We start from the raw sequence: 57,671 nt of genomic DNA on the forward strand, positions 1-57,671 counted from the left end.
GACGAAATGGGGATAGCGCCAGCGCGACAGGCTCTTGTTGAGGTGATAGCGGCTGGCATACCAGGCCCGACGGGCGAAGGTCTTGCCCACCTTCAGCGGCGCCTGGTAAGGGGCGGGCCAGGTCATCTCGGCCAGGGTGTCACGCTTGGCATAGAGGGGGCTGAAGGCATTGACGCCCCCTTGCTCCAGGGTCACGAAATCGGGGCGCAGGTAACCCTCTTCCATGGCCCAGACACTGATTTTTTTCAGCTTGCAGATGCGAATGGCCTGCTGGTGGTAGTAACGACAATCGCCGTAACAGATGAGGGTGTCGATGCCATGGCGCTTGATAAAGCGGCGAAAGAAGGTGTTCCAGGTATCCGGCTTGCCGGTGAAGCGTTCGTTATGACCCACGCAGCGCCAGCATTCATCCCCGCCATTGAAATGGATCTTGTAGACCTCGTGGCCGGCGTCGGCAAGCGCCTGGCTCAAGGTCTGAAAGAAAGGGCCGAGCGGTCCTTGCAGCAGCAAAATCTTCATGGTCGGCTTATCTCATCAACTGGGGAAGGGAGGGGCGTTGCAGCAGGGTCTGGGTCAGATAACTCAGCTTGACGTGCCAGCGCTGCCAGCGGCTCGACTTGCTGGTGGAGGATTGTCCTTGCTCGGCCAGCTGGCGGATCAACTGCTCCGGGCTTATCCAGAGCCCGGTCTGCCAATCGATATAGAGCGGATAAGCCACCAGGGTCAGATAGACCAATGCCGCCAGGGGGAGTGTGCGCTGGCGCCGGCCGGGAGGATGAGCATCCATGGTCAGCCCCCAACCACTGTAAAAAGGCTGGCCCCAGGTCGTCACCTTGACCCCCTGCACCAAGGCCTCGAAACCGCTGAGCGAGGTCATGGTGTGCAGCTCATCCACGTGGGGATAGAGGCTGGTGAGGCCGATATCCAGTACCTGGCTGTCCACACACTCCGCCAGGCAGGCTGCAGAAATGGCGCCAGCCCGATTGCCCGCCACCACATCCGGGTGAGGTTTGTAGAGGATGTGAGCCTCTGGCTTGGCGGCGCGCACCGCCCACAGAAGTTGCTCATTGCTGCGAATGGTCGGGCTGCCGGTCAGGATGGAGGCATCCCCATCCACCTGGCCCACCACCAGCACCAGGGGGCGGCCATCGGTGGGGGGCGTGAACGGCTGCGGGGCGCCGACATTGTATTTGCTCACCCTGTGCTGGCGCAGCAAGGTCAGCAGCTGTTCACCCCGCGTGACCTGTGACTCGGTCAACTGCTGGTAATTGAGTAGCTGTTCCAGCCCGCTGGGACTGCGGCTATCGAAATAGATCCCGACCGGATCCAGCGACAGGGAGGAGGGACGGCACAGATTGGAGCCAAGCCCGCGGGAGCGAATAAAACCATCTTCGACTCGAATGGCCGAGGTGAGCTCGGGATAACGACTGCCCCACACCAGCACCTGCTCGTCGCCGGTCAGTCGCTTGGGCGGCTGTCGCACAAAGCAGAGCTCCTCGGCCAGGGGCTGGCAGAAGGCCTGCATAAAGGCCCGCTTCCACAGGGAGAATCCCACCAGATAGAGCTTGCGCCAGCGCGGCGCTGGTTTCTGCTGACGGGCGATGATGGCGATCACCTCTTCCACCTCGCAGCGCTGGCCCAATACCGGATCCAGATAGCGCGGATAGCAGATCAGCGCCGCCGCCACCAGCTGGGCCAGGGAGACCCGAATATGGCGTCGTTCGCACTGCTTGCTGTCCTGGGTCAGTCCCCAACCAGCATAAAACGGCATGCCGAAGCAATAGACAGCCTTGCCCAGCAGCAGCCCCTCGAAGCCGAGCTGGGACGAGACGGTATAGACGGCGTCCACCACATTGAGCAGGGCATGGGGATGGCAGTGATCGGCCACGATCTCTACATCCTCGAGTTGCAGTCGGGCCAGCACGCCGCGCTTCTTGCCAAGGCGGGTATCAGGGTGGGTGCGCAGCAAGAGGCGGGCATCGGGGTGATTGCGCCGCGCCGCCGCCACCATGGCGATAAAGTCCGCCTCGCTGGCCAGGGCGCCGGGAATGGAGAGATCCCCGGCCACCTGGTCGACCAGCAACACCTTGGGCCGGCCATCTTGCAGCAGGCGCTGGGCCAGCGCAGCCGGCAGACCGCCAACATCCTTCGCAGCCAGGCTGGTTGATGGATAAGACGAGGCGGGTCGCCTGGCATAGCAGTTGTATTTGGTGATCCCAAGGCGTACCAGTTCATGAATGAGCCGCTGCGCTCGCGCCAGCATGGCGGCGTCACAGGGGGTGGCGATCAACTGCTCAAGCTGGCTGGGCTGGCGCGCATCGTAATAGATACCGACGGGATCGGCGATAAGCGAGACTGCCTTGCCGCCATTGGCCGGATGGCCGATATAGCCGATAAAACCATCTTCCAGTTGCCAATAGGGCAGGCCCAGCGACGTCGCTTTCTGCCTTATCTGATAGGTATTGGCCTTTTGACCCCAGCCCACTATCACGTCATTGTCAGCAAACGGCATATTGTCGTGGAAGAGCTGTAACTGGCAGCCAAGCATAGGTTCAATATTTGCTTTTCTGGCCAGGATGCCTTTTGAACCTGTCAATAATTTCATTTTTGCTCTGCGCGGTAGAAAACTCCCCGTATCGGGACGGGGAGTGGGATTCAGATAAAGAGGTCTGCATCGAGTAATGACTTGGCAACGCTGTCTTTTGCGGACGTAATGATATCGCAATCCAGAGCCGGCCATTCAATTGCAATGGAGTCATCATTCCACTTAATGCCTCGATCACTGCTGGGGGCATAATAATTGGTGGTTTTGTATAAGAACTCAGCAGTGTCAGTCAATGTAACAAAACCGTGGGCGAACCCTTCCGGGATCCACAGTTGACGTTTGTTGTCACCAGAAAGATGTACACCCACCCATTGGCCAAATGTCGGCGAGCTTTTCCTGATATCCACTGCAACATCAAACACCTCACCCGCGACGCAGCGCACCAGTTTCCCCTGGGCGTGGGGAGGCAGTTGATAGTGCAAGCCGCGTAATACGCCTTTGGATGATTTGGAGTGGTTATCTTGTACAAAGGTCACGCTGCGGCCAATGGCCGCTTCGAATTGTTGGTGATTAAAACTCTCAAAGAAAAAGCCACGGTCATCGCCAAACACTTTTGGCTCAAAAATGAACACGTCCGGGATCTTGGTTTGAATAACATTCATAGTGATAACCTAATTATTAAATGGGGCATGTAGCCCCATGGAAATTTATTACTTCAGCATTTTCAACAGATACTGACCGTAGGCATTCTTTTTCAACGGCTCAGCCAGTTTTATCACCTGCTCGGCAGTGATAAAACCCTTATGGAAAGCAATTTCTTCAGGGCAAGCTACTTTCAATCCCTGGCGATGCTCAATGGTCTGAATAAAGTTGCTTGCTTCAATCAGGCTTTCATGAGTACCAGTGTCAAGCCAGGCATAACCACGGCCCATCATGGCCACCGACAGATTACCTTGCTCCAAGTAGATACGGTTGACATCGGTGATTTCCAGTTCACCACGCGGCGACGGCTTTAGACTCTTGGCAATCTCGACGACACTGTTGTCGTAAAAATAGAGACCTGTCACCGCATAGTTGCTCTTCGGATCCAGCGGTTTCTCTTCCAGTGAGATAGCTGTGCCTTGACTGTCAAACTCCACCACCCCATAACGCTCGGGATCGTGCACATGATAGGCGAAGACGGTTGCACCATGGGGTTTGGCCGCTGCGGCTTCCAACTGTTTTTGCAGGTCGTGGCCGTAGAAGATGTTGTCGCCCAGCACTAAGGCACAGGGATCCGAGCCAATAAACTCCTCCCCCAGAATAAAGGCTTGTGCCAGGCCATCCGGGCTGGGTTGCACCTTGTATTGCAGATTCAAGCCCCACTGGCTGCCATCGCCCAGCAATTGCTCAAAGCGGGGCGTATCTTGCGGCGTGCTGATGATCAAGATATCGCGGATCCCCGCCAGCATCAGGGTACTCAGCGGGTAGTAGATCATCGGTTTGTCATAGATGGGCAGCAACTGTTTGCTGACGGCCATGGTGACGGGATAGAGACGGGTGCCAGAGCCCCCGGCCAGAATAATACCTTTATGCTTGGTCATAGTGCTTGATTTCTTATCTTTGAATTATGTAACCCAACAAAGTGAGTGCGCTTACATAACACTCATTTTGCGTTTATCCCAGTTGATGTGGGGTTATATTTCCACATCACGTTTATTTTCTATTTGCCGAGGATCTCGGTCAGCATCCGCTCGACACCGACGGTCCAATCCGGCAGCACCAGATCGAAGGTGCGCTGGAACTTGGTGGTATCGAGTCGCGAGTTGTGAGGGCGCTTGGCCGGCGTTGGAAACGCACTGGTCGGTACGGCGTTGACTTGCGTGACCGCTAGTTCAACCCCGGCAGCCCTCGCTTTGGCAAACACCAGATGGGCATAGTCAAACCAGGTGGTGGTGCCGGAAGCAATCAGATGGTAGAGCCCGGCAACGTCGGGCTTGTTCTGCGCCACTCGGATCGCATGAGCGGTGCAATCAGCCAGCAACTCGGCACCGGTCGGGGCGCCGAACTGGTCATTGATGACCGACATTTCGCTGCGCTCTTTGCCAAAGCGCAGCATGGTCTTGGCGAAGTTGGCACCGCGGGCGGCATACACCCAGCTGGTGCGGAAGATAAGATGGCGAGCACAAAGCGCTGCCGCCTGTTCTCCTGCCAACTTGGTCTCCCCATAGACATTGAGCGGAGCTGTCTCATCGCTCTCGACCCAAGGACGTTCGCCACTGCCATCGAACACATAATCAGTGGAGTAGTGCACCAACCAGGCACCCAACGCCTCGGCTTCTTTGGCAATTGCTGCAACACTGGTGGCATTGAGCAGCTCGGCAAACTCCCGCTCGCTCTCGGCCTTGTCGACTGCCGTGTGGGCGGCAGCATTGACAATCACATCCGGCTTGAGCAGACGCACCGTGTCTGCCACGCCGGCCGGATTGCTGAAGTCACCGCAATAATCGGTGGAGTCGAAATCGACGGCGGTGACGAGACCGAGCGGCGCCAATGCCCGTTGCAACTCCCAGCCTACCTGGCCATTTTTACCAAACAACAGAATATGCATCAGGCACGCTCCCCGTAGTTTTGCTCGATCCAGGATTGATAGGCACCGCTCTTGACGTTGTTAACCCACTGCTGATTTTCCAGGTACCACAGCACGGTTTTGCGGATGCCGGATTCGAAAGTCTCTTGTGGTTGCCAATCCAGCTCGGCGCTCATCTTGCTGGCATCGATGGCATAACGACGGTCGTGACCGGGGCGGTCGGCCACATAGGTGACTTGATCGCGATAGGAACCCGCTTTCGGCACCATCTCATCGAGCAGGTCGCAGATGGTGTGGACTACTTCCAGGTTCTGCTTCTCGTTGTGGCCACCTATGTTGTAGGTCTCGCCCATCACCCCAGTGGTCACCACGGTATAGAGGGCGCGGGCGTGGTCTTCCACATAGAGCCAGTCACGGATCTGGTCACCCTTGCCATACACAGGCAGCGGCTTGCCATCCAGCGCATTGAGGATTACCAGCGGGATCAGTTTCTCGGGGAAGTGATAGGGACCGTAGTTGTTGGAGCAGTTGGTGACCACGGTCGGCAGGCCGTAGGTACGACGCCAGGCGCGCACCAGGTGGTCGCTGGAGGCCTTGGACGCAGAGTAGGGGCTGCTCGGGGCATAAGGGGTGGTTTCGGTAAAGAGCGGCAAGGCCTCGCCAGGGGCAGCCTCATCCGGATGAGGCAGGTCGCCATATACCTCGTCGGTGGAGATATGGTGAAAGCGGAAGGCTGCCTTGCGCGCCTCATCCAGCCCATTCCAGTAAGTGCGGGCGGCTTCCAGCAGCATGTAGGTGCCGACGATATTGGTTTCGATGAAATCGGCAGGTCCGGTGATGGAGCGATCGACGTGGCTCTCCGCCGCCAGGTGCATCACGGCATCCGGTTGATGCGCGGCAAAGACCCGGTCCAGCTCGGCGCGGTTGCAGATATCCACTTGTTCGAACGCATAACGCTCGCTGCCTGAGACCTCAGCCAGGGATTCCAGGTTACCCGCATAGGTCAGCTTGTCGAGATTGACCACTGAGTCTTGGGTATGCTGGATGATATGGCGAACAACGGCAGAACCAATAAAACCGGCACCACCAGTCACAAGGATTTTCATATCGTTTCTCTCTGTTTTTCTATGCTTAAGGGGTCAATAAAGATTTAAGTCGCTCGATTTCAATATCTTTTTTGGCGAGCTTATTCTCATAAGATTGAACGACCAAGTCCAATCTTTTTTGAATGTCTATAACCTGATTCTTGTATTTTTCTTGGATTTTAAAATCTTCGGGAGTGAAATCGGTGTCTTGATCGCCATGTATATTTGTGTAGACGTTTTTGAGCTTTACGTCAGTACAGAAGGACATCCTCTTTAAGTTGTCTGCACGGATGTCACCTTTGGCAAAAACAGCGATAAAATCACTCCACCTATCTTCAGGCAGATTAGAAAACTGTGAGCTGGTAAATGATTCCAATAGTGTCACACCATAACCACATCGACGCCCCCATGTCTCTAGTGCTTTACCTGAATCAGGGTAAAATCGCCAACAATCGACAGGATATCTGTGTATATATCCGTTGCTGGGGACATTGATATAGATAAGACCACCGGGCTTCAAAATTCTTAGCATTTCACTAAATGATAGCCAAAATAATTCTGAATGCTCAAGGCAGGAACTGGTTACGACGACATCGGTAGACGCATCTTCCACAGGGAGTCGATAAGGATCGCTGATCAAAACATCGACACCTTTTCCTTGGGTAAAGTCAAGGCCGATATAAGAGACGTTCTCTTTGCATACGAAGAAGTCCCTGATGCTACCATTAACATCCTGTGAACCTATTTCGATTATATTAACTGGTTCATGGGTGTCATTAATGTAAGTATCGAAAAATTTCTTGCCAAAATATAAAGCTGATGGGTGCATGATATCCTTTTATATGAACTGAACTTTCCATTAAGAATGATAGGTAGCATTAGTATCTAAATAAAAATTTAGAGAAGACGCATTGCAGCTTTCTTTGCATTCGTGGCCAGCTGAGTACGCTTTTCATGATGCTGGGCAAGAGTTTTTATTGCATTAACCCATGATGAGATATCATTTTCAAGTAAAATTCCATTAACATTTTGTGTCACAACCCCTCTGTATGGAGCTCGATTGCTATAAATACCGGCAGCACCCATCCGAACAAAATCATAAAATTTAACAGGTCCCCGCCCCGCATTAAAGGCAGAGTCAAGTAAGGGGGCCAAACCGATATCTATACGCTGAGTCTGAGTATATACCAAGTAATTTTCCCAAGACATGGGGTGAAGTACAGTCACTCTAGGTGTATTTCGATAGAGTTTATGTATGTCATGCTCACCAAATATCTCAAACGTGACATTTTGGCAGAGGGTCATTACTTGGCTGATAACATCATATAGCCATATTTTCTCATCCCGATGAGAGCTAGTACCATGATATGCAACTCTAAGCATAGGTGTATGCTCAAGTAGTGTGCTGGATGGTGTCGGGTTGATAATTTTTGGATCGAAATGAGAATATTTATTTCTTAGGTAAGGCGTTGATACCCAGAACTCATCACAATAGGCTGTTATCCACCTGTGTTGAGTCGAGGCTCGGCGTAGTATTTTCTTGCGATATTCTTTGGGTAAGCGCTGCAAGGCTGCGGGATCCAGCAGGTCATCATCCATGAAATAAATGATTCTTGACAGCTTATCAATATCCTTCTCAATTCTGGCTTGCCAGTGTGAGGATATAAACCTGACGATGACAATCGCATCATCAGGTTGGATTGATAAATGATTTAGATCGTTTCCGTCTTTTAATATGACATCAACATTTTTAAATTGTGCGGATATGCTCTGATGAAAGTAGGCTAACGTTGGTGAACTACCTTCATGGAAAATAATAACCCGCCGACAAGTCCCGTGTAATATTGAGCTAAGGCCGTGTTCTTTCTTATTTAATTTTCGGTATTTTTTAAATAATACTTTTCTTATCATTTCATCCATGGCAGCACCACATTGGGAGCACGACTTAACGAAAAATCGGGTCTGTCATAACTCAAGTTGGGATTATAGGCAGGATCGTGTTTCAACCGCTGCGCCCAGCGTTTCTTCATATAATGCAGCTCCCTTTGTGCACGTGCCAACTGCTGCGGTGTCACATCCTTGCCACGAGAGACCGATTCATGGTGATAGAGCTCGGCAAAAGGGGTCCAGACGATTCGCCAGCCTGCCTCGCCAACCCGTAGGCAATAATCCACATCGTTGAAAGCAACGGGCAGATTGATTTCATCCAGACCGCCTAGCGACAAAAACAGCTCTCTATGAGTCAGTAGACAGGCGGCGGTGACGGCAGAGAGTTCCTGTGCGCAGACTGCCCGGCGCTGATAGCCAGGGGCATCGGCGGTGAGACCGGTATGAAAGTGGTCGGCGCAGCCGCCTGGCCCAACGGCATCACCACCATGCTGCACCCGGCCATCGCCATAATAGAGCTTGGCGCCCACCACCCCGACGCCTGGGCGCAGCAGATGGGAGACCATCTCTTCCAGCCAGCTCGGGTTCATGACTTCGGTGTCGTTGTTAAGCAGGCAGATGACATCACCACTGGCCTGGTTCACGGCCGCATTGTTAATGGCCGAATAGTTGAATGGATGGTCATAAGGGATCACCCGTACCCCGTATTCCTGGGCGGCATGGGCTAGATAGGCCAGGGTCTCGGCCTCGTCACTCTGGTTGTCCATCACCAGGATTTCCAGATTGGGGTAGCGTGTCTGCCGTACCAGGCTGTCGATGCAGGGCTTGAGATGAGCCAGGCCATTGCGGGTGGGGATGATCACCGATACCCGAGGCAATTGGGCTGGCAATGGCCAGTGCCAGCGGCAGATCCCATGGGGAGCAGGGGAGATCGTCACGCCCGAAGGCATCGCTTGGCTCGCCTGAGCGATCAGCTCATGGTCATCCTCACTCTGGGTGGGTAGATGCATCATCAGCACCGGAATATGTGCTATCTGTTCGGCATCCAACTGCCGGGCAAGTTGTAGCCACCTGTGATGGCAACTGACTCGATCGGCAGGCACGAGAGGCGCCTTTTGCCCCTGCCATAGCGAACACCAGCCGATGTAGTTCTGGCCGTGCAGCAGTGTTTCATTCCAATCCGGTTTGAAGTGGGGAGAGTGGCGTTTGCCACTGTCATCCAGCAGATCGTGATCCCCGTAGATCCATTTTGCATCCGGCGTTAGCCGTAGCTGATGGGCAACCCAAAAGAGCGCTGCAGGCGCGATCTCTGCCCCAACTGGGATGGCCCAATGCCAGATTTCGGCAGTGTGCTCCGACTCAGGCCTGTCCACGCCTGGCTCCAGCAAAGTGATATGAGTTGCCGGGTAGCAGAGCGCCTCGATACTGGCAAGGGTGCGCTGCCGGGCAGCAGCATCTCCCTCACCCACCAGGTACAAGCAGACAGGGGGCAACTCGCCCCAGCGACCCAGCAAGCGGTTGATGAGCTGGCGATCGCCCGGCAGCAAGGCATCGAAGCTGGCCAGCCAATGCTCGTAGGCGTGTAGGGGTCTGTCATCACGCAGTTTGCCAACCAGCTCATATGCCAGAGGAAGATTGGTGAACCACAGGTGCCAGGGTAACCCCAGTCGCCTGCGCTTTTGAGCATTCAGCCGCCCATAGAAGGGCCACACCCGGCGCAGGCGCCGCCAGAGGCTCTCGATAGGGGAGATTTGACGAATCTGAGTGATCTCAACCTGGCAATCGGCCCCCTCACTGCTCGCCGACAGGGTGAGTTGGCAAGCCCCCATGGGGAGATAGACCACTTCTTGCAAGGTGCCACGGCGGGTGATAGGCAGTATCTGTGCATGCCAGTGCCCTTGGCGGCATTGCCAGCGCAACCGGGTTTCTCCCCGTGGCTGGCGAGCGTGCACCTTGCCCTGAATAAAGAGCCAGCCAGATCGCAACAAAAAAGAGTCTGGCAGCGTCAAGGGCTGCCAATGGCCATCGCTATGCATAACAACATTCACAATCTAAAGAAGAGAGTTCCCAGTCTGGCCACAGGGGTGGCGACAAACATGGGCAAGAGAAGCGCAATATGGCGATGTCAGCCCATCCATTTCTTCATTTTGGTACCGAGCCAGGAGCGAGCAGACGTCGCCTCGTCGGCGGGCAGGGTTGCCAGTCGCTCGCCAAGGGCGGCCATTTCCGCCTTTACCCTGGGGGCCAGGGCGGCGGCAAGCAGACAAGTCTCATCGTTGCGATCATGAGCCTTGAAATAGGCCTTGTGTTTGACCCGGTTCGCGGTGGCCGCACTGCCCCGCAGATGTTTGCCGAGCAGAAACTCTTCCAGCGATTTGACGGCATAGTGGTTGACGCGCACCCCGCTCCAAAGCACCTCGGCACTGACCCCGTTGCCATGCTTGGGATGCAGTACCAAATCATTGCCCTGTGCATCGATATAACGGCCATAACGCAAGTCAGCGTAGTGGGGGTTATGAAAACGATTCACCCGCAGTGGCCTGACAATGCTTTTAAAATTGTGGTGAACATTGAAAGGCTGCGGTGCACGCTTGGTAAAACGCTCGGTTACCAAGCCATCTTCGGCAAACAGTTCACCATTAGAACCAAAATTGGACCAATTCAGGGCGAGGGCACTGACGCTCTCATCCTGAAAGCGGGAGGCAAGAAAATCAGTCAATGAGACTTCATTGGTCAACGGCAATAAAAACTCATCGGCATCGATAAAGGCAAGCAGATCGACCCCAGGTGGACAGCTTCGCAAAATACGCTCGTAGGCAGGCAATTGCGGCTTTTGATTATCCAGATCGGGCTGCTCAAATGTGCTCACAATCCCCAATTTGGCGAGAGAGGCAAGCAGTTCTGTACTACCGTCTCGGCTACCATTGTCGGCAATAATAAATCCGGTCACGCCTAATACTCGGTGGAAGGCAATCCACTCAAGCAGACCTGAATATTCATCTTTAATGATGGCAGCAATATAGAGGTTCAATTTATCGTCCAGCTGATAATCAGGATGCAGTGCCGGCTATCACGCGATAGAGGAAGACCGGCACAAAGTAGTGCAGTTGTTCTTATATGGTGGGGGAGAACGTCAGCTCCTCCAACCAGGTAATGAGGCCATCAGACTCCAACCCCAGGGTGATACGGTCAGAGAAGGGCACGGTGATATTGAAGCCGCAGCACAATCTGGGATGATTGTCTGCGGGTTGTTGCAAGATGGCAGAGACAACGTCAGGGCGTTTGACATTGAACGCAAAGCTATATGTCGCCGTGCCCGTCTTGATGGCCAGCCGGGGAGAGGTTTCTCCTTGTGCCAGCAACCAGCCCTGAAGTGCGATGCGACCATGGGTGAGGGTGAATGGTTCCTTGCGTGAGGGGGAATCCATATGCCAGCGCAACTGCCCACTCTGGGTAATCAGTGGCGATGTCGTCAGGGTGTAAGAGATTGTCATCCGGTTTTGATACTCGTGTCATTTTATTGTTGTGGGGGGGCGCCTCTTGCAAGAGTCCAGACAATATCTGCCATCCTCCACTCATCGCCCCTTTGCTCAAAGGCGAGACAGCCTCGACGCCATACTTGGGCTGCGCAAGCAGACCTCCCTTTGGTACGGAGAGTCTACCCCAACCCGGGGGGGCGTTGTCATCCTCAGGCCATTTCCTTGCTTATCTTGTGGCGCAGCTCACTCAGTAGCTGGCGGCATTCGTTCAGGCAGGCCGTGCCGACCCTCTTGTTGCACAATATCTCGCCGTCAGTTTATCCGGCCAGTGACGGGAGCGCTGGCGCATCCAGCTCGGCGATCGTCTTTTGGATATAAAAAACGTGCTTCTCATCGTTCGTCTGCAAGGTGTGAAGATAATCCGCCCGCTCCAAGGCCGAGAGGGTGAGTATTTTTCGTTTGCAATCGTGTGAGACCGAATAGTTCGACTCAGGAGCTTCTACCAGAAAGCGAGTGGTGATCTCGCAGATGACCAGGTCGGGTTGCTCATGGGCCACAATTTCGTCATCGATGCTGGCCCCCGACAAGACATAGACCACTCTGGCAAACGCATTGGCGAGATAAGGGATCATGTTGTAGGCAAAGGAGTCGCCAAACACGATAACCTTGTGCGGCAAGGGTGCCTCTGGGTGCTGAAAGACCTGGAGCAAGCCCCTGCTTTTTAGGCGGTTGTCAAAGACCAGATGCTGGAGGGCGGGGGAAAAATCCGCCTTCATGAGCGTTTGGTCGGTCGGCGTTGAAAGCTTCACGCCAAGATCCCCCGCGTCCTTGATAATGCGAAAGGCAAAGGGGAAGGGCTCTTCCAAGGGCAGGCCGAGCTTGCGCAGCATATGGTCCACGGCGATGCCGGCACCATAGTCGGTCCAGTGGGTATCCTGCTTTGCATAGGTGGCGTCGCCAGCATGACCCAGTGCTTCTTTCGGATAGATGATATCTTCTCGCTGGAAGTGAACGAGAAACTGCTCCACCGGCGTAATGTCCGCCTTTGGGTGTGGATAACAGTGTGGCAGCACCAGCTCCTTGGCGGGCGCCAGCATAAAGACACGTTTGGCCCGGCAGTTATCCACGCAGTGATTGAGCGCAGAGAAATAGCCTTGCCACAACGAGAGGATCAGGTCGGATATCAACTCACGCCCGATAAATTGCGCCACGCTGTGATTGTGGTCATTGTCCAAAAAGAGGTGACCTGATTTGCCAAACAGTACTTTTGCTGCAGGCATGATATCCACCCTTGCCACCCAGGCTATCTTATCCTCGACAATAAAACCGACATCAAAGCCGCCAGAAAAAGCGATGGGAATAAGAAAACCGCAGAGTGCATCGGCATCCATATCGCGTTTTTTGAGTACGTCAAGCCTGACTCTGTTGCACTTAAAGATATGTTCACCGTGCTGATGCCTGACCACTATGTCTACGGATTTTTTATTGTGCAGTACCCATCCTGACAGCTTGAGCATCGAAGAGGTAAAGAGAGTGATCTCTTCGGGTCTGGGAGTGTCAATGGCAAATATCAGACCGGCAACCCCATGTTGCAACGGGATGACCTTCAATCTGTTTGGTCATCACATCTGACATATCAGTGCTCAAAATCATGCCTTGTCATAGTGCTCCCCAGCCAGATCACCTTGGTGATGGCTGGGGTATGCAGGGTCTGGCTTACCATCAGTCAGATCCGAAAAGATCCCGCGTATAGACCTTGTCGGTGACATCGACCAGCTCAGCGGCCATGCGATTGCACAGAATAACGTCGCTCACGGCCTTGAACTCTTCCAGGCTGCGGATGACCCGGGAGTGGAAGAAGGTCTCTTCCTTGAAGGTGGGCTCGAAGATCACCACTTCGATCCCCTTGGCCTTGATCCGCTTCATGATCCCCTGGATGGCGGACGATCGGAAGTTGTCCGAGCCCGCCTTCATCACCAGACGGTGGATACCGACTACCTTGGGGTTGCGATGAATGACGCTGTCGGCAATAAAGTCCTTGCGGGTGGTATTGGCATCGACGATGGCGCGGATCAGGTTGTTGGGCACCTGACTGTAGTTGGCCAGCAACTGCTTGGTGTCCTTGGGCAGGCAGTAACCGCCATAGCCAAAGGAGGGGTTGTTATAGTGGCTGCCGATGCGCGGATCCAGCCCGATGCCTTCGATGATCTGGCGGCTGTCGAGGCCATGGGCCTGGGCATAGGTGTCCAGCTCGTTGAAATAGGCCACCCGCATTGCCAGATAGGTGTTGGCAAAGAGCTTGATGGCCTCGGCCTCGGTGCTGCCGGTCAGCAGCACGGGCACATCCTGCTTGATGGCGCCTCCTTGCAGCAATTCGGCAAAGCGTTGGGCCCGCTCGCTGCGCTCGCCCACCACGATGCGCGAAGGGTGCAGGTTGTCATAGAGCGCCCGGCCTTCGCGCAGGAACTCGGGGGAGAAGATCAAATTCTCGGTCCCCAATTCGCTGCGCATCCGCTCGGTAAAGCCCACCGGAATGGTGGATTTGATCACCATCACCGCTTGCGGGTTGATGGCCATCACGTCGCGGATCACCGCCTCGACCGTACCGGTATTGAAGTAGTTGGTCTCGGGATCGTAATCGGTGGGGGTGGCGATAATCACAAAGTCGGCCGCTTCATAGGCCTCGAATTTATCCAGCGTTGCCTTGAGATTAAGCGGCTTGCTGGCCAGATACTCTTCCAGCTCCTTATCCGCGATGGGGGATTGACGCCGGTTAATCTGTTCAACCTTTTCAGGAATCACATCCAGGGCAATGACTTGATGGTGTTGAGCCAAGAGTACCGCATTGGAAAGGCCGACATAGCCGGTGCCTGCAATGGTAATGTTCATATTTTTTCGCTTATTGAATACAAACGTGATGTTAGGGTTTTTACATCAAGATAGAGGGGCTTATAAGTTATGATAATTTTTGAACCACTCAACGAAACTATTTATACCTGTTTGCAGATTAGTGTCAGGAGAGAAGCCTACGGCTTTATTCAATTTATCAGTGTCTGCATATGTCATAGGCACATCACCATCTTGCATTGGATAATGAATCTTCTCGGCCTGTACTCCACAAGCACTTTCTATGGCTTTGATAAAGTTAGACAATTTTTCAGGGTTGTTATTACCGATGTTGTATATTTCAAAAGGTAGCGCTTTTTGAGGTGGTGTTACAAGTAGTCTTACAATCCCTTCGACGATATCGTCGATATAAGTGAAGTCCCTCAACATATTACCATTGTTGAATACTTTAATGGGACGGTTATGCAAGATAGCATCTGTAAATAGCCAGGGCGCCATGTCGGGGCGACCCCAGGGGCCGTAGACAGTAAAGAAACGAAGACCAGAGATAGGCATATTATAAAGATGGGAGTAGCTTGCAGCCATAACCTCATTTGCCTTCTTGGTCGCCGCATAGTAACTCACCGGGAAGTCAACGCGATCATCCTCTGAGAAAGGTACTTTTTCATTTCTCCCATATACGCTGGATGAACTGGCAAAGACGAGGTGTTTTATTTTGTGGTGGCGGCAAGCCTCTAGAATATTGGCAAACCCAACAAGATTACTGGCTGTATAAGCTTTGGGGTTTTCAATGGAATATCTGACGCCTGCTTGGGCTGCAAGATTAACCACATAGTCAAATTGGTGCTGCTCAAAAAGCTCGTTAAGAGCAATATCATCTGCAATGTCTGCTTGATAAAAGGTAAAATTTTGCTTGCCTTGTAACGTTGCCAGTCGGGCATATTTAAGGTCGGTGGAATAGTAGTCATTGATATTATCAATCCCTACGATGTCATAGTTGCCATTTTTTAACAGCTGTTGACATAGCGCATGACCAATAAATCCAGCCGCACCTGTTATTAGTACTTTATAAGACATTGTTACTCCATATCTTTACCAAGACGGCGAAACTCTCGATTCAAGAAACCACATTTGTTGATACTATAGGCTTCATAGAAGTCATTTTTTGTAAGTTCATCTTGAACATTGAAAAAATCTCTGGGGAGTGTTGACACTACATGAGTGTAAGCTTGCGATAGCCCCTTATCTCCAATAAATGACTCATAATAATGACGCGTTCCATCAGGTTTAAGTGTTTTATTTCTCAAGTAGCTTGATTTGACCCAGAAAAAGTTATGCCACAACCAGCCTCCTTTTGAGGGAAACAGACCAGCCTTATATATGTCATCGTTCATCAGTAAATACGTCAAGTCCCATGATAAGTTTTTTTGAACATGGTATTTGAATATCCCCATAGATAGTTCGTTGTTGTTTGCTGACCCTTTAGAATGACAGTAGAAAATTAAAGTGTCTGGATTTTTTTTTGCAAACTCAATACATGATAGAATACCATTGTGTTCATAGTTATTGACTTGCTGTATATATTTGCTGTAGATGAAGAAGTCGTATTTTTTTGCTATGTAAAGTAAGGTTGAATATAACCTTTCAGGTATTGTCGCAACAATAAATCGCATATTTACATTGTTTTCATTGCACTGTTTTGAAAGGAATAGTAGTTGTTTTTCTATATAGTCAGCACGAGATTGTATAACATCATCTATTTCATTTTCAGAACCGAAGTATGCAAAATAAAAAATACATTTAACGTTATTCATTCATGATTACCTGAAAGCTGTTCATGCATGATGTTATCATTATCATGATAAATTGTGGAATAACTCTCTTAAAGTGTTTTTGTGTTTATTTATGTCGATTTCACAAATTGATTTTCCTGAACCGTCCAAAGCATATATAGCGATATCTCTGATTCCATCTACAAATACTTCCTGCATATCTAAAGATATATGAAAACCACAGTTAGAATCATTTGATATTCCATGCTGGCATACGTCATGTCTAGATATATTACTATAGGATAGATTGTTTATATAGCTATTGTTATTTATTATGACTTTAATCCCAGAAAGTGGGCTCTTATTTCCAGAGACGGCCCAGCCACTAATTAAAACTGTGCTTCCATTAAGGGAAATACTATCAATGCAAGATAAGCCATTATTATCACTTGAGCGATAAAGAGACTGGATATCACAAGGTTCACTTTTATATGAAATGGCTTTCTTTATATTATCTATATTGTCTTTTACTTTGGAAATAAAGACGTGTGGGTACTGCTCTCGTACCGTGTTAATATCATGGTTTTTGAAGAACCTTCCGTTCAAATCAGAATTTTTTCCAGAAGGCCGACCCCTAGCTGCTTTTTTTGAAAAAAATTCCATTTTTGACTTTATAACGTAATGGTTGATTCTACATTTATCCCAAGAAACACTCTGGCTCAGACCAGTCAAAGTATTCATGTCGCTCAAATCAGAAAGAACATATTTCCCATCAATCTTGAAATAATGTGCATTTTCTCCAGTATCAATCAGCGATTCTTTTCTAATTACTGATTTATAGTGGTTGTTTGCAGGGAAGTTCTGAACTGCTCTATGTTCAAAAAGTTCAATTACAAGTGAATCACTACGAGGCAGTATACAATTAGAGGAGCCATAGATGGCCCAATTTAAAGCTATAGCACCAATATCGGGATCACTGAAAACATTTATCAGGGGTTCGATACCTTTATCTATATCACTTGGGTAAAGGAACTCGTCAGCATCGATAAATGCTATGAATTTGTCATCGCTCTTCAGGTTATTTATTATTTTCTTGTATGCTGGAAGTTGAGGTTTTATTCCAGGTTCATTTTTGTATTCAATTCTAGTAATTATTCCAGATGAGTGTAAATTGCAAAGTAATTCTGAAGACCCATCATTACTGATATTATCTACTATGTAAAACCTATCTACACCTATGGCTTTGTGATATGCAATCCATTCTAGGATATAAGGTCCTTCATTTTTAAAAATTGCACCTATACAAAACATTCTATTGCCTCAAATAAATCAATGTTAGATAGAAAAATCTTCTCTACTGTGGGTCAGGTTCTGGCTATAGAAGGGATCTCGCACCAGATGTTTTCCCCACTTGGATTTCATAAAGTTCACTTCTTTGGTAAAGCGGGCAATCTTTTCCGGTGAATCTTCGGCCCCCCGGCTGATGGATTCATAGTGATAAAGTTCGGCATAGGGGGTCCAGAGATTGCGATAACCCGCCTCGCGCACTTTCAGGCAGAAGTCCACATCGTTAAAGGCCACGTGCAGGTTCTCTTCATCCAGCCCGGCGACATCATCATAAATCTCTTTACGAATAAGCAAGCAGGCTGCCGTCACGGCTGAGAGGGTTTGCGTCAGCAACAAACGGCTGAAATATCCCGGATGGTGGCGAGGGTAATGCTTGTGGGAATGGCCACCCACGCCGCCAATGCCGAGGATAACGCCACCGTGTTGCAGGGTATCGTTGCTGTAATAGAGCTTGGCCCCCACACAGCCGATCTCCGATCGCAGGCAGTGGCTGACCATCTCGGTCAACCACTCCGGGTTGATCACCTCGACATCATTGTTGACCAGACCGACGATGCTCCCCTTGGCATGGCGGGCGCCGAAGTTGTTGATGGCCGAGTAGTTGAAGGGGTGATCGTAGCGCAATACTTTGACCCGGCTGTCTTCGCGCTGGATCTGGGCAAAGAAGTCGAGGGTCTCCTGCTCGACGCTGCCGTTATCGAGGATCAGGATCTCGAAGCGGGTGTAGGTACTGCGTTCCAGGATGCTGCGCACCGCGGTTTCGGTCAGGGCGCGGCGATCCCGGGTGGGGATCAGCAGGCTGACCAGAGGGGCTGGCTCGGGGATGGGGTAGCGCACCCGATAGGTGTTGGCCACCAGGCCTGCCTCTACCCTGACACCGGGTTGCTGGCCAGCGAAATAGTCGCGCAGTGCCTGGATGCCTGCATCCGTGGTGTAACTCTTCTCACCGGAGGCCAGGGCCGTGGAGCCCTCTATGGTGCGCCAGTGGTAGAGCACGCGGGGGATATGGACTATCTGGGTGGCCGTCACATGGGGCAGGCAGCGCAGCAGCAGATCCTGATCCTGGCTACCTTCGACGCCAAGGCGGAAGCCACCAATTTGTTGCAGCAGGCTGCGGCGATAGACCCCGAGGTGGGATACATAGTTTTGCGAGAAGAACAGATCCGGGTTCCAGTCACTCTTGAAATGGGGGTCAAAGCGTTCGCCGCGACCATTGAGCTTGTCTTCGTCACTGTAGAGGATCTGGGTATCGGGCCGTTCACAGATGGCCTGTGCCATAAACAGCAGGGCATGTTCCGGCAGGGCATCATCGTGATCCAGCAGGGCCACGAAATCGCCCTTGGCAATCTGCAGGGCGCTGTTGGACGCCGCCGAGATATGGCCATTTTGCTCGCGGTAGACAACCCTGATCCGGCTGTCTTTGGCCTCATATTCGCGCAGTACCCGCTGTACATGGGCTTTTGGCGAGCGATCATCTGCAATACAGAGCTCCCAGTGGGGATAGCTCTGTGCCAAGACGGATTCGAGGCAGGCACGTAAGTAGATTTCTGCCGGGTTATAGACTGGCATTACCACAGAGATAAGGGGAGGCGCTTTCATGCCAGAGAGCATGGCGTCCACTTCCACGGGAGTGGGCAGCGAGGCCGCTTCTACCGTTTCTATCCACTCTTCATAATCGACAGAGGGCAAGGAGAAACTGAAGGTCTCGTTATAGAGTGCCTGCAACTGTGCCATTGATATGCCTTTACTCTCGGTAGAGATCGACGCCTTGATCTTATCCAGCGGCATATCCCGATAGCTTTGATGCTCTTTTTGAATACGAGCCAGCAATGCTTGTTCAATGTGGCTTTCATTGATGGAGGTAATGTCAAAATGAGTAATGGAAAATTCAGATGCCTGCTCCAGTGGGTCGAAGCGCAAGGCAACAAGTGGAGATTCCAGATAGAACAAGCGACTGGTGGCTACATCTCTTTTATATGGCAAGGTGACCGTTTCAAGCTCGTTAAACCCCTTGCCGGTATCCAGATACAGCTTGGCAAGCCCCTGCTTGGCGGGGCAAGCCAGGGTCAGATTAAACTGGTACCAACCTTGTCCTATGCTGGGGAGCTGTCCTAAATCAATGATGAAGAACGGGTCTTCTCCCTCTGACAACCACCCATGGGGATGATCAATATCGGTTGAAAGTTGGTTCAGTGCCAGATACGGCAGGGCAATCGAAGTGGTTCTCTGAGCTACTGCTGGCGCAACGTCCCAGGATGCACATGGTTTTCTGCCAAGTAGCAGACCATAACGCTTGAAATGCTCTTTGGCAGAGAGCCCGGTCTGGTTGACATCCCAATAGGTGTGCAGATACCACTGTTCGTCAAACTGTGCCAGCAACGCTTCCAGGTTATTGTTAACCGTCATTTTTTATTTTCCCTTGTTGGCCGGCAGACAGTGACGCTGCTCGGCCTTCCCGTGCATGATGTAATGAAGTAACGGATTGATGGTGCCTTGGGCCACATCCGGGTAGGTCTGCAAATACCAGCGGGTATCGAACTGCTCGCTGGGGCTATAGCCTTTATCCGCCCCGACCTTGATAAAGTGCTCGATGGCGGGCAGCCCCGCATCGGCAACCTCTGGATAGCGGTGCAGATACCAGAGTTCGTCAAAGAGCCCGGAGGCTGCAATACGCTCTACGGCGCTTACAGAAGTTGTTGTCCCAGTTGGGCTTTCTTTGAACGTGCGGCCAAGGGCGCGCACGGGGGCGGTCAGTTTCCAAGAGACGGTCTTCTTCAGCTTCTGCGCCCGCGCCTTTGCCTGTTCCAACTGTTGCTCTTTTTGTTGCAACTGGCGGGTTACCTGTTCCAGGTGCCGGGTCATGGTCGCCAGTTCTGCGAAGCGCTCGGCAATATTGGCCTCCAGCTCCTTGTTTTGTTTGGCCAGCTCACCCACTTGTTCTTCGAGCACTGCTTGTTGGCGAGTCGCCTGTTGCTGGCTGGCGGCGAGCTGCTGTTGCAGATCTGCCAGTCCCTGGGCCAGCTTGGCTCGCTCTGTTTGCCAGGCTTGTTCACGAGCCAGAAGGGTATCGTGTATCTGTTGCTTTTCTGCTGTTAGCGAGGTCAGTGATTGATCACGTTCTTCCAGCCAGTGAGTCAGGCTCGCTATCTCGGTGAATCGCTCATTTAGCCCCTGTTCCAGGGCGTCGATCTGCTGCTGCTTTTCCGCACTCAACGAAGCTAGCTCGGTCTGAGCTTGCTGATACTGCGCTTTCACGCTCTGCACCTGCTGCTGCGCGGCCGAGAGCGTGGTGGCGAGCTGCTGATGCGCCGCATCCTGCTGCTTGATGGTCTGGGAGTGCTCGGCAAGCAACTGGGTCTGCTCTTCGAGCAGGCGGGTCAGGGTGGCGGTTTCGTCAAAGCGCTCGCTCAGTGCCTGATTGAGCTTGTTTACTTGCTGCTGTGAGGCGGCGAGCTCGGCGCTGAGGTGCTGGTTCGCCGTGCATTCGGACTGCCACTGTTGCTGTGTGGTGACCAACTCGGCGGCCAGTTGTTGGTGTGTCATCTCTTGATCATTGATGGTGCGAATGTGCCCTGCGATATGCTGAGCCTGCTCTTCAAGTTGCTGCGTCAATACGGCGGTTTCGCCAAAACGCTCGCTCAAGGCCTGATGGAGTTCGCCAATCTGCTGCTGCTGCTCATTGATCGCGGTGTTGAAGTGCAACTCCTGTTGCTGCCAGGCGTGCTGGGCGGCAGCATGCTGTTCACGTTGGCTGACCAGATCGTGGGACAGGGTGTCGCAGAGGCGTTGAAGTTGCTGATGTTCCTCTGCCTGTGTGGCTTGCTGCTGTTGTAGCATCTGCAGCTCGCGCTGCCCCATCTCGATCTGATTACTCAACTGGAGCTGTTCCTGACGCAGAGCATCGCGTTCATGGCCGAGTGCATCATGCTGGTTTTCCAGCAAGCCATAGGCCCGTTGCAGTTGGCTCTTGGTCTCGTTTTCATCCTTGAGCTCTTGCAGCAGGGCCGTCGCTCGCTCTTGCAGTAGCCTGATCGTGTCACCTTGTTCGGCCAGCGAGCGCGACTGGGCATGTTGAGTGCGCAGGGACTGATCCAACTGGCACTGTAAGTCGGCGAGTCGGTGCGAACCTTCGGTGAGTGCCAAGTTGCTCTTGCCAAGCGCCTGGGTCAGTTGGGCGGTGCGCTGCGTCTCTTCATTGAGTTGCAGCGCCTGGTCATTGAGCTGTTGCTGCAACTGCTGCAGGGTTTGCTCGCGATCGGCGGCTTGTTCATGGTGTTGCGCCAAGCGATGTTGCAATGCCCGGTGCTCATCTTGCACTTGTGCCTGCTGGGTGAGCAGTGATGCTTTCTCCTCGGCAAGCTGAGCAAGCTCGGCATTCATCTGCGCGATCTGCAAGGTGGCCTGCGTGAGCGATTTCTCCTGCTCTTGTTTGGCGGTCAGTGCCTCTTCGCGCTGTTGCTCACAGGCAGCGAAGCGAGCGTGAGCGTCCGCGGCTTGCTGTTGCAGCATGGCGATTTCATCGACATGAGCCTGCGCTTGCTGGGCGAGCAGTGACTGCTTTTCTTGGGCAAGCTGAGCAAGCTCGTCGGTCGCTTGTGTGATCTGTTGTGTCGCGTGAGCTAGCGCATTCTCAAGACTCTGTTTGGCTGCCAGCCCCTCCTCGCGCTGCTGTTCGCTGGCGGCAAGGCGAGCGTGGGTGTCCGCGGCTTGCTGTTGCAGCATCTCGAGTTCGGATGCCAGTGCCTGGGCGCGTTGCTGCTGTGCCGACAGCTGGGCCTCTTGTGCCTTGCTCTCTTCCAGTTGGCGCTCGAGAGCTATCAATTGATGGTGTTGGGCGGTGATGCGCTCGGCCAGACGGCCCCTTTCCAACGCCTGCTGCTCTTGCAGTTGTTTCTGCTCCATCTGCAGGCTGTCTCGCTGAGTGATCAGCTGTTGCTTTAACTGGCTGTTTTCCCAGCTATCGCCACAGGCCTTGCCCAAGCGAGAGAAGATATCCTGTACCTGCTTTGCCGCTTGGGCATTGGCGAACAGGTCATAGAGGTTCTTCATCTCCGGCGCCTGCTCACTGCCCACCCCAATCACGCCCAGGCCATGACCATGGGCAAATTCAAAGTGGGGGTACTGCTGCTTGAGCTCATCCAGCAGTTGGAATACGCCAAAGCCGCGTTCCCTCACATTGGTGTCGTGCATGATGACAACGGCTCTGTCAGAGAGCTTGGGCAACCAGCTCTCAAAGTCATGGCGCACGGCGTCAAGGGTGTGCAGGCCGTCGATATGGAGCAGGTCTATGCTGCCTTGAGGGAAATGTGCCAACGCCTGATCGAAGGTGCTGCGGATCAGGGTGGAGAAACTGGAATAGTGCTGCTGATTGTATTCAGAGACCTGCCCATAGACTTCCTCGCCATACACCCCCGCATGCTCATCGCCTCCCCAGGTGTCAACGGCAAAGCAGAGGGTTTCCAGATCGAGCTTGGTCACGGCCTGGCAAAACGAGAAGTAAGAGCTGCCGTAATGGGTCCCTAATTCCACAATCTTGCGGGGACGCAGGGTTTCCACCAACCAGAAGGCGAAGGGGATGTGCTCCAGCCATGCAGATTGCGCAATATAGGTTGGACGCCAAAAAAGGGAGCGCTTGAAAATCAAGTCCAGCTCGGCATTGGGCTGCACGACGGGCTTTTGCTTGCGGTTTGCCACTGAACGGCTGTGTTGTTGACGGTCCATCGGGGAAGGTCTCTTGGGTATTTGAACAAGGATTTAATTGAGGTGGTCACTGTCGTGGCCACGCTCTTGAGGGATTAGCCAAGGTCCATGACCCTGGCTGAAATAGAGTATTGACTGGCCAATGATGCCGTGGTTCGTCAGTCCTGGTGCTCACGCAAGGTGGCAAGGCCCATCACGATCAACCCGTAAAAGAGGATAAGCAGCACGCTTACCGTGGCCAGGTTGTAGAGACGGCGAGGGTATTCCGCATCCTGCGCCAGGCTCGGTTGGCTGATGACCAGCAGGTGCTTGAGCTTGCGGTATGCCTCTATCCTTGCCTGCTCCAGGCTGATGAGGCCCGTCTTGTAGAGATCCGCTGCCAGGGTAGCCTGGGTCTGTACATCCATGTAGCCGGCGGTGATCTCGTTCATGGCTTCTTTATCCTGGCCGGTGAGCTTGGCACGCTCCTGCTCCAGTTGCCTGGTTAGAGCATCGACCCGGCTCTGCACCGAGATGACTGCGGGGGCGGTCTCTTTCATGTAACTGCGCAGTTGCTTGAGTTGCGCCTGCTGGTTCACCAGCTCGCCCTCAATCTGGCTGACGACCCCGAGACGCGCGCTGCTGGTGGATTCCGGGCTGATGAGTTGGTGGCTGTTTTGAAATGCCAAGACCTTGGCCTTTTCGCCCTGAAGTCGTTGATAGGCGCGATCGACCTCTTGCTCGACAAAGGCCAGTTGCTCCAGCGCCACCTGATGCCCCAGCTTGTTGATAAAGCGCTCGGATTCCTTGAGCATCAGCCCTACCACTTGCTGGCCATATTCGGGATCAAACGCCTGTAACTCGATGGCCAGTACACCCGACAGCTCATCGAGGCGCAGCGTCAGGTGCTTGCGGTAGTATTCGATAAAGTCTTCCCGGCTGACATCCTGTGGCAGACGAGAAAAATAGTCGGCCTTGTTGCTCTGGTAATGGGCCTTGAGGCCGAGTTCTTTATCCAGCTTGGCCAGCAGATCCCAGGATTTCAGGTATTCCTGGATCAGCAGCACATCCTGATGATTACTGCCACCCAGTCCCAGCATCGACAGGGCATCGGGCAGCATCTTGATCTGATCTGCCTGCTTGATCATCAGCTCGGCTCGGCTCACATACCGATCCGAGGCGATGACGCCGAGATAGAGGGCGGCAATGGCAAAACAGGCGACGACCCAGAGAAAGCTGCCGAGTTTGAGGCTCTGTTGCCATGAGCGGTGGGCAATCTGAAAGCCGCTGGAGTCGATAAAAAAGCGTTTGGGCTCATTGCCGAGCTTGCGCAGTTTGCGCACGAGGCGGGATGGTTTTTCGGAACGGATAGGTTGGGTCATATTGGGTGCAGCTTGTTAAAGATCCTGATAAATGCGGATGGCGTCGTCGATATCGTTGAATACTTCCAATGCAGCGTTGCGCAGCAGTATTCCCATGTCGCACTGCTGGCGCAGGTTTTTCATGTCGTGGGATACCATGATAAGGCTCGCGGTCTCGCGTTTTTGATTGAACGTATCGATGCATTTCTGTTTGAAGCGGGCATCCCCTACCGAGGTGATCTCATCGGTCAGATAAATGTCAAAGTCAAAGGCCATACTGACGGCGAAGGAAAACTTGGATCTCATGCCGCTGGAGTAGGTCTTGATCGGCAGCTCGAAGTGCTGGCCGATTTCGGAAAACTCCTTGACCCACTCCTCCACGACCCGAGTATCACGTACCCCGTGGATGCGGCAAACGAAGCGGGTATTCTCCCGCCCCGTCATGCTGCCCTGAAACCCCCCGCCGAGGGCCAGCGGCCAGGAGACGCGGCAAAGACGGGTCACTTTGCCTTGGTTGGGGGTATCCATGCCCCCCAGCAGGCGAAGCAGGGTGGATTTACCCGCCCCGTTCACCCCCAGAATACCGATATTGCGATTACGCGGCAGCTGGATGCTCACATCGCGCAGCACATAGTTGCGGCCAAACTTGGTGGGGTAGTATTTGGATACATTGTCAAGAATGATCATGGGGTTTCACTTTAACTGGCAATCAGCCGGCGATGATTTAGGCGATAGCAGCTCATGGCGAAGGTCAGCAGCAGCAAGGTGACGCTGGCAAAATACATCCAGCTGACGCTGGGGCTGCTGTAACCGGCGATCCAGCCAGTGCGTATCAACTCCACGGCATGCACCAGCGGATTCCATAAGAACCAATGATGATATTGCACCGGGATGGCCGCCAGCGGATTCATCACGCAGGAGATAAACATCAGCGGCATCATCAGCAGATCAAGAAACTTGTTCGCCTCCTGGAATAGTTTGCCAATGACGCAAAAGACAATACCGAGGGAGAACGAGAATATCATGAGCAGCAAATAGCCGAGGATGACTTGCAAGGGGTCAGCCGGGATAGCATCAAACCCAAACCAGAGCAGCCCCAGCACCAGTATGATACCCACCATCATGCCCACCATGACCTCTAGCATGAAGCGGGCAACAAAGGTGGCGAAGGGGGTGACCTGACGATAACAGAACAGCCCCATGTTGGCGTTGACGGCAGATTTAAGTTGACTCACCACCTTGTTGAAAAACATGAAAGGCAGGTAACCGGCCGTGATAAAAACCTGCGCAGGCACGCCACCGAACCCACTCTGGCTGCGCATCCCAAAGACGACGCTGAACAGGCTGATCATCAACAGTGGCTCAAGCAGAGCCCAGGCATAGCCCAGCCGGTAACTGCCAAAACGGGTCTTCAGTTCTCGGATAAGCAAACCAAACGTCACATCGCGCAGCACCTGCAGGGGCGTTCGAGGTGTTTGACTGAGAATGGGTTTATGCATTGAGTCGTTTACCGTATGGCAGACTCGCCGATTGACGAGTCTGCATTGTTCGGTGTGGGCGGTTTAGTTGATGGCTACGTTTGCCGCCACGGCGATCTGATAGATGATCTGGGTAATGTCTTTGACCGACTGCATGGTTTTGCTGTCAACCTTGGGCAATACCATGATCTGATCCCCAGGCTGAACGCTGCCCTGGCCTTTAAATTCCACCAGTCCGTTGGCATGCACCACGGCAATGCGCTCATCATTGGCTCGTTCGGTAAAGCCACCCGCCCAGGCGACATAGTCATCGAGGTCGGCATTGGCGTTGTAGACCACGGCTTGTGGCATCAGCACCTCACCACCCACCTGAATGAGATCCGTCTTGTTGGGGATCACTATCTGATCGCCTTGCTCCAGCTGAATGTTGGCGATGATACCCTTGTCGGCCACCACGACTTTGCCAAGAGGCTGGATCTTGCGGGCTTTGTCCACAAACTGCATGACCAGTTCTGCCTCTTTGGCCCGTATGGCTGCTTCGCCATCCGAACTGGCCGGGGCGGTGAACACGCTGCGCTCCAGCCGGTTGAGCGACTCATCCAGCATATCTTTCTGCCTGATGGCCACACTCTTTCGCATCAGATAGATGGATTGGTAATCGGCCAGCTCTGGGTTAATCGGAATATGATTGAGCAGATCGTGCAGCTTGGTTTCTTTGCGGACGGTGAAATAAGAGGGCCCCATGTAACTGCCACTGACCTGCACATCGTAAACCTGCGCATGCATGTCATCGTTGAACAACACCTTGTCGCCGTCCTTGAGTTGGACCTGGGCAAAATCCTTGTAAGGCAGATAGATAGAGAAGGGACCATTTGAGCGGTCACCGATAACACCGACATGACTCACCTTGGCGAGGGGGAGGGCATAGTTGACCAGCTCCGAACCCAGCGTATTGCGCTGCTTCAACTCGAAGCGGAACGGATTGCGAACCTTGCCTGCCACATTGATCATCGGCCCCTGGGGCTCCACCAGGATGACATCCTGATCTTTCAGGGACAACTTGGGCATTCTGCCTTTCTGGATAAATTCGTACAGGTCTATCTGCTGGATGAGCTGGTTTTGGCGCAAGACTTTGATTTTGCGATAGCTGCCGCGCTCTGAGTCTATGCCGCCCGCCCGCTTGAGAAAATAGAGCACGCTGTCAGACGATTGTCCGGCGTATTGGCCAGGACGGATCACCGGTCCCGTCACAAATACACTTACCGGGGTTGTCGTCAGCAGATTGACGTAAATATTGACGTTGTTGGTAAATACGTCGCCAATTTTGCTGGTCACCAAATTGTTTATCTGGCTGGCAGGGACATTCTTGACATTGATCGGGCCCACATCGGGGATGAAAATATTACCCTGATTGTCGACCGTTACCACATTGGAGAAATTGACCGCACCCCAGATCCAGATATTCAGCTTGTCTCCGGGCGCTATCAGATAATTGTCGTTCAAGCCATCACTGCGTTCGGTTTCATAGCCACCGGCAAACAGATTGGCGCCGTAGGGGGGAGGGAGTCCAGCCTCGGCTTGTGGCAGCAATTTCCGCACATCTGATTCGCCTGGCAGCAACATGCCCTGACGATTCTGCTGGGTAAAGCTGCCGGTGGTGGAACTGGTGTTGGCTTGACCACTCAAGGAGGATTGGCCACCCAACTGGGGCCGGTTGTTGCCACCACCATTGCCTGACAGGTTATAGCCAAATGATGACCCATTCGATTGGGTTTGGTCAGGTGCGCTGGCCGCCATGGTGGTGCAGGAGGCGCCGATGAGAAACAGGAGGGCACCCAGCTGACGAACGTTCATTTTCTTCAAAACATATACCTTCGAGTTTATTGCTCAGCAAGAAGGTTGCTGATAGAGGCCTGTTCCAATTGGGGTACCAGATACCACTGTTCATCGAGCTTGCAGGTGGCTCGTCTCTGTGAGTGATGTTGACTGCTATCAAACAACAGTTCTACGCACTCACGCCCCAAGGCTGAAACATAACGTTGTCCCAGGGTAAAAGTGGTGCTGTTGGTGCTGAGGGCAGCCCCTTGCGGCTGAGTATCGAGAGCCTGTTGCAGGTTTGCTGGCATGGCTTGCAGCTGTGTGGTCGATGATGGATTGACGAGAGGACGGGAGGCTTCGACCTGCTTTGGCTCATAGGCGCAGCCACTCATAGAGATTGCCAGCGATATTGCCAGAAACCGGGGTATATAGTTCATGTGTCAATATTGTCCATGGAATCAAAATCTGGATGTAAATGCAATGTTACCAAGCACTGTTGTCGCGTTTGTTGCAACAATGACGCTGGATTGTTGGGCGCGTCTGCTACCCTGGACGGGCGCATATATGAACAAAAATAAATCAATTCACTCGAAATATAAGCTTTCCTGGCCTATTGCTGGTTGATTTGATCGTTTGGTGAGCGAAAATTGTTTGTTTAATGACCAAGCTGACCCAGAAAAGATTCATACGCTTGCCCTACCGTGAGCTCTTAGTCGTCATGCGATGCATCGAAAGGTAAAAAAAGAGGAAAGCTACCGCACGGAAGTGACATTGTTCCGGTCAAAAAAAGCACATTTTTTATTGAAAAGTAAAATCAAGGCACACAGAGGGGGTTAACAGCGGAACTGTTTAACAAAAATGCCTGTCATCCAGGCCATTATCCCATGCTTGTCTGTGCTCGCCAATGGCAAGCACAACGCTTTGTTTTTAATTGCGTAACATCCTACTTATTGGATGCGATTGAGTCAACACATAATAACGAACTTCAGTGCACAGTAATCACCATCAACTTATTGTTTTTAAAGTAATTAATTTTTCACCTCATAGTAATGTGTTAATTTCATGAAGGTTTATGGACAAGGTATGGTTAATTAAGACACCTCTTATGTAGTACTTCTCGCCATTCTAACCATGCCGGGTGCCTAATTTACAAATACATTACATATCTGGGCGTTATCTTGCTTTGGCTATTATTTAGTCTGACCTTTTTATTATGCTGATTTTTGATGTTTGGTATCTTTATTGGTAGCTCAATTGGCTGAAAATACATTATTTTTTAGTTTTACATGTCACGTTGACAACCGCTCTGACTACTGACTATGCCTGATGTGTGCCTGGGTGAGTTTGAGGAAGGCACCACTGGATCACCGGATGTAGGAGGGGACATGGACGTCAACACTCTCTTGCTCTCAGGGCTGCTGACTTCGTTGGCGGTGAGTTCGGGAGCACTTGCCAATGACAAGATTATTGCACTGCAGCTGGGGACACCGGCCGAGAGCGAGAAGCTCGACATCTTTACCGCAGATCTCAAATATCATCGCATGTTCTGGCATTGGGGGGATTCCGGGTGTCAATCTGGTATGAGCGTTCGTGGTGGCATGTTGAAGGTTGGGGAGGAGTACACCACCAGGCTGGGGGGCGGTGTTCGCGCCGAATGCTTATGGGGGCATTGGGTGATGTGGATCCCCGCAGGGGTGGTGTGGTTGGCTGATCATGAGTTTGGCCACAGAGGCAATGGCTTCAAAAATTATGGCGGACCCTTCCAATATGTTGTCGGTATTGGCCTTGGTTATGAGCTAACGGCAAACTGGCGGCTTGGTTATCAGTATGAACACATGTCCAATGCCAATATGTATGAGCAGAATCCTGGTTTGGACACCCACACGCTGCATATCGAGTATCGGTTTTAAATTTCTTCTTTTTTGTGCTGCCAAGCCCCTGCCTGTCAGGGGCTTTTGTCGTCGTGTGGCGGGGTTCCTCAGCGACCGAGGTAGGTGCGGTCGAAGAAGGTGTAGACCCAGTGGGGGCGGTAGACGGCGAGCAGTGTCATGGTCATGCCGTTGAGCAGGGCCTCGGGGAAGAGCAGCAGGGGCCAGATGGTGAGGTAGTCATCCATGATGGTCTGCCAGGGATAGTCACCGCTCAGGCCGAGCAGCAGGGCGGTGGCCAGCATCTTGGCCGAGATGGCCAGGGCGCCGCCGAGGAAGGCGGCGATAAACAGGTAGACGAACAGGTGGCGGGGCAGCCAGGCCCAGCTCCCCAGAAACAGCAGCCAGCTGGTGGCCACCGGCAGGGCGATGCCTACCAGGGCATGCCAGCCGAGGTCGGCCCAGGACTCTGTGCCCGCGTAACTGAGCAGCAACAGGGTGAGGGTGGGTGCCCAGAGCGCCAGGCGCCAGCCCAGCAGCAGGGTCAGGCTGGTGAGGCCGAGAAAATGCACCTCGAGCCCCTCATGGAGTCCAGCCCGCAGCAACCAGAGCGGCAGCAAGGCGATGGCGCTGCCAAGGAGCAGGTGTTGATAGAGGGGGGTCGTGCGCAGGCTTTGCCAGAGGCTCCCCTTGAGGGTCGCCGTCAGCAGCAGTAACCAGAGAAGCAGGGCCGCGAGTTGGCCTTCACTCATGGGGCATCCTTGCCTTGGGGCCGCGAACGGGTCGCGGCCGTATCAGGAGATCAGTACTTCACATTGCCATGGTACTGGCCGAGGATGGCCTGGATCTTGTCCATGGTCTCCCGTTTGGGGGGGTGAATGCCGGTCAGTTCGTAGGTTTCCCCCAGCACGTCCCACTTGTGTTTGCCCAGTTCGTGGTAGGGCAGCAGCTCCACCTTCTCCACCGCGCTGCCCAGCTCCTGGATGAAGCGGCCCAGCCCCTCGGCGCTCTCCTCGTCGTCGGTCCAGCCCGGCACCACCACGTAGCGGATCCACATGGTCTTGCCCTTGGCGGCGAGATGGCGGGCGAATTCCAGGGTGTACTTGTTGCTGACATGGGTCAGGGGGATGTGCTTCTCGTCATTGATCTGCTTGATGTCGAGCAACACCAGATCCGTGTTGTCGAGCACCTTGTCGAGCATGTCGTCGTAGTGGCGCACGAAGCCGTTGGTGTCGAGGCAGGTGTGGATCCCCTGGGCCTTGCAGGCGGCAAACAGCTCGGCGATGAAGGCTTGCTGCAACATGGCTTCCCCGCCGGAGGCGGTCACGCCGCCGCCGGAGGCATTCATGAAGTGGCGATAGCTGGTGAGATCCTTCATCAGCTCGGGTACCGTCACCTCCCGGCCGCCCTGGGTGTCCCAGGTGTCCCGGTTGTGGCAGTACTTGCAGCGCATCAGGCAGCCTTGCATGAAGACGATGAAGCGAATACCGGGGCCATCGACGGTGCCGCAGGTTTCAACGGAGTGGATCCGGCCAATGACTCCGGGTGCACTGATTTGAACGGCAGGGATCTGATTACTGACAGACATAGACAACTCCAGCGTTTCGAGCAGGCCGTTATTTTATTACGAAAGTCCCTATAAATCCTACATGTTTAGCCAGGCGACAAGGGCGCCAGCAGCGCCTCCAGCGCCTTGACCGGCAGCGGCCTGCTGGTGAGGAAGCCCTGATAGTGCTGGCAACCGAGCTGCTTGAGCATGTCGAGCTGCTCCTGCTCCTCGACCCCTTCGGCGGTGACGGTGAAGCGAAATACCCGGGCCAGATCCAGGATTGCCTTGACGATGGCCCTGTCCTGCTCGCTGTGGACCAGGGTCTGGATGAAGCTTCTATCCAGCTTGACCTCATCGGCCGGCAGATCCCGCAGGTAGGCCAGCGACGAATAGCCGGTGCCAAAATCATCGATGGAGAGCAGGATGCCGAGCTCCTTGAGCTGGCGCATGCGGGCGATACTCTCCAGCCGGTTCTCCAACACCACGGATTCGGTGATCTCCAGCAGCAAGCGGGAGGGGGGTACCCCGGTGTCGCGCAATATGTACTCCACCTGCTGCACGAAGCCGGCGGTGTGGAACTGGCGGGCGCTGACGTTGACGGAGAGATGGGGAATGGCCCTCCCCTGGTTGAGCCAGAAGCTGTACTGGGCGCAGGCGGTCTTCATCACCCAGTAGCCGATGTCCTGGATCAGGCTGGTCTCCTCGGCGATGGGGATGAACTCACCGGGGGGCACCATGCTGCCATCACTCTTTTGCCAGCGCAGCAGCGCCTCGATGCCGGAGAGGGCGCCGTTGTCGACCCGATACTGGGGCTGATAGTGCAGCAGCAGCTCGTGGTTGCGCAGGGCGTCCCGCAGCTGGTTGTTGAGGGCCAGCTTGTTTTTCTCCTGCTCGGCCATGGTCTGGCTGAAGAAGACATAGCTGCCCTGGCCGCCACGTTTGGCCATGTGGGCTGCGGTATCGGCCTGCTGCATCAGGATCAGGTGATCCTTGTCCTCCCCCGAGAAGAGGCTGATGCCGATGGAGACGCTGCAGTGCAGCTTGTGGGACTCGATGTCGAAGGGGATGCGAAACAGGCTCATCAGCTCGCGGGCGAAGTGCTCCGCCAGAATTTTGGCGGTGACATAGCCCTGGCCGAGGGCGTTGAACAGCAGGGCGAACTCGTCCCCCGAGATGCGGGCCAGCACCAGATTCTCCTGGGGCAGTCCCTTGAGGCGCTCGACCACGGCCTGCAGCAGCTTGTCGCCATAGGCATGGCCGAGGGAGTCGTTGATCGACTTGAAGTTGTCCAGATCCAGCAGCAGCAGGGCGCCCCACTGACCATTGGGCTCATCCAGGGTGCGGCGCAGGGCATCGGTCAGGCTGCGGCGGTTGAACAGGCCACACAGATCGTCGTAATAGGCGAGCTGCTCTATGTTGCGGGCCGCCTCCCGCTCCTTGCTGACGTCATAGAAGCTGCAGACCAGGTGATTGATCTCGTCTTGTTCATTCTTGACCCCGCTCACCATGAGCCGCACCGGGAACAGGTTGCCGGCCTGGTTGAGGCACTGCTCCTCCCCGATCCAGAGCTCCTGGTTACGTACCGCCTGCCAGACCTCTTCCTTCAGGCGATCGCCGTAATAGGGGGGGCGCAGCCGATCGATATGCTGGCCCACTATCTCCTGCTCGCTGAAACCGGTGATGCGGCAAAAGGATTGATTCACCTTGAGGATGATGCCCTTGGCATCGGCCACCAGCAGGCCGTCGTGGGTGTTGAAGGCGACCTCGGCCAGGCGCAGGGCATCGTCGGCGGCCAGGCGTTGCATCTCGACGGTGGCGCGGCTGGCCTGGGCGCTGAGGGCATCGAGCAGGGGCATGGGATCGGACAGGGTCTGGGGGAGCAGCAGGATGAGCTGGCCGATGGGCCGCTTGGCCGACTGCACCAGGGGAATGCCGATGAAGGCCTGGGCATTGTGATGGAGCAGCTTGGTCGCCAGGGGGTAGCGCAGCGCCAGATCCTCCACATAGAGGGCCTGGCCATGGTGAAACAGCTCGACGCTGGGACCGGGATCCAGGTCCATGGGGGACCAGTGCAGGGTCTCGTCCTGGCGGCGAACGTGGCGCGGTATGACCCAGAGCTTGCTGCCCCTGGGTTGGTACTCACCAATCCAGCCGAGCATGGCGCCGCTGGCGGCGCAGGCCCAGCCGACCAGCGCCTCGCAATAGTCGATGCCGGTCAACATGCTCAGCTCGCCGGGCAGCGCCAGCAGGGGGGCCGCCGTCTGGGGGACGTCTTCTATGTGCGGTTGCCAGTGGCCCAGGCGCTGGGCGCAGTGGCGTACCAGTTGCAGCATCTCTTCGTTGAGCTGGATCGGGTTCTGGTACTCCAGGCTGAGCACGCCGATGAGTCTGTCATGGTCGAGCAGGGCGGCATCGAGACGGGCGCGCACCCCATGCTCGCTCAGGTAGTAGTGCTGGCACAGCATGGGCTGGTGGGCCGCCTCGGAGAAGCTCAGTGCCTTGCGGGTGCGCAGGGCGCGGATGTAGCGGCTGTCACCGCGCAGGGGGCCGAGGGGAGGGGTGTCCTCCTCCAGCCCCAGGGTGAAGACGGGGGTGAGCTGCTCGCCGCCGAACGGGCCATTGGCCTGGTAATGCCAGAGGATGAGGCGATCCGCCGCCAGGGTCTCTCTCAGGCTCTCCAGCATGGGGGCGAACTGCTGCTGGCTCGCCATCTGGCTCAGCCGGGGCAGGTGCAGGGCGAGATCCGCCATGGCCTCCTGGGACTGGGTCTGAAGGCACAGCAGCCAGAAGGCATCTTGCTCGTGGGAGAGGGCAATCTGCCAGATCATGCCGTCAAAGCGCAGGCTCAGCCGGCCACCCTGCCCCTGGCTCAGCATCCGCTCTATGGGGCCGCGCAGGGGCTCCGGCAACTGGGCCGGCCAGGGGGACCTGGGCTCATCGAGCCAGTGCAGGGGGGTCTGCATCACATCCGTCAGGGCGACCAGTCGCTGGCTGCGAGCATCCAGGCGAAAGAAGAGCGGTACCGAGGTGCTGGGCACTGACTGGCGAAGTGCGATAGACGACATGAAGGGAAACATCCTGTTGAGCAACTGCCGGAGGGCCAAGAATACTGCATATTGGCGGCAAACAAAATTCCATTGATATCTAAATTAGGTGTTGCTAATTTATTGTTTTCCTCGCGCCAAGTGGAGTCTGAGATGATGCGTATTCTGATTGTGGGCGGTGTGGCTGGCGGCGCCTCGGCGGCGGCCCGTGCCCGTCGAGTGAATGAAGAGGCAGAGATAGTGATGTTCGAGCGGGGCGAGTTCGTCAGCTTCGCCAACTGCGGTCTGCCCTACCACATAGGAGGTGACATAGCGGAGCGGGATGCCCTGCTGCTGCAGACGCCACAGAGCTTCAAGCGCCGTTTCAACGTGGATGTGCGGGTCTTTCACGATGTGATCGAGATAGACAGGGCGGGCAAGAGCCTGCTGGTGCGCAACCTGCAGACCGGGGAAGAGCGGCGCGAGCCTTATGATCGCCTGTTGCTGAGCCCAGGAGCCGCCCCCATCCGGCCCCCCTTCCCCGGCATCGATAGCCCCCACGTTTATACCCTGCGCAACATCCCGGACATGGATCGCATCCTGGCGGCCCTGGCGCACGACCAGCCACGCCATGTGACCGTGGTTGGTGGCGGCTTCATCGGGCTGGAGATGATGGAGGCGCTGCATCAGCGCCAGCTGGATGTCACCCTGCTGGAGCTCTCCGATCAGGTGATGGCACCGGTGGACAAGGAGATGGCCAACCTGCTCCATGCCCGCATCCGGGAAGAGGGAGTCGATCTGCGCCTGCACACCGGTCTCAATGCCATCGAGAGTCTGGATGTGACGGCGGAGAAGACGGCGGACGTGCCGACCGCCAACAGCGGCGGCCTGCGCCTGACTCTGAGCGACGGTTCGCATCTTGAGACAGGTCTGTTGATCCTGGCCATCGGGGTCAAGCCGGAGACCTTGCTCGCCGCCAAGGCGGGGTTGGCGCTGGGGCCGCGCGGCGGCATCAAGGTAGATGCCGGCATGCGCACCTCGGATCCCTTCATCTATGCGGTGGGGGACGCGGTGGAGGAGACCGACTTCGTCACCGGCGAGTCGGTGCTGATCCCGTTGGCGGGCCCCGCCAACCGCCAGGGGCGCATCGCCGCCGACAACATGCTGGGCCGAAGCGAAACCTACAAGAAGACGCAAGGGACCGCCATCTGCAAGCTGTTCGACCTGGCGGTGGCGAGCACAGGCCTCAACGAGAAGCGGCTGGTGCAGCTGGGTCTGCCGTTCGAGAAGGCCTATGTCCACCCGGGCAGCCACGCCGGTTACTACCCCGGCGCCCACCCCATCAGCCTCAAGCTGCTGTTTGCCCCCGATGGCAAGATTTATGGCGCCCAGGCCATCGGCAAGGATGGGGTCGACAAGCGCATCGACGTGCTGGCGGTGGCCCAGCGTGCCGGGCTCACCGTGTTTGACCTGCAGGATCTGGAACTCACCTATGCGCCGCCGTTCGGGTCGGCCAAGGACGCAGTCAACATGGCGGGCTTCGTGGCGAGCAACCACTTGAAGGGGGACACCATCCTTTGCCATGCGGCCGAGGTCAATGCCCGCAATCCCCATCAGCAGGTGCTGGATGTGCGCAATGGCCCCGAGCTCGACAAGCTGGGCCGGATCCCGGGGGCCATGCACATTCCCCTCGACGAGCTGCGCGGCCGCCTCCATGAGTTGCCAAAAGACAAGGAGCTGCTGGTCAGCTGCCAGGTGGGTTTGCGCGGCCATGTGGCCTGCCGCCTGCTGAGCCAGCACGGTTTTCGGGCGAAGAACCTCTCCGGCGGCTTCAAGACCTGGCAGCTGGTCATCGCCGAGTAGATCTGCCCGGCCGACATGGCCCAATCGCCTGCTTTGCATGAAAAAGGGCCACTCCATGGAGTGGCCCTTTTTGACACCCTGAGTACCGCCCGATCAGGGGGCGCTGTCATGGAGCTGCTTGCGGATGTGGTGCTGCAAGACCGCCAGCATGGAGGCGCCGGAGAGGCCTATCATCAGGGCGCCGTTGACCGCTTCCAGCGGCCCGAGCATCTTCCACTGCGGGCTCATGACGATGTCGCCATAGCCCAGGGTGGCGAAGTTGACCCCGGAGTGGTAGACCGCCTCCTGCAGGGTGTCGAACTCCCCGAGCCACAGGAAGAGCGCCCCCCAGACGCCGATCTGTGCCAGGTTGCCCAGCATCACCAGGGTGATGATGGCAAACAGCGCCAGCATGCCGGCCACCACCCCCTCACGCTTGCCGAACCGCTTGATGTAGAAGCGGATGCACCAGACGGACACCAGGGATTGCAGCAGCATGTTGATCAGGATCACCGGGATGCCGACCATAAATATGAGAAACATGTCAGTCTCCTAACTTGGCTTCTGCCAGTGGTCGGCCGACCGGCCACCACTGCTCGAGCAGCAAGATACACAGCCAGCCATAACCGGCCACCACCAGATAGAGGCCACAACGCATGGCCGCCGCCAACCACACATCCTTGCCGGTGGCGCTGTCCTCGATGGCTGGGCCAAACAGGATGAGCGCCGTGATCCAGGCATTGCTCCAGAATGACGGCGGGAAGCGGCTCGCCACCAGCCGGATCAGACGCCGCGCCAGCCAGAGGGTCATCAGGGTCAGCATCAGCACCAGCATCAGGAGCGAGGGCCAGAGGCTGAGCCCCAGCCAGAGTGCACAGGCCAGCAGGGCACCCATCAGGGTCGAGAGCACCAGCTCCTGGCCCGCCTGTCTGGCGTTGAGGGAGGTGCTCTGCTGGGCCAGCGTCACCGTCTTCATCACCGCCGGAATGTAGAAGGCCGGGTTGCCGAGGGCCAGCAGCCACACCGGCATCACGATGGCAACGGCGCGCAGCGCCAGCCGCTCGGGGTATTCGGGGGGCAGCGGTACGGGCCTTGGCGCCGCTCCCGCCACCGGCAGGGGGGGGAAAAGCGCGTGAGCCATGCGGTTGACCAAGGTGCCCACCAGGATCCCCAGCCCCATCATCTGGGCGATGGCGATGGCCAGTGACTGCTCGATGAGCCCGGCCACCGGGATCACCGTAATGGCCATGATGAGCAGCATGGCGGCGGCCCCCTTGCCGGCCATCGACTGCTGCATCAGCAGGTAGAGCAGCAGTCCGATGAGCAGCACGGCCGCCAGGGCATAGTGGGTCAGCAGGGGCACCAGCAGCACCCCGGCGGCCATGATCCCCAGCAGCAGGAGCCCCCCTGCCAGCCCCTTCTTCAGGCCGAGCGCCTCCCCGGGGCGGCACAGCACCACCCAGGCCATGATGACGCCGAGGTGGGGCATGGGCAGGGCCAATCCGTAACAGATCCCCGCCGCGAGCCCGATGCCCGTGCCAATGCGCAGTACAGCCCTGTCGGCGTTATGCATATGGCGCCTCAATAGAGGAAGGAGAAGAGGCTCATCAGCCGGATATAGAGCGCCCCCAGGAGGTGCATCACCCCGCTCTCGCTGGTGTAGACCAGCACATCGGCCTGGCCGCCGACCCGCAGCGCCTCGACCGGCGGAAAGTCGTCGCTCTGGAAGGCGATTTTGACCGGGAAACGCTGCGCCTGACGCAGCCAGTCGCGGTTGTTGTCCACCGTGGGCAGGGTACCGGCGGGCGGGCTCTTGCCATCGCCCACCCCGTAGCCGACGCTGCGGATCTCCCCCTTGAACAGCTGTCCGGGCAAGCTGTCGAGCAGGATGGCGACCTTGTCCCCTGGTCGAACGTTGCCCAGGTTGTTCTCCGTCAGATCCGCCGATACCCAGACATCGTGAATGGCGATCAGGGTCATGGCCGGTGCGCCGGCCCCGATGAACTGACCTACATCCGTGCTGAGATCCGTGATGAGCCCCCGACCCGGCGCCACCACTCGGGTGTTCTGGCGATCCAGCTGCGCCTTGTGGACCGCCGAGCGGGCGCTGAGCAGCTGGGAGTTGTCATCGCCGCTCGCCCCGGCGGCCTCGATGGCGCGGCGGACGTCGGCTTGTGCTGCCGCCACCTGGCTCCTGGCCGTCTCGCGGCTGGCCTGGGCCACCTCGAGGCGACGCACCGAGATGGCGCCCGGATCCTCGCGATAGAGCCGCTCCTGGCGCTCCGCATCCTTGGCCGCGTTGTCATAGGCGGCGCGCATGGCCATCAGGGAGGCCTCGGCCGCCTTGACCCCTTCGGTATTCGCCTTGACGCCGCTCAAGACCGTCTGGTAGTCGGAGTTGGCCTTGGCCAGGGCGATGTCATAGGGCTCGGGGTCGATCTCGAACAGGGGGGAGCCTGCGTCCACGTCCTGATTGTCGTGGACATAGACCCGCTTGATCTGGCCGGACACCTCGGCGGCGACGGGGACCACGAAGGCCTGCACCCGGGCCTGGGAGCTGTATGGGGTCAACCTGTCCGCCAGCAGATACCAGATGAGCAGGAGGAGGATTGCAGCCAGCAGCCCTAGGGTGGCGCGGCGGCTGGCCTGGCCGGGAGATGCAGTGCTGTCAGTCATGGGAGCTTGCCTTCTGTGTCATGGGGGAGTGGGTCGCGTCGAGCAGGGGAGCCCAGTCGGCTCGCGTGCGCAGCTGGGCCTCCACCTCCGGGGTGACCAGGGGACGTTCGCGCCCCTGTTCCCAACCGCCACCCAGTGCCTTGTAGAGCGTGATGAGATCGCGCATCCGGGTGCCACGGCTGTTGACCAGGCGCTCCTGCTGGCTGAACAGGGCGCGCTGGGAGTCGAGCACACGCTGGAAGTCCGCCATCCCCTCGCGATACTGGGTGTTGGCTATCTCGAGGGCGCGACGGGCGGCCTCGCCGGTCTGGGTCAGCAGGGCGATCTCGTCCTGGCCGTTGGCGTAAGCCACGGCCGCGTCATCCACCTCGCGGGCCGCCTTGAACACGCTGTCGCGATAGCGCTCGTGCAGCTGCTGGAAGCGGGCGTCCTGCACCAGGATCTGGTTGCCGAGCCGTCCCTGATCGAGCAGGTTCCAGCTGAGCGAGGGGCCGACGGCCCAGGAGAAGGTGCCGCTCTCCCCATTGGTGGCGTTGACGCCCAGGGTGCCAAGCAGGGTGATGGAGGGGTAGAGCTCGCTCTCGGCCACCCCGATCAGGGCCGACTGGGCGGCCAGCTGGCGCTCGGCGACCCGCACATCGGGGCGTCGGCGCAGCAGATCGGCCGGCATCTCGGTGACCAGGGCCAGCTCGCCCTCGGGGATCTTGCCGGTGTTGGTGGCCATCTCGGGCAGGGGACCCGGGGGTCTGGCAATCAGGGTCGAGAGGGCATTCTGGCTCTGGCGCTGGCTGGTCTCGAGTTGCGGAATGCCGGACAAGGTACCGAGGTACTGGGTCTTGGCCTGCTGCACGTCCAGCTCGGCGCTGTTGCCGCTCTTGAACAGCCGTTCGGTGATCTCCAGGCTGCGCCGCTGGAGGCGGGCATTCTCCCGGGCGATGTAGAGGCGCGCCTCCAGGGTGCGGATACTCACATAGAGCTGGGCCACCTGGGCGGCCATCAGCACCTGGATGTCATCATACTGGGCCAGGGTGGCGAAGTAGTTGGCATCCGCCGCTTCGATGCCGCGTCTGAACTTGCCCCAGAAGTCGAGCTCCCAGCCGAGATTGAACCCGGCGCCATAGCTGCTGCCGGCGCTGCTGTGACCGTTGCGTGTCTGTCCTGCTTGCAGAAACTCGCCGGTGCCCACGGTGGCCTGGGGGCCGAGCAGGCTCTCGGCGATGCCGAGCTGGGCCTGGGCCTCGAGGATCCGCAAGCCGGCGATCCGCACGTCCGGGTTCTTTCGCAGCGCTTCCAAGACCAGGGCACTCAGCACGGGGTCGTTGAGCCGGTTCCACCATTGGCGATAGTCGGCGGTCGCGCTCGCCTGCTGACCCTCGCTGGCGCTGTGCCAGCCGGCCATCTCTTCGACTCTGGGAGCCTGATAGTCGGGGCCCAGCACTGTGCAGGCACTCAATAACAGGCACGCGCCCCCCGTGAACAGGGGGCGCATGGTGTGACGTTGGACGGCCATGGGGTTATTTATCCGCAGAAGCCAGACCTTCGTTGACCCAGGCCATGAAGATGCGATAGCCGATGGAGAGCAGGGTGGCGCCGATGAACATGCCGAGGATGCCACTGGCTGCCATGCCGCCAAGGGCACCCAGCAGTACCACTGGCATGGGGGCATCGACACCGCGACCCAGCAGCAGCGGCTTGAGGACGTTGTCGGCCATGCCTGCGACGATCAGCAGAACGCTGTAGATGATGTTCACCGCAGTGCCGTGATCACCCGCGCTCCACATGTAGGCGATGGCGGGCGCCGTCACCAGGATCACGGGCACCTGGGCGATACCGAGGATCAGCGCCAGGACGAAGAAGATGCCGACGGCCGGGATCCCTGCCAGCATCATGACGATGCCCGCCAGCAGTGCCTGGATGAAGGCGACCCCGATGACCCCTTGAGCGACGGCACGTATGGTGCTGGTGCACAGCTTGGTCAGCGCCAGCCCCTTGCGTTCATCCGTGATGCGCATGGCGATGCGATCGGCGCTCGCAGCGCCCGGTGCGCCCCAGGCCATTATGATGCCGGCCACGATGAAGGAGAAGACGAAGCCGAGCAGGCCGCCCCCCATGCTGGCCAGGATGCCGACGACCTTCTTGGCCAGATCCCCGAGCTGTGGCTTGTAGCTGACGATGAGGCTGGGCAAGTCCACCGAGGCCTTCAGCCAGACGGCATGGAGCTTGTCGCCCACCACAGGGATGCCGGCGATGTCGGCGGAGGGCGCCGGGATCACCAGGGTGTTGTTTTCCACCTTGTCGACCAGGGCGCTGACGCTGTCACCCAGGGAGCTGACCATGACGACGGTAGGGGCCACGATGAGCAGCACCCCCAGCAGTACCAGCAGGGTAGAGGCCTTGCCCTGTTTGCCGCCCAGGCGCGCGGCAAAGCGCTGGTGGAGGGGGTAGAGGGTGACGGCCAGGATCAGGGCCCACAACATCATGTTCATGAAGGGGGAGAACACGGTAAAGCAGAAAGAGCCCAGTGCCAGGATAAGGCCAAGCTTGATGAACATATCCAGGAATCTGGCAACCAACCTTTTTTCGACGATGGACAGATCGTTATTTTCCATTCTGGTATGACTCCGACGGGGGATGAGCACACAACCATGCTGGCCAACATAGGTGTCGGGCCAGCAGGCATGGGTTGTGCAGTAATTAAATAACACTGAGTTCAGCGAGTGGGGGCACGCTGACCTTGCCTGCATTTAATGTATGGCACAGGAACTCACTGTTTAAAAAATATTTAACCGATTGATATTAGGTTGATTGCTTCTACAACTTCAGCAGGGATAGAGAATAAAGAGTCCCCCATGCCACACAAGTGAACCGTTGCCCCCGGTCTAGCTTGGGTTCAGAAAAAAAAGGGGAGTTTGGCTATGTAAAATAGCCACCCAAAAAGAGCTTTGAATGGGGAATATTATTTTCCGCTAATAAATAGCCGTTTCTGCTGCCGGCAACGACATGCAGTGGATGATGTGCCTGGCCGTACTGGGCTTTGTGTTCATGGGAGCGACGTTTCATCCAACTGGCTCCTACGCAGCGCTGGTGGCGGTGCCGCTGCTGCTCTGCGTTTATTCGCCTCTCTCGGATAGCCGCCCCTTGCCGGCGCAGCCCAATACGGTGAGCGAGGCCGAGATCTGCTGACTGCTGGGGCGCAGCGCGAGCGCCACCCAGCCCGCTGCCAGAATGCGGCACAATCCGGCTCGGACGCTCTGGCGCTCTCGCGGGAGCCCTGGCGAGCGACGCCAGGCGCAGCTCACCAGCCAGTGCGCGGGGGAGGGGCGAAGCGCCGACGTGCAGGCTCCCATTCGCATCCTGGCCTTGGGGGAGGGCAACCTCATCCGCAGTCAGCGCTACCGCCTGCAACCCAGGGGGCTGGGGGGCGTGGGCAAGCCGCACGGGTTTCTCAACGGTCAGCGGCTGAGCGGGGACGGGGATCTGGTGCTGAGCGAGGCGCTACCCGCTGGTGGTGGGCGAGGCGGGCAACAGCGATCGCATCGGGTGTCGGCTGGAGACCCCCTCCTGAGGCAGGCGGGTCAGAGGGACTACCCGTTCAGAGCGACAATATTTTGACGGCCGCCTCTGTGCTGGATGAAGGTCAGGGTTTGACCTGGCCCAGCCGGGTGAAGAAGTGCTGGCTCTTGCGCTGGTGAAAGTGGCTCTTCTTGATGGGATGGAAGACAAGGTTGCTGTCGGGATGACTCTCCTTGAGCCTGTGGATCATCGCCATGGCGGGCAATGAGCAGCTGACCAGGGTGGTGAGTGGCAGGCTGCGGGTATCCGGGCCCAGCAATTGATTGAGCCCCTGCTGCGCCTGCTCGAAGCGAGCCAGTACGGCAGGGTCGGCATAGCCGCTGCCCAGCATGACGAGCAGGGCATCCAGAGCCTGGTGGAAGGCCGCCAACTGCTGGCGAAAACCGCTGCTCCCACGCAGGGCAACCAGCTCATCGAAGGAGATCTCGGCGAGGTGAGTGGGCACTTGCAGCGGGATCTCGAGGTGGAAGCAATCCTGGCCGCCCCGGTTGTGGTAGCGGGATTCGAGCAGGTGAAGCAGCCTGTCCAGGTAGTCGTGATCCGTGATGAGAGCCCCCTCATTGGCGAGCGCCCACTCACGGGCGAGGCGCATGGAGAGCAGGTTGGCAAAGCGCCGCGCCATCCTGATCCCCCCCTCGTCTTGCGTCGCAAAACCGTGGCTCAGGCAAAAACCGTGCAGCCGCTCCAGACCCGGCTGGGCGGGGCAGAAGCAGTCGTGGTTGGCACGCTGGCGCCAGCGCGCGATCAGCGCCTTGTTGCCAAACACCTTGTGGCGCACGAAATCGGGGGCGACAAGGCCGGTAATCTGATTTTCGATTTGGGGGGTGATACCGGCAAAGAAGGCCGGCGCTGGCTGCTCGGCCAGCAGATCGCTCTGCTGGCGCAGGGTATCGAGCAGGGCGGTGAGGCCGTTTTTTTTACTGACGGTGAACACGAAGGCGAGGCGCTCGAGCCAGAGCAGGGCGAATTTGAGCCAGAGCTCGTCGCGCACCTCCATGCCGGGGTAGTAGATAAAGGTCTTCATCTCGGGTGATCGCCGTCCACCGTGGCAGCTGATGCAAGGAGGGGCAATATACCCAGTTCGCCCGGGCCCGGCAAATGGCGGCGCGGGCTGGCGAGGGGCGCAGGGCCCGCCCTGGCGGCCGCCATGCCATCCTGGTAGGCGATGACGGCAAGCTCTGCTATAATTCGCGCCCTTTTGTTAAGGTCACCCGAGTCAATGACATGAAGTTCATCATCAAGCTGTTTCCGGAAATCACCATCAAGAGCAAGTCAGTGCGTCAGCGCTTCACCAAGATGTTGCAGGGCAATATCCGCAACGTGTTGCGCCGTTTCGACGAGGACGCCCGCGTGCGCATGGATTGGGACAAGCTGGTGGTGAGCTCGCGCAACGATCAGTTCCACGCCCAGTATCTCGAGACGCTGGCCTGTATCCCGGGCATCCAGTACTTCCTCGAGGTGAAGCTGAGCAACTTTACCGATCTGCACGACATCTTCGAGCAGACCCGCGCCGTCTGGGGCGATCGTCTCAAGGGCAAGACCTTCTGCGTCCGTGCCCGCCGGGTCGGCAAGCACGACTTCAGCTCCCTGGAGCTGGAACGCTACGTGGGTGGCGGCCTCAACCAGCACTGCGAAACCGCCGGTGTGCGCCTGAAGAAGCCGGATATCCAGGTCAACCTGGAAGTGGAGAACGACGAGCTTTACATCATCAGCGCCGTCCACCACGGCATGGGGGGCTTCCCCATGGCGACCCAGGAGGATGTGCTGAGCCTGCTCTCCGGCGGTTTTGACTCGGGCGTGGCCTCCTACCAGTTCATCAAGCGCGGCTGCCGGGTGCACTACTGCTTCTTCAATCTCGGCGGCGCCGCCCACGAGATCGGTGTCAAGCAGGTGGCCTACTACCTGTGGAACAAGTTTGGCGCCTCCCACAAGGTGCGTTTCACCGCCATCGATTTCGAACCCGTGGTGGCGGAGATCCTGGAGAAGGTAGACAACGGCCAGATGGGGGTGGTGCTCAAGCGGATGATGATGCGCGCCGCCGGCAAGGTGGCCGACCATTTCCAGATCCCGGCCCTGGTGACCGGCGAGTGCGTGGGTCAGGTATCGAGCCAGACTCTCACCAACCTGAATGTCATCGATCGGGTGACCGACAAGGTGATCCTGCGCCCCCTCATCACCTGGGACAAGCCGGACATCATCAGCGAGGCGCGCCGCATCGGTACCCTGGAGTTTGCCGAGACCATGCCGGAGTATTGCGGCGTTATCTCCAAGAAGCCGACCGTGAAGGCTGAGCTCACCCGCATCGAGGCGGAAGAGGCCAACTTCGACTTCGCCATCCTGGACAAGGTGGTGGACGAGGCGCGCTACCTCGACATTCGCCGCATCGGTGAAGAGACCGCCGCCCAGGTGCAGGAGGTGGAGACCACCCAGGTGCTGGCCGCCAACGAAGTGATCCTGGACATCCGCTCCAGTGACGAGCGTGACGAGAAGCCGCTGGTGGTGGAAGGGCGCGAGGTGCTGCACATCCCCTTCTTCAAGCTGGCGACCGCCTTTGGCGATCTGCCGAAAGAGCAGACCTACCTGCTCTATTGCGATCGCGGCGTGATGAGCAAGCTGCAGGCGCTCTATCTGAAAGAGCAGGGCTTTGACAACGTCAAGGTCTATCGCCCCTGAGTACGGTGATACCCTGCCAATAAAAAATCCGGCCATGAGCCGGATTTTTTATTGCACGCCTGGTTGTACGCGCCGCCCCCTATGGGCAGGGGACAGGGGTGAAGGTCGCTTGCCCCTGACAACGCCAGCCCATCTGGGCCTGACGCATCTGCCACAGGTTGTCACTGCGAAACAGGGTGAGGATGTAGAGCATGTCGTTCTTGCTGCCATCGAGGGCGACGGAGAGCACCAGATCGTTATCCAGCTGTTGAGCCTGGATACGGCTGGGGACGTCACCGTGTCCCACGAAGCGCAAGGCGATGGCCCTGTAGTCGTTCACCCAGGTTTGCTGCCTGGTGTTGGCCTGGCGGATCTGCTGGTTGAACTCCTGCACCGGGGTGGAGGCGAGCCGTCCAAACAGGAGCTGGGCGTTGGCACAGCTGGAGGCGACCAGGAGTAGCAGCGAGGTAAAGATCCCGATTTTTTGCATGAAGGTTCCTGCCTGACAACGACTGCCCTCTATGACAACAGAAAAGCCCGCGAGGTTCAATCCGGCGGACGGGTGTCATCGTTCTGTTCGGCTCCCTGGTATTCAGCCCCGTTGCAGGCTGAAGGTGGGGAGGGAGAGGTGCCAGTAGATGGCGGCGACCCGCAGGCCAAACACCACCCCCATGCTGACGAACATGGCCAGCACCCGCTCCACCTCGCACTCGAGGGCCACCGTGTAGACGATGCCGCCGAGGATGCAGGCGGTGGCATAGATCTCCTTTTGCAGCACCATGGGGATCTCCCGGGCCAGCACGTCGCGGATCATGCCTCCCGCCACCCCCGTCATGGTGCCCATCAGGACGGCGATGAGACCGGAGGCGCCGAAGTGAAGGGCTTTCTGGGCCCCGATCACCGTAAAGAGCGCCAGACCGAAGGCATCGGCCACCGGCAGCACATACCAGGGCAGGCGCTTGGGCAGCCCGGCCAGCCACATCCCCAGCAGGGCGGTGACCAGAATGACCCAGATATAGAGGGTGTCGCGCACCCAGAATACCGGGGTGGCTCCCAGGATCATGTCGCGTATGGTGCCGCCACCGATGGCAGTGACCGCGGCCAGCACCAGCACGCCGAAACCGTCCATCCTGAGGCGCCCCGCCACCAATACCCCCGAAAACGCGAATACCGCAGTACCAAACATGTCGCTGATGTAAACAATCTGCTCAACCAGTGTCTGCATGGAGAACAACTCACGTCCAATAAATGATGGGGCGGCGATTTTAGGGGCAAGGGGCGCGTGTGAGCAATGCCGGCATGCAAAAGTGGGAGCCAGAGCGGGTTTCTGGGGGCGTTGGCCTGGGCCGATGAGAGAGGCTGAGACGGCAAGGTGGCTGATGCCGGGAGCACAGACAGATTTGTGCATGATGAGGCGAAAAATTTGCTAAAGCATCGGGCGGCGGTGCCGTTACTAAGGGGGAAGCAAATGGAAGGGTGTCAGGAAATCCAACTTTTTGCAGTGCTGCGGATCTGGTCATCACCACGTTGAATCAGATCTGCCTCAGTCACCGGCAGCGGATTGGCCCTGCGGACTGAAGAGGGATCTCAATCGCCGTGCGCTGGGATCCGCAGTTTTAGACTCATCAGGAGAATTCATTATGTCCATGTTCATCAGCACCAACGTCTCGTCGCTCAATGCCCAGCGCAACCTGGCGAACTCCAGCAAATCCCTGGATACCTCCTTCACCCGCCTTGCTTCAGGGATGCGTATCAACAGCGCCAAGGACGATGCGGCCGGTCTGCAGATCTCCAGCCGGATGACCTCCCAGATCAATGGCCTGGATCAGGGCAACCGCAACGCCAATGACGGAATCTCCCTGGCCCAGACTGCGGAAGGGGCCATGGATGAGGTGACTGGCATGCTGCAGCGTATGCGTACCCTGGCTCAGCAGTCTGCCAACGATACAAACAGTGATGACGACCGTGCGGCCTTGCAAAAGGAAGTAGTTGCGTTGCGGGATGAAATCACTCGGATCGGTAGCGATACCACATTTGCAGGCACAAATCTCTTTGCTGCGGATAAAGAATACAAGTTCCAAGTTGGAGCGGACGCGGGCCAAACTATCAAAGTCGAGCTCAAAGCCATGAGTGCTACCACTTTAAATATCGGCGCATATGACATAGCAACTGAGGCAGGTGCCCAAACTGCGCTGGGGGCCATCGATGACGTGATAAAAACAGTGGATGGCTATCGTGCCGATCTGGGTGCGGTGCAAAACCGGCTGGACTCCACCATTCGCAACCAGTCCAATATCTCGGAAAACGTCAGTGCCGCCCGCTCCCGCATTCGCGATGCGGACTTCGCCACCGAGACCGCCAATATGACCAAGCAGAATATCCTGCAACAGGCCGCTTCCAGTATCCTGGCCCAGGCCAACCAGCGGCCGCAGTCTGCCCTGCAGTTGCTGGGTTAAGCCGGTCTTCCATTAGCCACTGATACAAGGAGCAGCAGATGGCCAATGAATCGATAGTCATGCCTTCTGTTACTTCGACGCTACACCAACATGGCGGCCCTCAGGCCGCCATGTCTGTTTCTCGCCCGCCTGCCCCGGCTGGGGAGGGTGGGCTCAAACAGGCCAGTGTCGAGCCGACGGACAAGGTTGTGTCGGCGCCGCCCATCCACGCCCACCCATCCGAATCGCGCATGGGAAATAACCAGATAGAAGAACAGGCCCAAGAATTGCAGGAAAAATTGGCCAATTTGAGCAAGGTGAAGGGGTGGACCATCAACTTTAGCCTGGTGCCCGAGCTCGACAGGCCAGTGATCCGGGTCATCGATGCCGAGACCGAGCAGGTGATCCGTCAGATCCCGAGCGAGGAGATGCTGTTGCTAAGCAAGAGATTGAAGGCGATGGAGCAGGGCCATGGCGATGAGTTCAGCCTCTCAGGGCTGCTGTTTGATGGTCAGGTATAGGTTGTTAACGAGATAAGAGGAGCATGTTATGGCGATTACCTCCGCCGGGGCGGGGTCGGGCATCGATCTCGAGAGCGTGATCACGGCGAGCATCGCCGCCAAAAAGGCGCAGTTGCAGCAGCCCATCACCACCAAGCAAACCAGCACCAATATCACCTTGTCTGGCATAGGCCAGCTCAAGTCCTCCCTCACCGCCTTCACCGATATCCTGGACACCTTGAGCAAGCCCGGCGCCTTCAACAAGCGGGCCATCAATATCACCCAGGATAAAGATGACCCCGTGCTGGCAGTGGAGAGCAAGAGTGGCGGCTCCAACGGTCAGTACAATATCACCGTCAACAAGTTGGCAACCACCAGCCGTCAGGAAGGCATCTTTGACAGCTCGACCGCGCCGCTCATCACCCAGGATGGTCAGCTGACCTTCAAGGCGGGGGACAAGGAGTTCACGGTCGACGTCAAGGCGGGGGATACCCTGCAAAACATTCGCAAGCGTATCAACAACCATGGCGACAACTTCGGGCTCAGTGCCAACATCGTCAACACCGCAGACGGCAAGGCCAAGTTCATCATCGACTCGGGCGTGTCGGGGGATGGCAAGGATCTGACCATCAGCGGCAATACCGGTGAGCTGGGTTTGCTTACAAGTAAAATGGCGCAGACCCAAGCTGCGTCCAGCGCCGAGATCCTGGTGGATGGCAATGTGCTCAAGAGTGACACCAATGTCTTCGATGACACCATCCAGGACTTGAAACTGACGGTGCTGCGGGTCTCCGACACCGACAGCAATGGCGATCTCAAGTCCAACAAGGTAGATATCACCACCGACAAGACCGCCATCGAAGAGACGGTGCAGAAGTTTATCGATGGCTACAACGCGCTGCAGGAGAAACTGAGCGGTTTGGGCAAGCGCAGCAGCATCGTCGGTGGGGTCAGCCAGGATGATGGCGGGGCTCTGGCGGGGGATTCCGTGACCCGGGCCATCAGCAACTTCATGACCAACGTCATTACCAACCCGGGCGGTACCAGCACCACCTATTCCACCATCTTCGAGCTCGGCGTCAAGATGGATAACAAGGGCAAGCTCTCCCTCGACAAGGAGAAGTTTGGCGAGGCTATCGACAAGAACTTCGATCAGGTGGCTGGCCTGCTTGGCGGGGATGAGGGGTTGGCCGCGACCCTGACCAAGGGCCTGAAGGAGTATACCAAGTCAGGGGGCATGCTGGCGCAACGGACCGATACCCTCAACTCGGATCTGCGCAGCCTGAGTCAGAAACAGGCCACCACCAATGAGCAGTTGGTCAAATATGAGGCCGCCTTGCGTGCCCAATACGGCAGCCTGGATGCCCTGCTGGTGAAAATGAACAACTCGGCGGCCGCCCTGACCGCATTGCAGATAAACAGTAACTGAGAGTGATATTTCGAGGACCCATGTCATGTACCACCGTAATCTGAAAGCATACAAGGCGACCAGCATAGCGGCCGATCTGGCGGTCGCCGACCCTCATCGAGTCATTCAACTGATGATGCAGGGACTTCTGGAGTGCCTCGCACAGGCGAAGGGAGCCATAGAGCGCAAGGACATGGAGGCAAAGGCCAGAACCATCTCCAAGGCGCAGGGGCTGGTGCATGGCCTTCAGGATGGGTTGGACATGACACAAGGGCAGATAGCCGAGGATCTGTTTGCGCTCTATGCCTACATGGATGAGCGCATCTGGGACGCCAGCCTACGGCGTGACGTTCAACCCCTCGACGAGGTCATGACACTGATGGTGACCATCAAATCTGCCTGGGATCAAATTACCGACGCAGATAAGCAACAGGGGTTTCAGCTAAGGCAAGCGTCAGGGAGTGTGCTGTGAATGAGCTGAACGCTTATGACGATGCCTTGACCGATAATATCGCGACACTGCAGCGATTATTGGCGAACCATCAGTATGAAGAGGCCTTGGCTTGTATGGATGAGCGTCTGGCGCTCATCAGGACACTGACAGACTTTTCCCGGCAGCAGACGATAGCGTCAACTGAAATGGCAGCCTTGGTCAGACGCCAATTGACAAAAGAGCAGGAACTGAGGAGTCAGGTTGACGCGTTCAAAAAAGAGATCGCCACTCAGTTGGTTACCCTTAACAGGGCCAATAAGGCGAAATCTAGCTATCGAGTGAACCGGTAGTCATAGACAGTCAGATGACGCGAATCGTCGTTCGAAAACGTCACTGCCGTGAGTAATGGATTAATCCCGTTGTTTAGATAGTCGGGTGTTCGCGGTCACTTTCCCAATATGAAGTGAACATGAATTGCACGCACATCAGGTTTTTATATGCCCTCATTTATTGTCGAGTTCTGGTCAAGCATCTTCGGCATACTGGCTAAAGTGTCAGTATTCACCTTGGTAAGGAAACTGTTCCCCTCAGCCATCACCGCTCGATTTGTCGATTTTTGGGTGCTGAGTCACCTCATGCTATCCATGGTGGCGGTAGTGGTCGCCGTCTACTCACCCTATCCTGTGATTGGATATCTTTTCATGGGGTATGGGTTTCTTCGAACCTTTGAGATCGTCGTGTACCAGACGAACGTCTTGCTGTTTGATGAGTACCGGGTAGTCAAGGCGGGCGGTGAATATCGATTGGAGGGCTACCGCCGTATTGTATTATTGTTGCTGCATAATTACTTTGAAATCATTCTTTGGCTTGCATGCACATATACGGTGATGGTTGCTGACTTCGAACATAAATGGCAGCCGGGAGCCGGGACAGTCTTTGGTGGTATTTATAGCAGCTTCATCACAATGACGTCATTTGGCGATTTTAACTTATTCCCCAAAAACACGTTGGCCGCATTCGTCCTTCTCTTCCACGCCACAGTGGGCCTGTTCATGACACTGTTGAGTCTGGCTCGGTTTATCAGCCTGATCCCTGCACCCAAAACCCGTGATATCGTAGAGATAAAACAAATTGAGAATGCCAAAGACAGCTAGCCGCCATCATGTGGTGCTCTTTGGCTGCGCTTTCCATCAGTGGCAATACAATTGTCTTGCTGATACTAAATAGGTGATTATTTGCTGATGTCATGGCATGTATATTGCAAGCATCTTGTGCCTACGCCAAGAGGTGTAGGCACATCCGGAATATTTTCTTGAGGACATCAGCATGACCCATTCCCTGGTCACCCCCAGGTACTACCGAGATTTTCAGTGTATTGGCGACAAGTGTGAGGATAATTGCTGCCATGGATGGACGATTTCCATCGACAAGAAGACTTATCGTAACTATGTCAGCCATCCCGATCAGCTGATTCAAAGCACGGCCAAGCAGCATATTGAGAAAGTGAAAAAATCAGATGCTCACTGGGGAACTATCCGCATGGATGAGTCTGGTGCCTGCCCCTTTCTGGATGGCGTCGGGTTATGCAATGTGCACAAAAAGATGGGTGCCGAGGCACTGAGCCACACCTGTAAAACCTACCCCAGGCAACTGCAGCAATTTGGTGTCCAGCACAGACGAAGCCTGATGCTCTCCTGCCCGGAAGTGAGCAGGCAGGTACTCTTGAATCCAGATGCTATGGTGGTTGATGTCACCCCATTCAAGGGGCAGGTCAGGGTCTCTCCCGTGCCCAGCACCATTGATACACTGCATTCATTGAGTATCGATGTGCTGCTCGCCGATGGTATGACGATAGAGGATAAACTATGGCTGATCGGTATGTTGGTGCACAGGGATGAAGGCAAGGGATCAAACCAGGCATTTATCGAACAATTAATTCCAATGATCAATGATGGCCAGTTAAGCGAGGTGTTCTCTCAAATTCCATTCATCGGTAAAGTCCAGTGGTGGGCCTTACGTACCTTGACACATCTATTAATACAGAATCAGCAGCGCCGTGGGAGAGCAGTGATGGCCCGCTGCCTGAATAAGATCCATCAGGTGTTAGAGGGTGAGTTTTATGAAGATAAGTTGCTGCAAATACATCAAAGCTGGCACCAGAAGGTAGTGCCATTTCTGGCGGATCGCCCCCATATTCAACAAAATTATTTGCTTTATCATGTCTACCACAATCAGTTCCCAGCTGGATATGACGCCCCACAAGTAGCCTATCAAGTTCTCATTGCAGACTACTTCTTGCTGCGCAGTTATTTATCCTTGATCGCGATGGATGAGGCACCACTCACCGAGCGCGATATTACGGATCTATTTTATAGCTATCATACACTCCGCCAGCACAATCCCAAGTTCTTGACCGTATTGACGCAAGGCCTGCAGCAATCGGGGTTGGCCAGCGATATTACGCTGTATGCACTATTAAAGACGGGCAATGATTAATACGGGGTTAGATGTTCGTCAGGATTATGGCTGAGTGCTCTGTCTGCTCTTCACCCAGCCTGGATAGTCGCCGCTCAGGTGATAGACGTGGCCAAACCCGGCCTTTTCCAGCTCGGCTTGTGCCAGGGCGGCCCGTCGGCCGCTGCGGCAATAGACCACGATCGGCAGCCTTCTGTCATCGCCGAGCTCGGCCAGACGGGTGCGCAATTGCTCGTGGGAGATGTTGATGGCGCCGGGAATGTGCCCCTCGGCAAATTCCGCCGGGGTGCGCACATCCAGCAACAGGGGGCGCTTGCCCGACTGCTGCTGCCAGCTTTGCAGGGTCTGGTTGTCGATGGGGACGGCCGCCAAGACGGGGCTGGCGAGGGCGGCGCACAGCAGCAACAGACAGGCTCGGGGTAAAAGGGCCATGGGTGACATCCTTATCTAGGGGAGGGAGGTGCGCGCCGCGGCGATGGCCAGGCACACCTGTTCGACCGCGTTGAGTGCCCGCGGGGTGAATCTGTGCAGCTCGTCCGGGTTGATCAGGGCAAGCCTGCGCGCCTTCACGGCAGTCAGGCTGGGCCACTGCTGCCAGTGGGCCAGCGCCTCTGCATCCCGGCTGCCGGCGAGGATGAGCTGGGGATCGGCCTTGATGATCTGCTCCAATCCCACCTGGGGGTAGGGGCTGGCGGCGTTGGCGACCAGGTTGTCGCCGCCGCACAGGGTGATGGCCTGGGCAGGCCAGGCGACGCCGCTGACGCTGGTGAGCGGTGGGTACCAGAGCTGATAGAAGACGCGCACCGGCTCGCCATGGCCGTATCTGGCCTTGAGCGCCGCCAGCCTGGCCAGATAGGCGTCTGCCTGGGCGTCGGCACTCTGCTGCAATCCCAGCCGCGCTCCCAGGGCCCGGATCTCCTGACCCAATGAGGCGAAATCGGTGGGCTCTGAATAAAACACCGGTATGCCGAGCTGCTCGATGGGTGCCAGCATGCGGGATTGGGCCGAGCGCCAGGCCACCACCAGATCGGGCTTTTGCGCCAGCAAGGCCTCCACATTGATGCTGCGGTAATTGGCCACATGGGGCAGGGTGCGCGCCTCGGGCGGCGTGTCGGAGGCATCGTCGGTGGCGACGATGCGATCCCCGGCCCCCATGTCAAACAGCAGCTCGGTCAGATGGGGGGTGAGGCTGATGATGCGCCGGGGCGGCTCGGCGGCCTGCCCGCTGGCGGTCGCCAGGCTGGCCAGCAGCCAGAGCCGCGTCAGGGCGGTGCCACGTCTAACCATGGCTGCCTCCCGCCAGGGTGATCAGCAGCGCCAGGGCCAGCCATCCCCAGCCGATGCACTGCAGCCGGCTGAGCAGTCGGCGCGGGCTATCCCGGTCGGGATCGCCCCCATTCCCCAGCACCGCCAGCCTCACCAAGGTTCCCTGATAGTAACGGGGCCCGCCCAGGCGCAGCCCAGACTGGCAGGCCAGGGCGGCGAGCAGGGCGCCGGCGGCCGGGTGGGGCCAGTGGGTCAGACCATGGCGCCATGCCCGTCCCCCCTCCTTGAGACGGGGGAACAGGGCGGGCAGGGCCAGCAGCAGGGCTGCCGGGGCGATCAGGGCCTGATAGAGGGCCGCAGCCGGGCGGCCGAAGTGGGCGAACGCTGCCTGCTTGCCGCTCCAGGCGAGGTGACCGAGCTGGGCGAGGCGCCAGAGCAGCGCCCCCTGCACGCCGGCCAGGGCAAAACCGAGCAGGGGGCCGGCCCAGCCTCCGAGCAGGCGCAGCAGGGTGCTTTCGCACAGGGCCTTGGCGAGCCCCATGGCCGAGAGTTTGCCCGTCTCGCGCCTGAGCCAGGGGGCGGCTTGCAGCCGCGCCAGGGGCAGGGTATCGCCCTTGAGCAGGGCGCCGCCGGCACTGGCCAGGGTGCGCAGGGGGCGAGACTCTATCAGCAGCAGCAGGCAGAGCAAGTCAAACAGGGGCTCGCTGAGGGAGAGATTGCGCACCGCCCAGAGCCCGGCGGCGCAGGGCAACCAGACCACCAGCAGGGCCAGCACCCCGGCCTGCCACTGGGCCCGGGGGCTCCCGTCCGGGCGATGCACCTTGTGGCCGAGGCGAACCAGCAGGGGCTCGGCGGCGGAGAGGCGCAGCCACTCCGGCCTTGGCAGCAGGGCCTCGAGCAGGGCGGCAGCCGCAATGAGGGCCGCGGGGGGGGCGGCAATCATGGCCAGGGTGTCGGAGGAGGGGAGCGGGATCACAGCTTGCCGAGCAGGGAGAGGATCACCTCGGCGGAGTGCTGACCGGCGACCTCGATGAAGGCGTCGAAGGATTCCACCTGCTCCTTGCCGGCGATGTCGGACATGGCGCGCACCACCAGATAGGGGACGCCGAACATGTGACACACCTGACCGATGGCGGCCCCTTCCATCTCCACCGCCAGCATCTGCGGGAAGTCGGCGCGGGCCTTGGCGATGGCGTCCGGCTTGCACATGAACTGATCGCCGGTGCAGATGAGGCCGACCTGGGTCTGGTGCTTGCCTTGCTCGGCGATGCAGGCCTGGGCCAGGGCGATAAGCTTGTGATCGCAGGGGAAGGCGGCAGGCTGCTGGGCCATCTGACCCATCTCGTAGCCGAAGGCGGTCACGTCCACGTCGTGGAAGCGCATCTCGCTGGCGATGACCACGTCACCTATGTGCAAGTCCTGGGCGAAGCCACCGGCGGATCCGGTGTTGATGACGCAGTCGGGGGCGAACTTCTCCAGCAGCAGACTGGTGGCGACGCTGGCGGCCACCTTGCCGATGCCGGAGCGGGTCAGAACTACCTCCTTGCCGGCCAGGGTGCCGCAGTAAAACTCGCAGCCGCCGACCCTGGTGGTGGTCATGTCGCTCAGTTGGCCGCGCAGCAGGGCAACTTCCTGCTCCATGGCGCCTATGATACCTACTCTCATCGCAAACCTCGTCTATGGGCATAGCCCGGCTAAGTTGCGGCAATCATAGCAAAAAATGGTGCCAAGCCCAGCGATGAGGCGGCCCTGGCCGCGCGTCTGCATAAAAAAGCACCCCCGCAGGAGCGAGGGCGCGGCCGATGGCCCCGGATGAGAGTGGGGCTGCCCATGGGCCCGTGGCGAGGCGGCTCAGACCACCAGGTAGTCCATGATCCCCTCTGCGGCCTTGCGGCCCTCGTAGATGGCGGTGACCACCAGATCCGAGCCCCGCACCGCATCGCCACCGGCGAACACCTTGGGGTTGGTGGTCTGGAAGGCAAAGTCATTCTGCTCTGGCGCGAGGATCCGCTCGCGGCTGTCGAGCTCGATACCATACTCCGCCATCCAGGGCTGGGGGTTGGGCTGGAAGCCAAATGCCATCACCACCGCATCGGCGGCCAGCACCTGCTCGGAGCCTTCGATGACCACAGGATTGCGGCGGCCGTTGGCATCGGGGGCCCCCAGCTCTGTGCTCACCACCCTGATGCCGCAGGTGCGGCCATGGGCATCCAGCTCGACGCCGATGGGTTGCAGGTTGAACATGAATACCACCCCCTCCTCGCGGGCGTTTTGCACCTCCCGCTTGGAGCCTGGCATGTTCTCGGCATCGCGGCGATAGGCGCAGATCACCTTGTCTGCCCCCTGGCGGATGGCGGTGCGCACGCAGTCCATGGCGGTATCGCCGCCCCCCAGCACCACCACCTGCTTGCCGGCGAAGTTGATGTAGTCGCTCTGTGCCTTCTCGAACCCCAGCAGCCGGTTGGCGTTGGAGATGAGGTAGGGCAGGGCGTCATAGACCCCCGGCGCAGTCTCGTTCTCGAACCCGCCCTTCATGTACTTGTAGGTGCCCACCCCGAGGAAGACCGCATCGAACTCGCCGAGCAGGTCGGCGAAGGAGACATCCTTGCCCACTTCGGTCTCGAGGCGAAACTCGATGCCCATGGCCTCGAAGATCTCGCGGCGGCGCTGCATCACCTCTTTCTCCAGCTTGAAGGAGGGGATGCCGAAGGTGAGCAGGCCACCGATCTCCGGGTACTTGTCGAACACCACGGCGCTGACCCCGCTTCTGGCCAGCACGTCGGCGCAGGCCAGGCCCGCCGGGCCCGCACCGATGACGGCGACCCGCTTGCCGGTCTGGACCACGTTGGAGAGATCCGGGCGCCAACCCATCTCGAACGCCTTGTCGGTGATGTACTTTTCGATGTTGCCTATGGTCACGGCGCCGAATCTGTCGTTGAGGGTGCAGGCACCCTCACAGAGTCTGTCTTGCGGGCAGACCCGGCCGCACACCTCCGGCAGGCTGTTGGTCTGGTGGGAGAGCTCCACCGCCTCCAGGATGCGCCCCTCGTTGGCCAGTTTCAGCCAGTTGGGGATGTAGTTGTGCACCGGGCACTTCCATTCGCAATAGGGGTTGCCGCAGTCGAGGCAGCGATCCGCCTGCATGCCGACCTGAGCCTGGTTGAAGGGCTCGTAGATCTCCACAAACTGGATCTTGCGGATCTTGAGCGGTTTCTTCGGCGGGTCGACCCGCTGAACATCGATAAACTGGAATACGTTCTGGCTCATAGGTTCCCTCCTTACTGCGCCTGGATTCTGAGTTCTGCACTGGAACGACTGGTGTGGCCCAAGAGGGACTTGACGTCGCTGGACTTGGGCTTGATCAGCTTGAACTTCGGCACATAGGAATCAAAGTTGGCCAAAATTTCCTCGGCGCGTGAGCTGCCGGTTGCGTTCAGATGTTCTGTGATGATGCCGCGCAGGTGCTCCTGGTGAATGGCGAGGCTCGCCACCTCCAGCAGTTCCACCAGCTCGGGGTTGGTGCGCTTGGCGAAGTTGCCATCGCAGTCGAGCACATAGGCAAAACCGCCTGTCATGCCCGCCGCGAAGTTGACCCCGGTCTCGCCCAGCACGGTGACGATACCCCCTGTCATGTACTCGCAGCCGTTGTCGCCAATCCCCTCGACCACCGCCAGCGCACCTGAGTTGCGCACCGCGAAGCGCTCGCCCGCGGTACCGGCCGCGTAGAGCTTGCCGCCGGTGGCGCCATAGAGGCAGGTGTTGCCGATGATGGCCGCCTCGTGGGACTTGAACGACACGCCCACATGGGGTTTGACCACCAGCTTGCCGCCGGTCATGCCCTTGCCCACGTAGTCGTTGGCATCCCCGGTGAGGATCATCTCGAGGCCCCCCGCGTTCCAGACGCCGAAGCTCTGGCCTGCGGTGCCGTTGAAGTGGACCCGTACCGGATCGGCGGCCATGCCCTGGTTACCGTGACGTTTCACGATCTCGCCGGACAGGCGGGCCCCCACGGAGCGGTCCGTGTTGCGGATGTCGTAGCGATACTCGCCGCCGCTCTTGGTCTCGACGGCCTCGAGCAGGTCTTCGACCATGCGCAGGTTCAGG

Annotated in this window: 50 protein-coding genes and 1 pseudogene (2 of these 51 running past the window's edge); 11 read left to right on the forward strand and 40 right to left on the reverse strand. The window is 57.1% G+C overall.

Going from position 1 to position 57,671, the window contains the following annotated elements; genetic code table 11:
* From ACW5W4_RS11860 to ACW5W4_RS11970, 23 genes are all read right to left on the reverse strand, one after another.
* Window positions 1–519, reverse strand: partial view of a capsule biosynthesis protein gene (locus ACW5W4_RS11860; protein ID WP_456689494.1) — the beginning only. 795 nt of this gene lie to the left of the window's left edge; 519 of the gene's 1,314 nt are visible here — the first part of the coding sequence; the start codon lies at window positions 517–519; its stop codon lies beyond the left edge, outside the window.
* Window positions 520–526: 7 nt separating this feature from the next.
* On the reverse strand, window positions 527–2,512 hold the full coding sequence (locus ACW5W4_RS11865; RefSeq protein ID WP_456689495.1) for a capsular polysaccharide biosynthesis protein: 1,986 nt from the start codon (window positions 2,510–2,512) through the stop codon (window positions 527–529).
* A 143-nt stretch (window positions 2,513–2,655) separates the two neighbouring features.
* Complete coding sequence (gene rfbC / locus ACW5W4_RS11870; protein ID WP_368203875.1) at window positions 2,656–3,207, reverse strand: dTDP-4-dehydrorhamnose 3,5-epimerase; 552 nt, start codon at window positions 3,205–3,207, stop codon at window positions 2,656–2,658.
* A 48-nt stretch (window positions 3,208–3,255) separates the two neighbouring features.
* Window positions 3,256–4,128: a glucose-1-phosphate thymidylyltransferase RfbA gene (rfbA, locus tag ACW5W4_RS11875; RefSeq protein ID WP_456689496.1), complete on the reverse strand. Its 873-nt coding sequence runs from the start codon at window positions 4,126–4,128 to the stop codon at window positions 3,256–3,258.
* 119 nt (window positions 4,129–4,247) lie between these two features.
* On the reverse strand, window positions 4,248–5,135 hold the full coding sequence (rfbD, locus tag ACW5W4_RS11880; protein ID WP_456689497.1) for a dTDP-4-dehydrorhamnose reductase: 888 nt from the start codon (window positions 5,133–5,135) through the stop codon (window positions 4,248–4,250).
* Entirely contained in the window at window positions 5,135–6,220 is a 1,086-nt protein-coding gene (rfbB, locus tag ACW5W4_RS11885; protein WP_456689498.1) for a dTDP-glucose 4,6-dehydratase, read from the reverse strand. Before rfbB ends, rfbD begins: the two co-directional genes overlap by 1 nt.
* Window positions 6,221–6,245: 25 nt before the next feature.
* Window positions 6,246–7,028, reverse strand: coding sequence for a methyltransferase domain-containing protein (locus ACW5W4_RS11890; RefSeq protein ID WP_456689499.1), 783 nt, complete (start codon window positions 7,026–7,028; stop codon window positions 6,246–6,248).
* A gap of 68 nt (window positions 7,029–7,096) precedes the next feature.
* The gene (locus ACW5W4_RS11895; protein ID WP_456689500.1) at window positions 7,097–8,119 is read right to left on the reverse strand and encodes a glycosyltransferase family 1 protein; all 1,023 of its coding nucleotides are present in this window, start codon (window positions 8,117–8,119) and stop codon (window positions 7,097–7,099) included.
* The gene (locus tag ACW5W4_RS11900) at window positions 8,107–10,122 is read right to left on the reverse strand and encodes a glycosyltransferase family 2 protein (protein WP_456689501.1); all 2,016 of its coding nucleotides are present in this window, start codon (window positions 10,120–10,122) and stop codon (window positions 8,107–8,109) included. Before ACW5W4_RS11900 ends, ACW5W4_RS11895 begins: the two co-directional genes overlap by 13 nt.
* Before the next feature lie 89 nt (window positions 10,123–10,211).
* Window positions 10,212–11,117 carry a glycosyltransferase family 92 protein gene (locus ACW5W4_RS11905; protein WP_456689502.1) on the reverse strand — a complete coding sequence of 302 codons (906 nt, stop codon included), beginning with the start codon at window positions 11,115–11,117 and terminating at the stop codon, window positions 10,212–10,214.
* A gap of 82 nt (window positions 11,118–11,199) precedes the next feature.
* Window positions 11,200–11,580: a hypothetical protein gene (locus ACW5W4_RS11910; protein ID WP_456689503.1), complete on the reverse strand. Its 381-nt coding sequence runs from the start codon at window positions 11,578–11,580 to the stop codon at window positions 11,200–11,202.
* A 302-nt stretch (window positions 11,581–11,882) separates the two neighbouring features.
* On the reverse strand, window positions 11,883–13,175 hold the full coding sequence (locus ACW5W4_RS11915) for a hypothetical protein (protein ID WP_456689504.1): 1,293 nt from the start codon (window positions 13,173–13,175) through the stop codon (window positions 11,883–11,885).
* A 112-nt stretch (window positions 13,176–13,287) separates the two neighbouring features.
* Window positions 13,288–14,454, reverse strand: coding sequence for a nucleotide sugar dehydrogenase (locus ACW5W4_RS11920; protein ID WP_456689505.1), 1,167 nt, complete (start codon window positions 14,452–14,454; stop codon window positions 13,288–13,290).
* A gap of 60 nt (window positions 14,455–14,514) precedes the next feature.
* A complete protein-coding gene (locus ACW5W4_RS11925; RefSeq protein ID WP_456689506.1) occupies window positions 14,515–15,489 on the reverse strand; it encodes an NAD-dependent epimerase/dehydratase family protein in 975 nt (324 codons plus the stop codon).
* 2 nt (window positions 15,490–15,491) lie between these two features.
* Window positions 15,492–16,226 carry a hypothetical protein gene (locus ACW5W4_RS11930; RefSeq protein ID WP_456689507.1) on the reverse strand — a complete coding sequence of 245 codons (735 nt, stop codon included), beginning with the start codon at window positions 16,224–16,226 and terminating at the stop codon, window positions 15,492–15,494.
* A 42-nt stretch (window positions 16,227–16,268) separates the two neighbouring features.
* Window positions 16,269–17,495 carry a glycosyltransferase family 2 protein gene (locus tag ACW5W4_RS11935; RefSeq protein WP_456689508.1) on the reverse strand — a complete coding sequence of 409 codons (1,227 nt, stop codon included), beginning with the start codon at window positions 17,493–17,495 and terminating at the stop codon, window positions 16,269–16,271.
* A 24-nt stretch (window positions 17,496–17,519) separates the two neighbouring features.
* The gene (locus ACW5W4_RS11940) at window positions 17,520–19,937 is read right to left on the reverse strand and encodes a glycosyltransferase family 2 protein (RefSeq protein ID WP_456689509.1); all 2,418 of its coding nucleotides are present in this window, start codon (window positions 19,935–19,937) and stop codon (window positions 17,520–17,522) included.
* A gap of 3 nt (window positions 19,938–19,940) precedes the next feature.
* Window positions 19,941–23,252: a class I SAM-dependent methyltransferase gene (locus ACW5W4_RS11945; protein WP_456689510.1), complete on the reverse strand. Its 3,312-nt coding sequence runs from the start codon at window positions 23,250–23,252 to the stop codon at window positions 19,941–19,943.
* A 137-nt stretch (window positions 23,253–23,389) separates the two neighbouring features.
* Window positions 23,390–24,592 (reverse strand): sugar transporter, encoded by a 1,203-nt coding sequence (locus ACW5W4_RS11950; RefSeq protein ID WP_456689511.1) that lies wholly within the window; start codon window positions 24,590–24,592, stop codon window positions 23,390–23,392.
* Between the two features lie 15 nt (window positions 24,593–24,607).
* On the reverse strand, window positions 24,608–25,258 hold the full coding sequence (locus ACW5W4_RS11955; RefSeq protein WP_456689512.1) for an ABC transporter ATP-binding protein: 651 nt from the start codon (window positions 25,256–25,258) through the stop codon (window positions 24,608–24,610).
* Window positions 25,259–25,269: 11 nt separating this feature from the next.
* Window positions 25,270–26,070 (reverse strand): ABC transporter permease, encoded by an 801-nt coding sequence (locus ACW5W4_RS11960; protein WP_456689513.1) that lies wholly within the window; start codon window positions 26,068–26,070, stop codon window positions 25,270–25,272.
* A 63-nt stretch (window positions 26,071–26,133) separates the two neighbouring features.
* On the reverse strand, window positions 26,134–27,903 hold the full coding sequence (locus ACW5W4_RS11965; protein ID WP_456689544.1) for a polysaccharide biosynthesis/export family protein: 1,770 nt from the start codon (window positions 27,901–27,903) through the stop codon (window positions 26,134–26,136).
* Between the two features lie 26 nt (window positions 27,904–27,929).
* On the reverse strand, window positions 27,930–28,304 hold the full coding sequence (locus ACW5W4_RS11970; RefSeq protein WP_456689514.1) for a hypothetical protein: 375 nt from the start codon (window positions 28,302–28,304) through the stop codon (window positions 27,930–27,932).
* Window positions 28,305–29,252: 948 nt separating this feature from the next.
* On the opposite strand from ACW5W4_RS11970, the gene ACW5W4_RS11975 reads away from it, so the two are divergent.
* Window positions 29,253–29,777, forward strand: coding sequence for an acyloxyacyl hydrolase (locus tag ACW5W4_RS11975; protein ID WP_456689515.1), 525 nt, complete (start codon window positions 29,253–29,255; stop codon window positions 29,775–29,777).
* A 68-nt stretch (window positions 29,778–29,845) separates the two neighbouring features.
* On the opposite strand, the gene ACW5W4_RS11980 is transcribed toward ACW5W4_RS11975, so the two are convergent.
* The 3 genes from ACW5W4_RS11980 to ACW5W4_RS11990 form a co-directional block, all read right to left on the reverse strand.
* On the reverse strand, window positions 29,846–30,487 hold the full coding sequence (locus tag ACW5W4_RS11980; RefSeq protein ID WP_427261833.1) for an energy-coupling factor ABC transporter permease: 642 nt from the start codon (window positions 30,485–30,487) through the stop codon (window positions 29,846–29,848).
* Window positions 30,488–30,537: 50 nt separating this feature from the next.
* Entirely contained in the window at window positions 30,538–31,323 is a 786-nt protein-coding gene (gene pflA, locus ACW5W4_RS11985) for a pyruvate formate lyase 1-activating protein (protein WP_456689516.1), read from the reverse strand.
* Window positions 31,324–31,388: 65 nt separating this feature from the next.
* On the reverse strand, window positions 31,389–34,349 hold the full coding sequence (locus ACW5W4_RS11990; protein ID WP_456689517.1) for a sensor domain-containing phosphodiesterase: 2,961 nt from the start codon (window positions 34,347–34,349) through the stop codon (window positions 31,389–31,391).
* Between the two features lie 132 nt (window positions 34,350–34,481).
* Here ACW5W4_RS11990 and ACW5W4_RS11995 point away from each other — a divergent pair, with 132 nt between their 5' ends.
* Window positions 34,482–36,170 (forward strand): FAD-dependent oxidoreductase, encoded by a 1,689-nt coding sequence (locus ACW5W4_RS11995; protein WP_456689518.1) that lies wholly within the window; start codon window positions 34,482–34,484, stop codon window positions 36,168–36,170.
* A 93-nt stretch (window positions 36,171–36,263) separates the two neighbouring features.
* Here ACW5W4_RS11995 and ACW5W4_RS12000 read toward each other — a convergent pair whose 3' ends face one another.
* The 5 genes from ACW5W4_RS12000 to ACW5W4_RS12020 are packed head-to-tail and all read right to left on the reverse strand — an operon-like array spanning window position 36,264 to window position 41,434.
* Window positions 36,264–36,692 (reverse strand): ion channel, encoded by a 429-nt coding sequence (locus ACW5W4_RS12000; RefSeq protein ID WP_456689519.1) that lies wholly within the window; start codon window positions 36,690–36,692, stop codon window positions 36,264–36,266.
* Window position 36,693: 1 nt separating this feature from the next.
* Window positions 36,694–37,722 carry a hypothetical protein gene (locus ACW5W4_RS12005; RefSeq protein ID WP_456689520.1) on the reverse strand — a complete coding sequence of 343 codons (1,029 nt, stop codon included), beginning with the start codon at window positions 37,720–37,722 and terminating at the stop codon, window positions 36,694–36,696.
* 8 nt (window positions 37,723–37,730) lie between these two features.
* Window positions 37,731–38,825, reverse strand: coding sequence for an HlyD family secretion protein (locus ACW5W4_RS12010; protein WP_456689521.1), 1,095 nt, complete (start codon window positions 38,823–38,825; stop codon window positions 37,731–37,733).
* A complete protein-coding gene (locus tag ACW5W4_RS12015; RefSeq protein ID WP_456689522.1) occupies window positions 38,818–40,335 on the reverse strand; it encodes an efflux transporter outer membrane subunit in 1,518 nt (505 codons plus the stop codon). The genes ACW5W4_RS12010 and ACW5W4_RS12015 overlap by 8 nt, the downstream gene beginning before the upstream one ends.
* A gap of 4 nt (window positions 40,336–40,339) precedes the next feature.
* A complete protein-coding gene (locus tag ACW5W4_RS12020) occupies window positions 40,340–41,434 on the reverse strand; it encodes an AI-2E family transporter (protein ID WP_456689523.1) in 1,095 nt (364 codons plus the stop codon).
* Window positions 41,435–41,891: 457 nt separating this feature from the next.
* Here ACW5W4_RS12020 and ACW5W4_RS12025 point away from each other — a divergent pair.
* A pseudogene (locus ACW5W4_RS12025) lies at window positions 41,892–42,390 on the forward strand (penicillin-binding protein 1C); the annotation flags it as partial.
* Between the two features lie 72 nt (window positions 42,391–42,462).
* On the opposite strand, the gene ACW5W4_RS12030 reads toward ACW5W4_RS12025, so the two are convergent.
* The gene (locus ACW5W4_RS12030) at window positions 42,463–43,422 is read right to left on the reverse strand and encodes a hypothetical protein (protein ID WP_456689524.1); all 960 of its coding nucleotides are present in this window, start codon (window positions 43,420–43,422) and stop codon (window positions 42,463–42,465) included.
* Window positions 43,423–43,622: 200 nt separating this feature from the next.
* Here ACW5W4_RS12030 and thiI point away from each other — a divergent pair, with 200 nt between their 5' ends.
* Window positions 43,623–45,071 carry a tRNA uracil 4-sulfurtransferase ThiI gene (gene thiI, locus ACW5W4_RS12035; protein WP_456689525.1) on the forward strand — a complete coding sequence of 483 codons (1,449 nt, stop codon included), beginning with the start codon at window positions 43,623–43,625 and terminating at the stop codon, window positions 45,069–45,071.
* 79 nt (window positions 45,072–45,150) lie between these two features.
* On the opposite strand, the gene ACW5W4_RS12040 is transcribed toward thiI, so the two are convergent.
* Window positions 45,151–45,540, reverse strand: coding sequence for a hypothetical protein (locus ACW5W4_RS12040; RefSeq protein WP_408797437.1), 390 nt, complete (start codon window positions 45,538–45,540; stop codon window positions 45,151–45,153).
* Between the two features lie 102 nt (window positions 45,541–45,642).
* Window positions 45,643–46,275 carry a trimeric intracellular cation channel family protein gene (locus tag ACW5W4_RS12045; protein ID WP_234690786.1) on the reverse strand — a complete coding sequence of 211 codons (633 nt, stop codon included), beginning with the start codon at window positions 46,273–46,275 and terminating at the stop codon, window positions 45,643–45,645.
* 415 nt (window positions 46,276–46,690) lie between these two features.
* Here ACW5W4_RS12045 and ACW5W4_RS12050 point away from each other — a divergent pair, with 415 nt between their 5' ends.
* The 7 genes from ACW5W4_RS12050 (at window position 46,691) to fliB (ending at window position 52,322) form a co-directional block, all read left to right on the forward strand.
* Window positions 46,691–47,506 carry a flagellin N-terminal helical domain-containing protein gene (locus ACW5W4_RS12050; RefSeq protein WP_456689526.1) on the forward strand — a complete coding sequence of 272 codons (816 nt, stop codon included), beginning with the start codon at window positions 46,691–46,693 and terminating at the stop codon, window positions 47,504–47,506.
* Between the two features lie 38 nt (window positions 47,507–47,544).
* Window positions 47,545–48,006, forward strand: coding sequence for a flagellar protein FlaG (locus ACW5W4_RS12055; RefSeq protein WP_456689527.1), 462 nt, complete (start codon window positions 47,545–47,547; stop codon window positions 48,004–48,006).
* 28 nt (window positions 48,007–48,034) lie between these two features.
* The gene (gene fliD, locus ACW5W4_RS12060; RefSeq protein ID WP_456689528.1) at window positions 48,035–49,414 is read left to right on the forward strand and encodes a flagellar filament capping protein FliD; all 1,380 of its coding nucleotides are present in this window, start codon (window positions 48,035–48,037) and stop codon (window positions 49,412–49,414) included.
* A gap of 25 nt (window positions 49,415–49,439) precedes the next feature.
* Window positions 49,440–49,865, forward strand: coding sequence for a flagellar export chaperone FliS (fliS, locus tag ACW5W4_RS12065; protein WP_456689529.1), 426 nt, complete (start codon window positions 49,440–49,442; stop codon window positions 49,863–49,865).
* The gene (locus ACW5W4_RS12070) at window positions 49,862–50,176 is read left to right on the forward strand and encodes a hypothetical protein (protein ID WP_456689530.1); all 315 of its coding nucleotides are present in this window, start codon (window positions 49,862–49,864) and stop codon (window positions 50,174–50,176) included. Before fliS ends, ACW5W4_RS12070 begins: the two co-directional genes overlap by 4 nt.
* A 147-nt stretch (window positions 50,177–50,323) precedes the next feature.
* Window positions 50,324–50,980: a hypothetical protein gene (locus tag ACW5W4_RS12075; RefSeq protein WP_456689531.1), complete on the forward strand. Its 657-nt coding sequence runs from the start codon at window positions 50,324–50,326 to the stop codon at window positions 50,978–50,980.
* A gap of 172 nt (window positions 50,981–51,152) precedes the next feature.
* Window positions 51,153–52,322, forward strand: coding sequence for a flagellin lysine-N-methylase (gene fliB / locus ACW5W4_RS12080; RefSeq protein ID WP_456689532.1), 1,170 nt, complete (start codon window positions 51,153–51,155; stop codon window positions 52,320–52,322).
* Between the two features lie 24 nt (window positions 52,323–52,346).
* Here fliB and ACW5W4_RS12085 read toward each other — a convergent pair whose 3' ends face one another.
* The 6 genes from ACW5W4_RS12085 to gltB form a co-directional block, all read right to left on the reverse strand.
* On the reverse strand, window positions 52,347–52,733 hold the full coding sequence (locus tag ACW5W4_RS12085) for a rhodanese-like domain-containing protein (protein WP_456689533.1): 387 nt from the start codon (window positions 52,731–52,733) through the stop codon (window positions 52,347–52,349).
* Window positions 52,734–52,748: 15 nt separating this feature from the next.
* Window positions 52,749–53,588, reverse strand: a complete 840-nt coding sequence (locus ACW5W4_RS12090; RefSeq protein WP_456689534.1) for a cobalamin-binding protein — start codon at window positions 53,586–53,588, stop codon at window positions 52,749–52,751.
* Complete coding sequence (locus ACW5W4_RS12095) at window positions 53,581–54,543, reverse strand: cobalamin biosynthesis protein (RefSeq protein ID WP_456689535.1); 963 nt, start codon at window positions 54,541–54,543, stop codon at window positions 53,581–53,583. The genes ACW5W4_RS12090 and ACW5W4_RS12095 overlap by 8 nt, the downstream gene beginning before the upstream one ends.
* Window positions 54,540–55,232, reverse strand: coding sequence for a 5'-methylthioadenosine/S-adenosylhomocysteine nucleosidase (gene mtnN, locus ACW5W4_RS12100; protein ID WP_456689536.1), 693 nt, complete (start codon window positions 55,230–55,232; stop codon window positions 54,540–54,542). Before mtnN ends, ACW5W4_RS12095 begins: the two co-directional genes overlap by 4 nt.
* A gap of 186 nt (window positions 55,233–55,418) precedes the next feature.
* A complete protein-coding gene (locus ACW5W4_RS12105; protein ID WP_456689537.1) occupies window positions 55,419–56,834 on the reverse strand; it encodes an FAD-dependent oxidoreductase in 1,416 nt (471 codons plus the stop codon).
* Between the two features lie 11 nt (window positions 56,835–56,845).
* Window positions 56,846–57,671, reverse strand: partial view of a glutamate synthase large subunit gene (gene gltB / locus ACW5W4_RS12110; protein WP_456689538.1) — the final stretch only. It continues 3,632 nt past the right edge of the window; the window shows 826 of its 4,458 coding nt (coding positions 3,633–4,458); its start codon lies off the right edge, out of view; it ends in the stop codon at window positions 56,846–56,848.

It is taken from the genome of Aeromonas crassostreae, assembly GCF_054052445.1.

Bases quoted from the DNA above. Each gene is read 5' to 3' on its own strand.
- ACW5W4_RS11865 (WP_456689495.1), bottom strand. From the start codon at position 2,512: ATGCCGTTTGCTGACAATGACGTGATAGTGGGCTGGGGTCAAAAGGCC.
- rfbC (WP_368203875.1), bottom strand. From the start codon at position 3,207: ATGAATGTTATTCAAACCAAGATCCCGGACGTGTTCATTTTTGAGCCA.
- rfbA (WP_456689496.1), bottom strand. From the start codon at position 4,128: ATGACCAAGCATAAAGGTATTATTCTGGCCGGGGGCTCTGGCACCCGT.
- rfbD (WP_456689497.1), bottom strand. From the start codon at position 5,135: ATGCATATTCTGTTGTTTGGTAAAAATGGCCAGGTAGGCTGGGAGTTG.
- rfbB (WP_456689498.1), bottom strand. From the start codon at position 6,220: ATGAAAATCCTTGTGACTGGTGGTGCCGGTTTTATTGGTTCTGCCGTT.
- ACW5W4_RS11890 (WP_456689499.1), bottom strand. From the start codon at position 7,028: ATGCACCCATCAGCTTTATATTTTGGCAAGAAATTTTTCGATACTTAC.
- ACW5W4_RS11895 (WP_456689500.1), bottom strand. From the start codon at position 8,119: ATGGATGAAATGATAAGAAAAGTATTATTTAAAAAATACCGAAAATTA.
- ACW5W4_RS11900 (WP_456689501.1), bottom strand. From the start codon at position 10,122: ATGCATAGCGATGGCCATTGGCAGCCCTTGACGCTGCCAGACTCTTTT.
- ACW5W4_RS11910 (WP_456689503.1), bottom strand. From the start codon at position 11,580: ATGACAATCTCTTACACCCTGACGACATCGCCACTGATTACCCAGAGT.
- ACW5W4_RS11920 (WP_456689505.1), bottom strand. From the start codon at position 14,454: ATGAACATTACCATTGCAGGCACCGGCTATGTCGGCCTTTCCAATGCG.
- ACW5W4_RS11925 (WP_456689506.1), bottom strand. From the start codon at position 15,489: ATGTCTTATAAAGTACTAATAACAGGTGCGGCTGGATTTATTGGTCAT.
- ACW5W4_RS11930 (WP_456689507.1), bottom strand. From the start codon at position 16,226: ATGAATAACGTTAAATGTATTTTTTATTTTGCATACTTCGGTTCTGAA.
- ACW5W4_RS11935 (WP_456689508.1), bottom strand. From the start codon at position 17,495: ATGTTTTGTATAGGTGCAATTTTTAAAAATGAAGGACCTTATATCCTA.
- ACW5W4_RS11940 (WP_456689509.1), bottom strand. From the start codon at position 19,937: ATGACGGTTAACAATAACCTGGAAGCGTTGCTGGCACAGTTTGACGAA.
- ACW5W4_RS11945 (WP_456689510.1), bottom strand. From the start codon at position 23,252: ATGGACCGTCAACAACACAGCCGTTCAGTGGCAAACCGCAAGCAAAAG.
- ACW5W4_RS11950 (WP_456689511.1), bottom strand. From the start codon at position 24,592: ATGACCCAACCTATCCGTTCCGAAAAACCATCCCGCCTCGTGCGCAAA.
- ACW5W4_RS11955 (WP_456689512.1), bottom strand. From the start codon at position 25,258: ATGATCATTCTTGACAATGTATCCAAATACTACCCCACCAAGTTTGGC.
- ACW5W4_RS11960 (WP_456689513.1), bottom strand. From the start codon at position 26,070: ATGCATAAACCCATTCTCAGTCAAACACCTCGAACGCCCCTGCAGGTG.
- ACW5W4_RS11965 (WP_456689544.1), bottom strand. From the start codon at position 27,903: ATGAACGTTCGTCAGCTGGGTGCCCTCCTGTTTCTCATCGGCGCCTCC.
- ACW5W4_RS11970 (WP_456689514.1), bottom strand. From the start codon at position 28,304: ATGAACTATATACCCCGGTTTCTGGCAATATCGCTGGCAATCTCTATG.
- ACW5W4_RS11975 (WP_456689515.1), top strand. From the start codon at position 29,253: ATGGACGTCAACACTCTCTTGCTCTCAGGGCTGCTGACTTCGTTGGCG.
- ACW5W4_RS11980 (WP_427261833.1), bottom strand. From the start codon at position 30,487: ATGAGTGAAGGCCAACTCGCGGCCCTGCTTCTCTGGTTACTGCTGCTG.
- pflA (WP_456689516.1), bottom strand. From the start codon at position 31,323: ATGTCTGTCAGTAATCAGATCCCTGCCGTTCAAATCAGTGCACCCGGA.
- ACW5W4_RS11990 (WP_456689517.1), bottom strand. From the start codon at position 34,349: ATGTCGTCTATCGCACTTCGCCAGTCAGTGCCCAGCACCTCGGTACCG.
- ACW5W4_RS11995 (WP_456689518.1), top strand. From the start codon at position 34,482: ATGATGCGTATTCTGATTGTGGGCGGTGTGGCTGGCGGCGCCTCGGCG.
- ACW5W4_RS12000 (WP_456689519.1), bottom strand. From the start codon at position 36,692: ATGTTTCTCATATTTATGGTCGGCATCCCGGTGATCCTGATCAACATG.
- ACW5W4_RS12005 (WP_456689520.1), bottom strand. From the start codon at position 37,722: ATGCATAACGCCGACAGGGCTGTACTGCGCATTGGCACGGGCATCGGG.
- ACW5W4_RS12010 (WP_456689521.1), bottom strand. From the start codon at position 38,825: ATGACTGACAGCACTGCATCTCCCGGCCAGGCCAGCCGCCGCGCCACC.
- ACW5W4_RS12015 (WP_456689522.1), bottom strand. From the start codon at position 40,335: ATGGCCGTCCAACGTCACACCATGCGCCCCCTGTTCACGGGGGGCGCG.
- ACW5W4_RS12020 (WP_456689523.1), bottom strand. From the start codon at position 41,434: ATGGAAAATAACGATCTGTCCATCGTCGAAAAAAGGTTGGTTGCCAGA.
- ACW5W4_RS12030 (WP_456689524.1), bottom strand. From the start codon at position 43,422: ATGAAGACCTTTATCTACTACCCCGGCATGGAGGTGCGCGACGAGCTC.
- thiI (WP_456689525.1), top strand. From the start codon at position 43,623: ATGAAGTTCATCATCAAGCTGTTTCCGGAAATCACCATCAAGAGCAAG.
- ACW5W4_RS12040 (WP_408797437.1), bottom strand. From the start codon at position 45,540: ATGCAAAAAATCGGGATCTTTACCTCGCTGCTACTCCTGGTCGCCTCC.
- ACW5W4_RS12045 (WP_234690786.1), bottom strand. From the start codon at position 46,275: ATGCAGACACTGGTTGAGCAGATTGTTTACATCAGCGACATGTTTGGT.
- ACW5W4_RS12050 (WP_456689526.1), top strand. From the start codon at position 46,691: ATGTCCATGTTCATCAGCACCAACGTCTCGTCGCTCAATGCCCAGCGC.
- ACW5W4_RS12055 (WP_456689527.1), top strand. From the start codon at position 47,545: ATGGCCAATGAATCGATAGTCATGCCTTCTGTTACTTCGACGCTACAC.
- fliD (WP_456689528.1), top strand. From the start codon at position 48,035: ATGGCGATTACCTCCGCCGGGGCGGGGTCGGGCATCGATCTCGAGAGC.
- fliS (WP_456689529.1), top strand. From the start codon at position 49,440: ATGTACCACCGTAATCTGAAAGCATACAAGGCGACCAGCATAGCGGCC.
- ACW5W4_RS12075 (WP_456689531.1), top strand. From the start codon at position 50,324: ATGCCCTCATTTATTGTCGAGTTCTGGTCAAGCATCTTCGGCATACTG.
- fliB (WP_456689532.1), top strand. From the start codon at position 51,153: ATGACCCATTCCCTGGTCACCCCCAGGTACTACCGAGATTTTCAGTGT.
- ACW5W4_RS12085 (WP_456689533.1), bottom strand. From the start codon at position 52,733: ATGGCCCTTTTACCCCGAGCCTGTCTGTTGCTGCTGTGCGCCGCCCTC.
- ACW5W4_RS12090 (WP_456689534.1), bottom strand. From the start codon at position 53,588: ATGGTTAGACGTGGCACCGCCCTGACGCGGCTCTGGCTGCTGGCCAGC.
- mtnN (WP_456689536.1), bottom strand. From the start codon at position 55,232: ATGAGAGTAGGTATCATAGGCGCCATGGAGCAGGAAGTTGCCCTGCTG.
- ACW5W4_RS12105 (WP_456689537.1), bottom strand. From the start codon at position 56,834: ATGAGCCAGAACGTATTCCAGTTTATCGATGTTCAGCGGGTCGACCCG.